The organism is Amycolatopsis sp. VC5-11 (genome assembly GCF_037034185.1).
GTDB lineage: Bacteria > Actinomycetota > Actinomycetes > Mycobacteriales > Pseudonocardiaceae > Amycolatopsis > Amycolatopsis nivea.
Window position 1 is genome coordinate 1 of record NZ_JBAGKF010000025.1, and the last position, 57,671, is coordinate 57,671.

The window sequence follows — 57,671 nt, forward strand, 5'->3', positions numbered from 1 at the left end:
TTGGAGAACTTTACACGCCCTCCCAGGGCCCGAAACAGGGGGGTACCTTAACTGCGTTCCCGCAGGTCAGGCCCCTGTTTCGGGCCGAGGGCGAGATCAGGCCCCGACGCGGACGCCGGCGACCGTGCGCTTGCCCTTGCGGACCACGAGCCAGCGGCCGTGGAGGGCGTCGGAAGCCGAGGGCTTCCACTCCTCGTCGGCGATCTTCACGTTGTTCACGTACGCGCCGCCCTCCTTCACCGTGCGCCGCGCCGCGCCCTTGCTGTCCACCAGTCCCCCGGCGAGCAGCAGGTCGACGATCGTCGCGTCGCCCGCGGGCTCGACCTTGCCGTTCGGGACCTCGGCCATCGCCGCGTCGAGCGTCGGGCCGTCGAGGTCGGTCAGCTCGCCGCGGCCGAACAGGGCCTGGCTCGCCGCGATGACCTGGCGCGTCTGGGCCTCGCCGTGCACCAGGTTCGTGAACTCCTCGGCCAGCCGCTTCTGCGCGGCGCGCAGGTGCGGACGCTCCTCGGTGTCCTTCGCGAGTGCCTCGATCTCCTCCCGGTCGAGGAAGGTGAACAGGCGCAGGTAGCGGAGCACGTCAGCGTCGCCGACGTTCACGAAGTACTGGTACCAGGCGTACGGCGAGGTCAGCTCCGGATCGAGCCACACATCGCCGCCGCCGGTGGACTTGCCGAACTTGCGGCCTTCGGCGTCGGTAACCAGCGGCGCGGTCAGCGCGTGCGCCGTCCCGCCTTCGACGCGGCGGATCAGGTCGACGCCGCCGACGAGGTTGCCCCACTGGTCCGAGCCGCCGACCTGCAGCTTGCAGCCGTGCTTGCGGTACAGCTCCAGGTAGTCCTGGGACTGCAGCAGCAGGTAGCTGAACTCGGTGTAGGACATGCCGTCGCCCTCGAGGCGGCGCTTGACCGTCTCCCGGTTCAGCATCACGTTCACCGAGAAGTGCTTGCCGACGTCCCGCAGGAACTCCAGCGTGTTCTGCTTCGAGGTCCAGTCGAGGTTGTTCTCGACGATCGCGCCGGTCGGCGAGTCGTCGAAGTCCACGAACCGCTCCAGCTGCCCGCGGATCCGCCCGGCCCAGTCGGCGACGACGTCCAGGGTGTTCAGCGTGCGCTCCCCGTTGTCGCGGGGGTCGCCGATCATCCCGGTGGCGCCGCCCGCCAGCACGATCGGCCGGTGCCCGGCGCGCTGGAACCGCTTGAGCATCAGCAGCGGGACGAGGTTGCCGGCGTGCAGGCTGGGCGCGGTCGGGTCGAAGCCGCAATAGAGCGTGAGAGGGCCGCGGTCGAGTTCTCGGCGCAGGGCGTCGATGTCGGTGGATTGCGCGATCAGGCCGCGCCAGGACAACTCGTCAAGGATGTGCTCACTCACACCTGTAGATGATCCCCCACCAGGTCAAACGACTATCCCGCGGGTCGCACCTGCCGGCGTTTCCCGCCGCGGCGGTAGGTCGAGACGGCTGGTGAGCCGTCGATCCAGAACCGCCACGGCGTGTCCATCGCCATCGCGACGCCGACGCGCGGGCCGGTGCGCACGTTGTCGGCGGGCACGCGTTCGCCGGCGAGCAGCCGCACCGGCGATTCCGGGTCGGTGAGATCGAGCCCGTTCTGCTCGCGGGCGAGACCCAGCACAGAGGTGAGGATGGCCGGGCCTTTGGCGAGCTCGCCGTTGCCGCGCGCGTTCGGCCGCCGCTTCCGCACGATGTCCGCGCCCTCGACGACCTCGCCGGCGCGCAGCAGCACCGCGCCCGGCTGGCCGTCCTCGGTGCCGACGACGTTCGCGCAGAAGTGCATGCCGTAGACGAAGTACACGTAGAGGTGCCCGGCCGGACCCCACATCACCGCGTTGCGCGGGGTTTTCCCGCGGTAGCAATGCGAAGCGGGATCGTCGAGCCCGCGATAGGCCTCGACCTCGACGAGCCGCACCCCGACCCGGCCCTCGGGCGCGTCGGCCTCGAGGACGGCACCGAGCAGCAGCCGAGCCAGGTCGACCGGGTCCAGTGCCAGTTCTTCGCGCCGGAACAACCGGTCCACACGCACTCCCCTCGTCAGGCCGCCAGCCTAACCAGCGGCCTGGCGACAGATCACTTCAGCCACTGCCGATGCGCCGCGACGCGCTCGACCAGGCGCTCCCGCTGCTCGGCGACCCGGTCCGGCGCGGTGCCGCCGCGAGCATCGCGCGAACGCACCGAGCCTTCGACGGTGAGGACTTCGCGCACCGCCGGGGTGAGCGCCGGGTTGATGGCCTGGAACTCCTCGTCGGTCAGCTCGTCGAGCCCGGCCCCGCGCGCCTCCGCGACCCGCACGCTCTCCCCCGCCGCCTCGTGCGCGACGCGGAACGGCACGCCCTGGCGCACCAGCCATTCGGCGATGTCGGTGGCGAGGGTGAACCCGGCGGGAGCCAGTTCGGCGAGCCGCTCGGTGTGGAAGGTGAGCGTGCCGAGCATCCCCGCGATCGCCGGGAAGAGCAGCTCCAGCTGTTCGACCGAGTCGAACACCGGCTCCTTGTCCTCCTGCAGATCGCGGTTGTACGCGAGCGGCTGCGCCTTGAGCGTGGCGAGCAGGCCGGTGAGGTTGCCGATCAGCCGTCCGGCCTTGCCGCGGGTCAGCTCCGCGACGTCCGGGTTCTTCTTCTGCGGCATGATCGAGCTGCCGGTGGCCCACGCGTCGTCCAGCGTGACGTAGCCGAACTCGGCGGTGTTCCAGATGATCACCTCTTCGGCGATCCGCGACAGGTTGACCGCGAGCATCGCGACGGCGAACGCGAACTCGGCGACGAAATCGCGCGAGGCGGTGCCGTCGATCGAGTTCTCCACGCTGGTGTCGAAGCCCAGTTCGGCGGCCACGGCTTCCGGGTCGAGGCCGAGCGACGAACCGGCGAGCGCGCCCGAACCGTACGGCGATTCCGCGGTGCGGGCGTCCCAGTCGCGCAGGCGGGAGACGTCGCGCAGCAGCGACTGGCCGTGGGCCATCAGGTGGTGCGCGAGCAGAACCGGCTGCGCGTGCTGCAGGTGGGTACGCCCGGGCAGGATCGCGTCCGGGTGGCGGGACGCCTGCGACACGAGCGCGTCGATCACGTCGAGCGTGCCCGCGACCACCCGGCGCGCGGCGTCGCGCAGCCACATCCGGAACAGCGTCGCGACCTGGTCGTTGCGGGAACGACCTGCCCGCAGCTTGCCGCCCAGTTCGGCGCCGGCGCGCTCGAGCAGACCGCGTTCGAGCGCGGTGTGCACGTCCTCGTCGGCGATCGTCGGGGTGAACGCGCCGGACGCGACGTCCTGCGCCAGCGTGTCGAGCGCGTCGAGCATCCCGGTCAGTTCCGCTTCGGTGAGCAGACCCGCCTTGTTCAGCACGCGGGCGTGCGCGCGCGATCCGGCGATGTCGTAGGGCGCCAGGCGCCAGTCGAAGTGGGTCGAGGCGCTCAGCGCCGCCATCGCCTCGGCCGGCCCGCTGGCGAACCGGCCGCCCCACAGCTGCACCGGCTGGTCTTTCCCGCTCACGTTCTGCCTCTCTCGTCCGGCGTCTCAGGACGCCTGGGTGCTCGGATGCTGGGTGTTTCCCAGCGGAGTCTGCCCGGTCGCGCGGCGGTGCCGCCGTCCGACCGGGCGAAGCCGCCTCCCGGGGAGGCCGGCCACGGTCGCGCTGCCCGCGTGCAGCACCAGCCGCACCTCGCCGGACACGCGCTCCTGCGCCCGCCGGACGAACGCGTCCAGCGGCTCGCGCAGCGGCGAGAACCACAATCCGTCGTGGACCAGTTCGGCCCACCGGCGGTCGACGCCGCGTTTGAACCTCGCCAGATCACGGTCGAGCGTGACCGATTCCAGCTCCTGGTGCGCGGCGATCAGCACCGCCGCACCCGGTACGTCGTAAGCCTCGAACCGGCCGATCCCGTGCGGCCCGGCCCGATGTCCGAGCCGCTGCACCGCCTCGGCGACGCTGACCGTCTCGCCGTCGACTGCCACCGGCACGCCTTGCTCGAAAGTGACGACGACCTCGTCCGGCATGCCGAGGTTCACTACGGCGTCCTCGGTCCAGCGGTAACCGTCGTCCGCGGTCCGGCCCCACAAAGTCCGGCTCGTCGACAGTTCTTGCTCGCCGCGAACATCGAGTTCGACGATCTCGAGGTCCGGAGCGAGTGCCGCGATCATGCTGGACAACGTGTCTCCGCCACCGTGTGCGACGGCCGATGCGTTCCGGTCCCTCGCGGTCGCGACGAGCTGGCTTGCCAGCAGCGGCCGGGCCAGCGCTTCGACCAGCGGGTGCCGGTCGAGAATCAGCGCATTCGCTTGCAGCGCAAGCAAACAGTAGCCGTTCGCGAGCTCCTCTCGGACATCCGCGACCACGATCTCAGCGGCCCCGTCGGCCATCGCCTGCCGCCGGAGCGCGCACAGATCCACGTCGCCTGAACCGAAATCCACGGCGGCCGCGACCACTTCGCCTTGTTCCTGAAGGAGACTCACCGCGGATGAGGAGCCGTGCCCGCCCGGATAGGCGAGCACGACCCGCCGGGTCACGGCTCGTTTCCTTCCGCCGAACCTTGGGCGAGCGCGGTGAACCGCTCGGCGAGGTCTCGTCCGGTGAGCGGTTCGCGCGCGATCACCGCTACCGTGTCGTCGCCCGCGATCGACCCGACGACCTCCTCCAGCGCGGCCCGGTCGATCGCGCTCGCAAGGAACTGCGCGGCGCCCGGCGGCGTGCGCAGCACGGTGAGGTTGCCCGACGAATCCGCCGACACCATCAGTTCGGCGAGCAGCCGGGACAGCCGCGAGGTGCCGCCCTGGACGCCGCGCACGGGACTGCCGTCCTCGGGGATGACGTAGACCGGCGCGCCCGAGTCGGCGCCGCGCAGCTTGATCGCGCCGAGTTCGTCGAGGTCGCGCGACAGCGTCGCCTGGGTGACCTCGATCCCCTCGGCGGCGAGCAGCCGCGCGAGCTCCGTCTGGCTGCGGATGGCCATCGTGGACACCAGCTCGGTGATCCGCGCCTGGCGCCCGACCCGGCTGCTGGTCATCGGCCGTTCTGCCCGAACAGCCAGACCAGCAGGGCTTTCTGCGCGTGCAGCCGGTTCTCCGCCTCGTCCCACACCGCGCTGGCCGGGCCGTCGAGCACCTCGTCGGTGATCTCCCAGCCGCGGTGCGCGGGCAGGCAGTGCAGCACGATCGCCTCGTCGGCGGCGCGCTTCAGCAACGCGGCGTTGATCTGCAGCGCGCGGAACGGGCCGACCCGGTCGAGGCCGTCGTTCTCCTGGCCCATCGACGTCCAGGTGTCGGTGACCAGCACGTCCGAACCGTCGACGGCCTCGTGCGCGTCGGTGTAGACAGTCGCGCTGCCGCCGGTTTCGGTTCCGCGCTGCTTGGCGTCGAGCATCACCTGCTGGTCGGGCTGGAACCCCTCCGGCGACACGACGCGCACGTTCATCCCGGCCGTCGTGCCGCCGAGCAGCAGCGAATGCGCCATGTTGTTGGCGCCGTCGCCGAGGTAGGTGAGCGTGAGCCCGGCGAGCTTCCCCTTGCGCTCGCGGATGGTCATCAGGTCCGTGAGCACCTGGCACGGGTGGAACTCGTCGGTGAGCGCGTTGACGATCGGGATCGACGCGACCGACGCCATCGAGTCGATGCGCTTCTGCGCGAAGGTGCGCCACACGACGGCGTCGACGTAGCGCGACAGCACGCGCGAGGTGTCCTCGATGGTCTCCTCGCGGCCGAGCTGCATCGAACGGCCGTCGACGATCACCGGATGCCCGCCGAGCTGGCTGATGCCGACCTCGAACGAGAACCGGGTGCGGGTGGAGTTCTTCTCGAAGATCGCGGCCACCGTGGAGCCGGCGAGCGCCTTCGTGCCGAGCGGGTCGGCTTTCAGCTGGTCCGCGAGGTCGAGCAGAGCGGCCTGCTCGGCCGGGGTGACGTCGTCGTCGCGGAGGAAATGGCGGGGCATCAGTCGGATTCCTTCGTGGTGGTGGAGTCGAGCACGCCCGGGAGGGCGGAGAGGAAGCCCTGCGCCTGCTGCTCGTCGAGCACGAGCGGCGGGGCGAGCCGGACAGTGTCCGGGGCGACCGGGTTGACGAGGTAGCCAGCTTCCTGCGCGGCCTTAGCGACCGCCGCGGAAACCGGCTTCCGCAGGCCGATGCCGAGCAGCAGCCCCGCGCCGCGGACGCCGGACACGAGCGGGTGGCCGAGCGCCTCGACTCCCGCGGCGAGATCCTTGCCCAGCGCGGAAACGTGGTCGAGCAGGTCGTCCCGGACGATGGTGCGCAGCACGGCCAGCCCGGCCGCGCAGCACACCGGGTTGCCGCCGAAGGTCGTGCCGTGCTGGCCCGGCTTCAGCAGGTCGCCCGCCGCGCCGACGCCGATCACCGCGCCGAGCGGAAGCCCGCCGCCGAGACCCTTCGCGAGCGTGATCACGTCCGGCACGATCCCGGCCTGCTGGAAGCCGAACCACGTGCCGAGCCTGCCGATCCCGGTCTGCACCTCGTCGAGGACGAGCAGCGCACCGGCGGCCTTGGTGATCTCGCGAGCCGCGTGCAGGTAGCCGTCCGGAGCCGGGATCACCCCGGCCTCGCCGAGCACCGGCTCCAGGAAGACGGCGGCGGTCTCGCCGTCCACGGCAGCCCGCAACGCGTCGACGTCGCCGTAGGGAACGTGCGTGACGCCCGGAACCAGCGGCTCGAACGCCTCGCGCTTCGACGGCTGCCCGGTGAGCGACAGCGCGCCCATGGTGCGGCCGTGGAACGCGCCCTCCGCCGCGACGACCTTGCTGCGGCCAGTGAGCCGGGTGATCTTCAGCGCGGCCTCGTTCGCCTCTGCGCCGGAGTTGACGAACAGGACTTTCCCTTGCCCGTTCAGGCCCGCGACGTCGAGCAGGGTTTCGGCGAGTTCGACCGCGACCGGGTTCACGTACAGGTTCGACGTGTGCCCCAGCTTCGAGATCTGCTCGGTGACCGCGCGCACCACCTCCGGGTGGGCGTGGCCGAGCGCGTTCACCGCGATGCCGCCGACCAGGTCGACGTACTCGGCGCCGTCCGCGTCCCACACTCGCGCGCCTTCGCCGCGCACCAGGGTCAGGCCGGGGGTTCCGTAGTTGTCCATGACAGCCGACTGCCAGTGCTGCTGGCCGTCCGCATTGGACTTGAGGGTAGTCACGCGTGCTCCGTTCCGGGGTGCGCTGCCTCGGGCAGCACCATGGTGCCGATGCCGCGCGAGGTGAAGACCTCGAGCAGCACCGAATGGGCGAGCCTGCCGTCGATGACGTGGGCGCCGCGCACGCCGCCGCGCACCGCGCGCACGCACGCCTCCATCTTCGGGATCATGCCGCTGGCCAGGCCGGGCAGCATGCGTTCGAGACGGTCGACGGGGATCCGGTCGATCAGCGACGACCGGTCCGGCCAGTTGGCGTAAAGGCCTTCGACGTCGGTGAGCACGACGAGCTTCTCCGCGCCGAGCGCCGCGGCGAGCGCGCCCGCGGCGGTGTCGGCGTTGACGTTGTGCACCACGCCGTCGATGTCGGGGGCGACCGTGGACACCACCGGGATGCGGCCGGCGTTCACGATGTCGAGCACCGCGGCCGGGTTCACCTCGGCGACCTCGCCCACGAGGCCGATGTCCACCTGCTCACCGTCCACAGTGGCCTGTTTGCGCTCGGCGGTGAACAGCCGCGCGTCCTCGCCGGAAATGCCGACCGCGTACGGTCCGTGCGCGTTGATCAGGCCGACCAGCTCGCGGCTCACCTGCCCGACGAGCACCATGCGCACAATGTCCATGGTCTCCGGCGTGGTGACGCGCAGCCCGCCCTTGAACTCCCCCGGCACGCCGAGCCGGGACAGCATCGCGCTGATCTGCGGGCCGCCGCCGTGCACGACCACCGGGTGCAGCCCGGCCAGCCGCAGGAACACCATGTCCTCGGCGAACGCGGCCTTCAGCTGGTCGTCGATCATCGCGTTGCCGCCGTACTTGACCACGACGGTCGCGCCGTTGAACCGCTGCAGCCACGGCAGCGCTTCGATCAGCACCCCGGCCTTCTCGGCCGCGCTGGCGAGCCGTTCGTCCGCGGAGACGAGCCTTCCGGTATCCGTCATGACGAGTACGCGCTGTTCTCTTCGACGTACGCGTGCGAGAGGTCGGTGGTGTAAATCGTGGCCTCGCCCGAACCGACGCCGAGATCCACGACAACGTCGATCGCTCGCCCGGACAGATCGGCCGCCGACCGGTCCTCGGCCGTGGTGCCGCCCGCGAACAACGTGACGCCGTTGATCGCGATCGACACCGTCTCGGGGTCGATCCGCGCCGGTGCGCGGCCGAGCGCCATCGCGATGCGGCCCCAGTTGGGATCGGACCCGAACAAGGCGGTCTTGACCAGGTTGTCCTCGGCGATCGTCCGAGCCACGACGATCGCGTCGGCTTCGGACGCGGCACCCTTCACCGTGACGTCGACGTCCTTGGTGGCGCCTTCGGAATCGGCCCGCAGCTGCAGCACCAGGTCGTGGCTGACCTTGGTGAGCAGCTCGGTCAGCTCGGCTTCGGTCGGCTCCACCCCGCTCGCGCCCGAGGCGAGCACGAGCACGGTGTCGTTGGTCGACGTCCCGCCGTCCACGTCGAGCCGATCGAACGTGACGTGCGTGGCGGCGCGCAGCGCACGGTCGAGAGTTTCCTTGTCCGCCACGGCATCCGTGGTCAGCACGGACAGCATCGTCGCCAGGTTCGGCGCGAGCATCCCCGCGCCCTTGGCGAACCCGCCGACGCTCCACCCGGAGTCGTGCCGGGCGAACGCCTGCTTCGGCTTGGTGTCGGTGGTCATGACGCCGGTAGCCGCGTTGAGCGCCGCTTCCGGGCCGGCGTCCAGCGCCTTGACCGCACTGTCCACACCGGACAGAACGGCGGGCATCGGCAGCCGCTCGCCGATCAGGCCGGTGGAACACACCGCGACCTCGATCGCGCCGGCGCCCAGCACCTCGGCGACCTTTTCCGCGGTGGCGTGCGTGTCCTGGAACCCGCCCGGCCCGGTCGCCGCGTTCGCCCCGCCGGAGTTGAGCACGACGGCCTTCAGCTTCTGCTGCTTCAGCACTTCCTGCGACCACAGCACCGGCGCGGCTTTGATCACGTTGCGGGTGAACACGCCCGCCGCGACGTCGAGCGGGCCGTCGTTGACGACCAGCGCGAGGTCGAGCGCGCCGGAGGCTTTGATCCCGGCGGCCACGCCGGCGGCGCGGAAACCCTTCGGTCCGGTGACGGTCACGGTGCCACTCCCACGGTGGAAAGTCCGGTGGCCTCGGGGAAACCGAGCGCCAGGTTCATCGACTGGACGGCACCGCCCGCGGTGCCCTTGGTGAGGTTGTCGATCGACGTGACGACGACCAGCCTGTCCGCGCCGTCGTCGATCCCGAGCTGGAGCTGGACGTTGTTCGAGCCGACCGTGGCCGCGGTCGTCGGCCAGGTCCCTTCGGGCAGCACCTGGACGAACGGCTCAGCGTCGTAGGCTTTCTCGTACACCGCGCGCGCGGCGGCCTCGTCGACATCGCCCGCGAGCTGGGCGCTCGCCGTCGTGAGAATGCCGCGCGGCATCGGCGCGAGCACCGGCGTGAACGAAACGGTCACCGGCTTGCCCGCCGCGCCCGAGAGGTTCTGCACGAACTCCGGCGTGTGCCGATGCGCACCGGCGACGCCGTACGCGCTCGCGTTGCCCATGACCTCGGACCCGAGCAGGTTCGGCTTCAGGCTCTTGCCCGCACCGGACGTCCCCGTCACCGACACCACGGTGACCGCGGGCTCGATCAGCCCCGCCGCCAACGCCGGGGCCAGCGCCAGCGACCCGCCGGTCGGGAAGCAACCCGGAACCGCGATCCTCTTGGTCCCCACGAGCTTCTCGCGCGCACCAGGCAGCTCGGGCATCCCGTAGGGCCATTGCCCCGCGTGCTCGCCGGAGTACCACCGTCGCCAGTCCACCGCGTCCGCGAGCCGATGGTCGGCCCCAAGATCGACCACGAGCACGTCCGGCCCGAGCTGCGCCGCGATCTCGGCCGAGTGGCCGTGCGGCAGAGCAAGGAACACGACGTCGTGGCCCGCGAGCGTCTCCGCGTTCGTCTCGAGCAGCACCCGCCCGGCCAGCGGAGCGAGGTGCGGCTGGTGCGTGCCCAGCGTCGTCCCCGCGCTGCTCGCCGCCGTGAGAGCGCCGATCTCGACCTCGGGATGGGTCAGGAGCAGGCGCAGCAGTTCGCCGCCCGCGTACCCGCTGGCACCGGCTACCGCGATCTTCACCGTCATACGAATGATTATGCACGAGCGTGCAAGCTCAAACAAAGAGGGTTTGCTCACCCTGACCGTCCCCTCCCCGGGACTTCCGTGGATTCCCTACGTTCTCCAGGCTTTTTCCGCCGCCGCGATGGAATGGATCAGCCCTGATCGACGGCGTGCCGATGCGGTTCCGCGGCGGCAGGACTTCCGGCCGGGCTAGACGACGGGTTCCTGGCCCGCGCCAAACGACCGAGTCGCCTGAACAGGCGGACTCGTCAGCCGCGCGAGCTGGGTGCACGAGTTGTTCCAGCCCGCCGAGCCGCCCAGCCAAGACCGCTCAGCAACGCGCATCGTTCAACCGTTCGAACCTGCCTCCTTGACCGCCTGCCTTGTACCTGAGCCACCAGACCTGCGCGGGCACCACCTGTTCCGCGCCCGCCGCTCACCCCGGCACCTCAGCCGCGTGTCCGGCACCCACCGTCGCCCCGGAGCCACGCCGCAAATCCGGCGCACGCCACCAGTCCCGCGCATGCCGCCCGCTCTGGACCCAATCCGTCACTCCGGCACCCACCACTCGCCACGGAACCTATGCCGTAAGTTCCGCGCGAGCGCCGCTCGCCCGGGAGCCCACGCCACAGTCCCGCGCGCATGCCGCTCGCCTCGAGACCCACGCCGCAAGTCCCGCGCTGCGGAACCCGCGCCACAAGTCCTGCGCACGCCGCGTCGCGGAACCCGCGCCAGAAATCCAGCGCGCACACCACCGATCCCGGAGCCCAAGCCCCAGTCCGGCAAGCAGCCACCGCCACGCCGGGCCCGCCTCGGGATGCGAACCCGGCGGGCACTCGTCAGTCCACTCCCTCCTCCGCTTCGCGCAGACTCGGCGGTGTGGGCAAATGATTTCCCGGATGTTCCGGATCGCACCCGACCCTGGGCAGCCGCGCCCGGATCCCGCCGGGCGTTCGCGCGAAATGGCGCGCCAGTTCGGTCACCGAATCCCCGGCGAGCCAGCGGGCCTCCAGGTCCGCGTCCATCTCGTCGGTCCACGGCCGCCCCTGCTGGGCCGGGCGTCCGCGCGATCTTCGCCGCGTGCCGCCGCCCGCGAAGGTGCGCAGGCTCGTGTCGAGCAGTTCCGCGACGGTCGCCACGGACGTCACGTCGAGTTCGAGCCTGCCCTCGACGACGGGTTCGCCGTCCGGCCGTTCTCCGCCGACCGTGACGGTGACCCGCTCGGGCTCGCCGTCCTCGGTGCGGGTGACGACGGCGACCTGGTACTGGACATCTCCTGACCGGACCTCGGTCCGGTGCTCCTGAATGATCGTCATGGCCGCGAAGGTATCCGCGACCCCCGACAATTTTCGATCACTTAACGCGATCGGGTGACTGCGGTCCGAAATTGTCAGACCCCCGTCGTAGCGTCCCCGGCGACCCGAAAACGACCGAGGGGGCTCGATGGACCAGCGGAAAAGAACAATGCCCCGGCCTGGAAGACCAGGCCGGGGCACCGCGCAGGACAACTCAGAAACGCAGCAGGCCGGCAAGCAGGCCCTGCTTCTCCTCCGCCGCGGCCTTCGCCGCGGCATCAGCCTTCTGCTGGGCATCGGAAGCGACCGGAGACGGAACCGGCTGCGGCACCGCGGCGCACTGGACGTCGGAGCGGTCGCCTCGCACCCGCTTCGGCAACGCGCCGGTGGCGAGGTAGTCAGCGACCCTGTCGTCCACGCACGAAACCCCGGAGAGCGATCCGGCGTGCGTCGTCCCGCCGGGCGCGCTGATGAGGCTCGAGCGCGGGTAGCGCTTGCGCACTTCGAGGCTGCCCGAGTACGGCGTCGCCGCGTCGAGTTCCTCGCTGATCAGGAGCGCGCCGCTCGCCTTCGAGCCGTCGATGTCCACCGGCTTGCCCGGCTTCGCGGGCCAGTTCAGGCAGGTCGCGTTGTACCAGGTGTTGCTCCAGGTCTCGAACGGCGCGCGGGTGTGGGTGGCCCAGGCGTCGCGGCGCCAGCGGTCCCAGTCCTGCGGCCACTGGACATCGGCGCACTGCACCGCGTTGTAAACCGCGTAGCCGTTGTCGTCGCCGGGCGCGTTCGACTTGTCGTACAACGCTTTCAGCGTCTGCCAGTCGCCGCGGTGCACCCATCCGTCGAAGGCCTTGGCCATGTCTTCCCAGCCGAACACGTAGTAGCCGGCTTGAAGGAAGATGTCGGTCCACTCGTCGCCGCCGATCACGCCGCCCGCCGGGGCGCGGTCGAGCTTCCGCTGCTGGGCGTACCAGAGCTGCTCGACGGCCGAACCGGTCTTGCCGAGATGGTAGACGTTGTCGTACTTCGCGAGCCAGTCGAAGTAGATCTTGATGTTGCGGTCGAAGGCGACGTCCTGGTCCAGGTTGGCGTCGTACCAGACCTTGCGCGGGTCGACGTTCCCGTCGAGCACCATCCGGCGCATGCGGTCCGGGTACAGCGTGCTGTACACCTGGCCGAGGTAAGTGCCGTAAGAGAAGCCGTAGTAGTTGATCTGCTTCTGGCCCAGCGCCTTGCGGAGGCTTTCCATGTCCTGCGCGACGTCAGTGGTCTTGATGTGCTCGAGCAGCGGGCCGTTCTTCGCGCAGGCCTCGGCGTAGCCCTTCGTGCGAGCGCGCCAGGTGTCCTCCAGCTGCGGGGTCTTCGGCACGTAAGCCGGACGGACCGGAGCGAAGTAGTTCCCGTCGCACGTGAGCGCCGGTTTGCTGGAGCCGACGCCGCGAGGGTCGAAGCCGATCCAGTCGTAGCTGTCTCCGGCGTGCTTCGGCACATTCCGGCCGAGCACCGAAAGACCGAGGCCGGAGCCTCCCGGCCCGCCCGGGTTCACCAGCAGCACGCCCTGGAACTTCGCGGTCTTGTGCTTCACCCGGGAAACGGCGATCTGCGCCTTCTCGCCCGACGGCTGCGCGTAATCCATCGGGACCTCCAGGAATCCGCATTCGGCTCCCGCCTTGGCGAGTCCTGGTGCGGAACACGGTCCCCACTTGATCGGCGGCGGCGCGTAGCCCGGCCCTTCGGGCTGCACCGCGGTGGCGGCGGGTGCGACAGCCAGCGTTCCGGCCGCGACAGCGGCGGCGGCCAGCGCGGTGACGATTTTCCTCACAGTGGTCCTTTGCGTCCGACGGCAACCAGGGCTCGTCGAAGCTACCGGCTGCGCGGCAGAATCTCGTTTCCCGACACGAGCCGCGCTGTCCCCCGATCGTCGGGATCCGAGACGACGGAGGTGGTCCTCAATGGGTGCGGGCGAAGCCTTGATCACGGCGGTGCGAACCGGGCTGGCCGAGCTGGCGGACCCGGTCAAAGCACCGGAGATGCAGGCGTACATGAAGTCCGCGATGCCGTTTCGCGGCGTGCCGAAACCGCCGCGCGGCAAGCTCATGAAGACGGTCTTGGCCGAGCATGTTCTGCCCGATCGAGTGACATACGTCGAGACCGTGCTCGCGTTGTGGCGGGAAGCGGAGTACCGCGAGGAGCGGTACGCGGCGATCGATCTCTCCGGGCACCGCGCCTACCGGCAATGGCAGGACCCGGAACTGCTGGAGATGTACGACGAGCTGATCGTCACCGGTGCGTGGTGGGACCACGTCGACGAGGTCGCGATCCGCCGGGTCGGGCCGATCCTGCGCGAGCACCGGGCGGCGGTCACGCCGGTTCTGCGCCGCTGGATGACAGACGCTGATCGCTGGCGCCGGCGAACGGCGGTGATCTGTCAGGTCAGCGCGAAGGGCGAGGTGGACCAGAAGCTCCTGGCCGACGCGATCGAGGCGAACCTCGACGACCGGGATTTCTTTCTGCGCAAGGGAATCGGCTGGGCACTGCGGGATCATGCTCGTGCCGAGCCGGAGTGGGTCCGCGCGTTCGTCCGTGCACACCCGGGGTTGTCCCCGCTGTCCGTCCGGGAGGCGATGAAGCACCTCAGCTGAAGCGAACCGTTCGAGGAAAAGGAAAGGAGGGTGCCATGACACCAGCGCTCCCCCGCCCCGGCTGACCGGCCGGTGGCCGGAGCGCGGGACGGGGACAGCGTCGGATCAGGCGCGGAGCGTCGCTCCGAAGCGCTCGCCGGCAGCGGCGACCGCGGCGTCGCGGGCCTTGGTGGCCTCGTCGACGGTCAAGGTGCGGTCCGCGGCGCGGAAACGGAGCTTGTACGCCAGGGAACGCTTGCCTTCGCCGAGCTGCTCGCCGGCGTAGACGTCGAAGAGGGTGATCTCCTCGAGCAGTTCGCCCGCACCTTCGCGGAGCACGTCGGCGAGGTCGGCGGACGGGACGTCCGTGCCGGCGACCAGTGCGACGTCCAGCAGCACCGGCGGGTAGGCCGAGATGCTGGGCGCCGGACGGGAGTCGGGCAGCGGGATCGCGTCGAGGTCGAGTTCCATGGCGACCGTGCGCGGCGGCAGGCCGAGGGCCTCGACGACCTTCGGGTGCAGTTCGCCCGCGTGGCCGACCGGCCAGTCGCCGACGCGCAGCTGGGCGCACCGGCCCGGGTGCCACGGCAGCAGGTCGGCGGCCTGCACGGTGAGCTGCACGCCCGCGGCCTCGGCCACGAGGCGCGCGGCCTGCACGGCGTCGGCCCAGCCCGCCTGGTCGCCCTTGCCCCACCAGCCGGCGCGCGGGCGCTGGCCGCTGAGGACGACGGCGACGTGCACCGGCTGCGCGGGCACGGCGGCCTCCAGCACGGCGAGGTCCTCGTCGCTCGGGCGGTGCTCGACGCCGAGGTCCGGGACCTTGAGCTGGTTCGGCTTCGGCAGCACCACCTGGCCGACGTGGAACAGCGACACGTCCTTCAGGCCGCGGGAAACGTTGCGCTGCAACGTCTCCAGCAGACCCGGCAGGAGGGTGGTCGCCATCCGGTCGTGGTCGGCTTCGAGCGGGTTCTGCACGCGCACCGTCGTGCGGCGGATGTCGTCCTCGGGCAGACCGAAGGCGTCCCACACCGCGTCGCCGATGAACGGGAACGGGCGCACCTCGACGTAGCCCGCCTCGGCGAGCGCGCCGGACACCGCGCGGCGGCGGCGCTGGGCGTCGGTGAGGCCGCGGCCCGCGGGCGCGGCGGGCAGGACCGACGGGATGCTGTCGTAGCCCTCGAGCCGCAGGACCTCCTCGACGAGGTCGGCGGGCTGCACGAGGTCGCCGCGCCAGCTCGGCGGGGTCGCGGTGACCAGGCCGACGCCCTGGTCGCTCGTGCTGAGCTGGACCTTGCAGCCGATCTGGCCGAGCCGCCGGACCGTGACGCCGCGTTCGTAGCGGACGCCGGCGACCTGGTCGGGCAGGTTGATCGGCATGGTCACCGGGGCGTGCGGGGCGACGCCGCCGACGTCGGTGCGGCCCGGGCGGATCGCGCCGTCGCCGTACTGGCGCAGCAGCCGCGCGGCGAGTTCCACCGCGGCCGCGCACAGCGCCGGGTCGGTGTAGCGCTCGAAGCGCTTCGCCGCCTCGGAGAACAGCTTGTGCCGGCGCGCGGTGCGGCTGATCGACGCCGGGTTCCAGTGCGCCGCCTCGAGCAGCACGTCCGTGCTCTCCGGCGTGATCTCCGTGCTGGCGCCGCCCATCGTGCCGGCGAGGGAGATGACGCCGCTGTCGTCGGCGATCACGATGTCGTCCGCGTCGAGGGTGCGCTCGACGTCGTCGAGCGTCGTGAGCTTCTCCCCCGCCTTCGCGCGTCGGACCACCAGGTCGCCCTGGATGGAGCCGGTCGCGAACGCGTGCAGCGGGTGGCCGAGTTCGAGCATCACGTAGTTGGTGACGTCGACCGCGAGGGAGATGGACCGGATGCCGGCCAGCATCAGCCTGCGGCGGATCCGCCACGGCGTCGGCGCGGTCGCGTCGAGACCGGTGACGCGGCGCAGCACGAACCGCGGGCAGCCCTCGGGGTCCTCGACCCGGACCGGCCACGCTTCGCCCTCGGCTTCCGGGAAGTTGTCGAGCATCGCCGGGTCGCCGAAGGGCACGTCGAGCGCGTTCGACAGTTCGCGCGCCAGGCCGCGGATCGACAGCGCGTAGCCGCGGTCCGGGGTCGGCGTGACCTCGATGACGGTGTCGTCGAGGCCGAGCAGGTCCTTCGCGTCGTCGCCGGGGCTCGCCGTGCCCGGCGGGAGCACGAGGATGCCGCTGTGGTCGTCGCCGAGGCCGAGTTCGGCCGCCGAGCAGATCATGCCGTCGCTGACCTTGCCGTACGTCTTGCGCGCGGCGATCTCGAAATCGCCCGGCAGGACCACGCCCGGCAGCGCGACCACGACGAGGTCGCCCTCGGCGAAGTTGCTCGCGCCGCAGACGATGCCGCGCGTCTTGATGCCGTGCGGGCCCTCGTTCTCGAGCGGGCCGTCGTCCTCGTCGTCGTCCTCTTCGGACAGTTCGGCGTCGTCGGGCTCCGGGTCGGGTTCCTCGCCGACCTCGACGCGGCAGAACCGCACCGGCTTCTTGAAGCCGGTCAGCTCCTCGATCTCCGCGACGCGGCCGACCACGAGCGGGCCGGTCACCGGGCCGAGCTTGCTGAGCTCGTCGACCTCGATCCCGATCCGCACGAAGGCGTCGGCCAGGTCTTGCGGCGTGACGTCGGCATCCACCTCGAGATGCTCGGTCAGCCAGCTCACCGGGACTCGCACTACGCCTCCGTTCCGAAGGGAAGGGTGAACCGGACGTCGCCTTCGACCATGTCGCGCATGTCCGGGATGCCGTTGCGGAACTGCAGGGTCCGCTCGATGCCCATGCCGAACGCGAAGCCGGAGTAGACCTCGGGGTCGACGCCGCACGCGCGCAGGACGTTCGGGTTGACCATGCCGCAGCCGCCCCATTCGACCCAGCCGGGGCCGCCCTTCTTCTCCTCGAACCAGACGTCGACCTCCGCCGACGGCTCGGTGAACGGGAAGAAGTGCGGGCGCAGCCGCGTCGTGGAGCTCTCGCCGAACATCGCGCGGGCGAACGCGTCGAGCGTGCCCTTGAGGTGCGCCATGGTCAGGCCCTTGTCGACGGCGAGGCCTTCGACCTGGGTGAACACCGGCGTGTGCGTGGAGTCGAGTTCGTCGGTGCGGTAGGTGCGGCCCGGGCACACGACGTACACCGGCAGGTCGCGGTGCAGCAGGCTGCGGGCCTGCACCGGCGAGGTGTGCGTGCGCAGCACCAAGCCGGAGCCTTCCTCGCCGACGTAGAACGTGTCCTGCAGCTGGCGCGCCGGGTGGTCCTTGCCGAAGTTGAGCGCGTCGAAGTTGAACCACTCCGCCTCGAGCTCGGGTCCTTCGGCGACCTCGTAGCCCATGGCGACGAAAACGTCGGCGATGCGCTCGGACAGCGTGCTGATCGGGTGCCGGGCTCCGCGCGGGACCTGATCCCACGGCAGCGTGACGTCGACAGCCTCCTCGCGAAGCACGCGCTCGTCGCGCTCGGCCTGCAAAGCCGCGCGGCGCGCGTCGAACGCGGACTGCACCGCCTGCCGGGCCTCGTTGACGCGCTTGCCGGCGTCGGCCTTCTCCTGCTTCGGCAGCGCGGCGATTCCCCGGCGCGCGAGGAGCACGGGCGACTGGTCCCCGAGATGGGCCGGTTTGACGGCGGCGAGCGCGTCCAGGTCGGCCGCGCCGGCGAAGGCGTCCTCGGCCGCCTTGATCGCCGCGCGCAGGGTCTCCGGTGCGAGCACGTCGACCGGCTGTTCTGTGGCTCCGGACATGACTCCTCGGCGTCCGCTGGGACTGGTGTTGTCGGCGACACGCGGGCATGCCGCCGCACGTGCACATCGGGCAGCTCAGTCTAGGGGATCGGGCGCCGGGCCCGGCCGCTCACCCTCCGCTTCCGGAGCGGCTGCGCCGGATCCGCCCCGTGATCACGACTGACCGTCGCCGGGGACCCGAACGGTGGTCAGCGGATCAGGTGAGAACCGCCTCCCGACCGGCTCGCCCCGGCCGCCCTCGCGGGTGGCTGCGGAGCGGCTCTGCCGGGCGGGGTTTCGGGAGCGCTCGGCACTGCGGAAGCGGAGCGCGGGAGTGGCCAGACCGGAAGCGGGGTGCGGCTCGCGCCGAAGGCGACAGCGCGGGCGGCGACGGTGGCAGTGGCGGTGGCGATGGCGGGGACGGTGGGCGATGACGGTGGCAGTCGTGGTGGTGGTGGCGATGGCAGTGGCGGCGGTGCCGACGTCGCGGCGGTGATGACGGCGGTGGGAGGGGCAGTGGCGGCGGTGACGGCGACGACGTCGCGGCGGTGATGACGGTGGCGGTGGCAGGGGCAGTGCCGGGGGTCGTGCGGGCGCGTGGGCGCGCGTGGTGTCGTCGGATGCGTAGTGATGCCAGCCATAACGTGCAGCCAAGCGGCGGGCGATCGTCGATTTGCCCGCACCGTGAGCAACGCCGATCCAGTAGAACTGCCGGAGGTCAGCGGCGTGCGGCCATCGCTGCGGTATAGACGCAGACCGCGGCGGCGGTAGCCAGGTTGAGGCTTTCCGCCTTGCCGTACAACGGGATCCGGACTGCTTCGTCGACTGACGAGAGGACGTCCTCGGGCAGGCCGTGTGCCTCGTTGCCGAAGATCCACGCCACCGGGTCTCCGAAGCGGACAGTCTCGAGCGAGGTCGAGGCGTAACCGTGCGCGGCTAGCGTGCGGAGGCCGGCTGCACGGAGGGCGGTGAGGACTGACGGGATGTCGCGGGCGCGGGCCAGCGGGACGTGGAACGTCGAACCGGCGGCGGCGCGGACGCTTTTGCCGTTGTGCGGGTCGACGGTGTCGCCGGCCAGGACTACCGCGTCGGCGCCGGCGGCGTCGGCTACCCGGATCACGGTGCCTGCGTTGCCGGGTTCGGCGACGTCGACCAGGACCACCACGAGGCGGGCCGAGGCGAGGACTGTCTCCAGTGGACGGTCGACCAGCGAGCAGACCGCGATGATTCCTTGCGGGGTCACGGTTTCCGACAGGCTCGCGGCCGCGCGATCCGTGATGGGCGACACGCGGGGAGCCGACGCGACCAACGAAGGGTGGGCGGCGGCGGCGCGTTCGGTCACGAAGAGTTCGTGGACCGTCCCGTGGGACAGGGCCGAGGTGACCGCGTTGACCCCTTCGGCCAGGAAGCGGCCGGTTTTCTCTCGTTCCGCGCGCCGGGTCAGTTTGCGCGCAGCAACGACCCGGGGGGTCCGTTCGGTGAACGGATCCGCCCCGGGCCGGAAAATGCTGCCGGTCAGGCCGACTTCGCTTCGCCGGTCGTGACGTTCGCCTTGGCGAGCTCGGCGAGCGCGGTGAAGGCGGCGGCGTCGTTGACCGCGAGGTCCGCGAGGATCTTGCGGTCCACCTCGACACCGGCGGCCTTCAGGCCCTGGATGAACCGGTTGTAGGTGACGCCGTTGGCGCGAGCGGCCGCGTTGATGCGGGTGATCCACAGCTGGCGGAAGTCACCCTTGCGCGCGCGGCGGTCGCGGTAGGCGTAGTTGAGCGAGTGGAGCGTCTGCTCCTTGGCCTTGCGGTACAGCCGCGAACGCTGGCCGCGGTAACCGCTGGCCAGTTCGAGAGTCGCGCGACGCTTCTTCTGGGCGTTGACCGCCCGCTTGACGCGTGCCACTGGTCCATCCTGTCGAATTCGGGGGGTGCGAGGACCCCGGGGTGGTCGGGAAAGGGTGCGGGCCTCAGCGGCCGAGCAGGCGCTTCACGCGGCCGACGTCGTTCTGGGCGACCTCGGTGGTGCCCTCGAGACGGCGGGTGAGGCGGTTGGACTTCTTCTCCATCAGGTGGCGACGGCCGGCCTTCTGGCGACGCAGCTTGCCCGAACCGGTCACGCGGATCCGCTTCGACGTGCCCTTGTGCGTCTTCATCTTCGGCATGCTTGTAGTCCTCTTTCGTGCGGCGGCACACCGGATCACCGGTGTGCCGCTGACTGTGCTGGTCGGCGCTGGGGCGCTACGCCTCGGGAGCCGATTCGGCCGATTCGGCTTTCGCCGCCTTCGGCTTCACGTTCTTGTGCGGGGCCAGCACCATGATCATGTTGCGTCCGTCCTGCTTCGGCGACGATTCCACGAAGCCGAGCTCGGTGACGTCGTCGGCGAGCTTCTGCAGGAGCCGGAACCCGAGCTCCGGCCGGGACTGCTCGCGACCGCGGAACATGATCGTGACCTTGACCTTGTTGCCCGCCGCCAGGAACCGCGACACGTGACCCTTCTTGGTCTCGTAGTCGTGCTGGTCGATCTTCGGCCGCAGCTTCTGTTCCTTGATGACGGTCAGATGCTGGTTGCGCCGGGAGTCGCGGGCCTTCTGCGCGCTCTCGTACTTGAACTTGCCGAAGTCCATGAGCTTGGCCACGGGCGGGCGTGCCTGCGGGGCCACCTCGACGAGGTCGAGGTCCGCCTCCTGCGCAAGCCGCAGCGCATCTTCGATCCGGACAATGCCGACCTGCTCGCCGTTAGGGCCGACGAGCCGGACTTCCGGCACCCGGATGCGGTCGTTGATGCGTGTCTCGGAGCTGATGGGGCCTCCTTGGTCCGAGTGATGTTTTCTCGTTTCGACCTGGTGCCCACATGATTCAGGCCCCGCCTCCGGCTGCTGCCGGTGCACGGGGCCCGCTCTGTCTCCGATCGCGCCCGGCCGGACGGCCGAACGCTTCGCCTCCGCAGTACGCTGCCGGAACGGCACGCACTGCTTCGGCGAGACCGGACCCGGACACCTGTAGCGGTGAGACGGGTGGGAGCGGGGCTCCACTTGCCGCCCCCGATCGCTCGGGAGCTGGTCGCACATGGAAGGGTACCAGACGTGCCTGAACAACCTTCGCCACCGCCCCCGTATTCCCCCGACGACCGCGGGCTCGAGGAGATCCCCAGCGTCGAGGTGATCAGCCGCGCCGCGGTGATGCTGCTGTCCGCGGGCGCCGAACGCCTCGGCCTCGCCGACGCCGACCCGGAGAACTCGCCGCACCGCGACCTCGACGAGGCGCGCCGCCTCATCACCGCGCTCGCCGGGCTCGTGACCGCCTCCGCCGAGTACCTCGGCCTGCACGCCGGGCCCCTCCGCGACGGACTGCAGTCGCTGCAGAAGGCGTTCCGCGAGGCGTCGGTCGTGCCGGACCCGCCGGGCCAGGGGCCGGGCGAGAAGTACACCGGGCCGGTTTACTGAGCCGGAAGCCGTTCCGAGAGATCTTCGAAGACCCGCCTCGCGGCATCGCCGGGGCGGGTCTTCGCCGTTCCGGGTGAGGGCGGACGGCGATAAGGCCTCGGCGTGCCGGATCGGGGCCGCGTGACACTGCCCCGGTTCGCGATCAACGCGCCCGGCGGGCTGCAGCGATGGACCCGGTCGTGCCGGATGCCGGAGTCTGGCCTGGCGATCCGCGAGGATTCGGCTCGGATGATCGCCGCCGCGCTCCGGCACCGGGTTCGGACCGGTGACCGCGAAGATCCGGTCCGGCAGCTTGCCTGGACCGCGACCGCGCTCCGGTGCACGGACCGCCCGGCGACCGCTGCCGAGCTCCACGATGCCGACCGATGCGGCCACCTGACCCGCAGCTGAACCGCGCGACACCGTGCGACCGACACGCCTGCGACTGAGCCGCACAACGCCAACCCGCGCGGCCGCCAGGCCCACGACTGAGCCACCCGGTGCCAATCCGTGCGGCCGCCGGGCCGACAACTAAGCCACGCGACGTCGACCCGCGCGGCCGCCAGGTCCACGACTGAGCCACGCGACGCCGATCCGCGCGGACAAAGAGGCCAGGGCTGAACCGCGCGACGGCAACCTCTCCGACCGACAGACCCGCGGGTCACCCACTCGACGCCGACCCGTGCGACCACCAGCCCGTTGCAGAGCCGCCACCACCCCGCGCCAGCCGCATCCCGCCGTTCCGTGCCATTGCCTCCCCGCCGACCGACATCTAACATGTTAGATGTGAGTGCACTCCCCAAGGTCTCCCGGTCGCTGCTGCGCGACGAGGCGTACGAGCGAATCCGGCACGCCATCATCGACGGCAGCCTTCCGCCGGGCACTCCCCTGCGCGACGCTGACCTCGCCGAGCAGCTCGGGCTTTCCCGCGCGCCGGTCCGGCAGGCGCTGCTGCGGCTGGCCGAGGACCGGCTGGTCGTGTCGAAGCCGCAGAGTTACACGAGGGTCGCCGAGTTCGACGCCGGCGACGTTCGCGACGCGGTTCGGCTCGTGCGGGCGTTGCACGAGCTGGTCGTGCGCGAAGCTCGGCTCAGCGTGCGGCAGATCGCGGAAATGCGCGAGGCCAACGAGCGATTCCGGGAAGCGGTGGCCGAGGGGGACGTCGGCAAGGCGATCGAGGCGGACGACGAATTGCACGACATTCCGGTGCGCGCGTGCGGCAACCGGGCGGTCGCGGCGACGCTCGACCGGTACACGCCGTTGCTGCGCCGTCTCGAATACGCGCGGTTCAGTTCGCTGCCCGCGCATCGGTCGGTCGCCCGGCACGAGGAGCTCATCGACGCGCTCGAAAGCGGCGACGAGAAAACCGCCGCGCAGCTCACCTCAACGATTTGGACCGATCTCGAAGCCCTCCTGGAGGACGCGTGAGCCTGGCTGATTTCCCCCGTTTCCCGTTGCTCGTCGGGCCTTCGCCGGTGCACCGGCTGGACCGGCTGACCGAACACCTCGGCGGCGCGGCCGTCTGGGCCAAGCGCGAGGACCTCAACTCCGGTCTCGCCTACGGCGGCAACAAGACGCGCAAGCTCGAGTACCTCGTCGCGGACGCGCTCGCCGAGGGCGCGGACACGCTCGTTTCGATCGGCGGCGTGCAGTCGAACCACACGCGCCAGGTCGCGGCCGCGGCGGCGCGCGCGGGCATGAAAGCCGTGCTGGTGCAGGAAAGCTGGGTCGACTGGGACGATCCGCTGCACGACAAGGTCGGCAACATCCAGCTGTCGCGGATCCTCGGCGCGGACGTCCGGCTCGTCGACGCCGGGTTCGGCATCGGGTTCAAGGAGAGCTGGGAACGGGCGCTGGCGGAGGTCGAGGCGAACGGCGGCACGCCGTACGCGATCCCGGCCGGTGCGTCGGACCACCGGCTCGGCGGGCTCGGGTTCGCCAACTGGGTGCTGGAACTCGAAGAGCAGGAACGCGAACTCGGCGTTTTCTTCGACACCGTCGTGGTGTGCTCGGTCACCGGCAGCACGCAGGCGGGGATGATCGCCGGAGCGGCGGTGAGCGGGAAGCCGCGGCGGATCCTGGGGATCGACGCGTCGGCGAAGCCCGACGAGACGCGCGAGCAGATCGGGCGGATCGCGAAGAGCACGGCGGAGCTGATCGAGGCCGGGCCGGTCGGGGAAGCCGAACTCGACGAGCGGTACCACGCGGGGGTTTACGGGATTCCGGACGAGCAGACGCTCGAGGCGATCCGGACCGCCGCGCGGCTGGAAGGCATGATCACCGACCCGGTGTACGAGGGGAAGTCGATGGCCGGGCTGATCGATCTCGTGCGCAGCGGCGAGATCGCGAAGGACTCGAACGTCCTGTACGCGCACCTCGGCGGGCAGCCCGCGATCAACGCGTACACGAGCGTGCTCGGCTGAAGCTCTCGTGAGCGGCGGCATCGGTTCCGCCGCTCACGAGAAACAGCGTCAGTCGAGGACGGCGAGCACGTCGATCTCGACCAGGAGCCCGGCGGGCAGCCCGACGTACACCGTGGTGCGGGCCGCGTACGGGGCTTCGCCGATCAGTTCGTTGTAGACCTCGTTGAACGCGGCGAAGTGGCTGGTGTCGGTGAGGTACACGCGCACCATCACCGCGTCCGCGAAGCTCGAGCCCGCTTCTTCGAGCAGCGCGGTCAGGTTCTTGAACACCTGCCGGGTCTGGCTCACGACGTCGTCGCCGACGATCTCGTTCGTGGCCGGGTCGAACGCGACCGCGCCGGCGACCTGGAGGATGTTTCCCTTGCGGACGGCCTGCGAGAAGTTCGCCGGCGGCTTCGGCGCGTTCTCGCTGGTGATCGCCGTCTTGCCCATCATTGCCCCTTTCCGTTCCCCGTCCATCCACTGTGGACGGAAGCTTCCTCGGCGGCGGCCAGCAGCTCGGGCACGAGCGCCAGCAGCCCGTCGTAGTCCAGCAGCACCTTCGGCACCGACATCGACGCCGCGGCGAGCACCTCGCCGCCCGCGCCGCGCACCGGCGCGGAAATGCAGTGGATGAAGTCCTCGTGCTCGGCATTGTCCACCGCGTACCCGCGCTCAGCGACCTGGTCCAGTTCGGCCAGGTACGCCTCGGGCGTGGTGATCGTGTTGGCGGTGAGCACGACGTAGTCGATCGCGCGGGCGATCTCCTCGCGTTTCGCCCGCGGCATCGCCGCCACGAGCACCTTGCCGACCGCGGTGCAGTGCAGCGGCGCGCGTTTGCCGACCCGCGAGTACATCCGGACCGCGTGGTGTCCCTCGAACTTGTCGATGTACACCACTTCACCGTCCTCATAGGACGCGAGGTGCACGGTGTGCCCGGTGCGGGAGTTCAGCGCGGCGAGCGCTTCGTGCGAACTGCGCCGGACGTCGCGGTCCTCCAGCGCCTGGTTGGCGAGGTCGAAAAGCGCGCTGCCGAGCCGGTAGTGCCGGGCTCCTTCGCGCCGCACGAAATGGTGCGTTTCGAGCGTGCGCAGCAACCGCAGCACGGTCGTCTTGTGCACACCGATCTCTTCGGCCAGCTCGTCGAGCGTCTTGCCGCCGCGGGCGAGACCGCTCAGCAGCGTCAGCGCGCGGTCGAGACTTTGGCTCACGTGACCACCACTCCCTCCCCGGTGAGCCGGACCGAACCCCAGCCGTCGGCGTCCGCCTGCACCAGTTTCGTCACGACGGCCTCGGCCAGCGGCACGCCGACGTCGTCTTGAGTCAACAGTGTCGCGGCAGCTTGCAGGTGCCCGCGACGGAGCCTCGTCAGGGGGTCGGCTCCGCGCAGAGTCGCGGCCAGGAATCCGGCGGCGAAGGCGTCTCCGGCACCGACCGGCTCGACGACGTCAACCCGAAGCGCGGGCGAGAACAGCGGTTCGGCCGAGCCTTCGACGAGCGTCGCGCCGCGTTCCCCGTGCTTGACCACCAGCGTGCGCGGACCGGGCAGAAGGGCGCGCAGCCGCACCGGGTCGCCGGTGCCCCACACGCGTTCCGCCTCGTCGTCGCCGGTCAGCACCAGGTCGGCCTTCCCGGCCAGTTCGGCGAGGACGGACTGGTCGCGTCCGGTCCACAGCGCGGGGCGGTGGTTGACGTCGAACGACACGAGCAGGTCGCCGCGCGGCCGGTCGAGCAGTGCGCGGACGAGCGCGAGGCAGCTGTCCGAGAGCGCGGGCGTGATCCCGGAGAGGTGCAGCACGCGAACACCGGAGAAGTCCAGCTGGGACACCAGTTCCGGGCCCATGCCGGACGCGGCGGAACCCGAGCGGTAGTAGCGGACGGGACTGCCGCCCGCGCCGCTTTCCTTCACGTACAGCCCGGTCGGCCTGGCCGGGTCGAAGACGACGCCGCGCACGTCCACGCCCGCCGAAGCGATCTCGCGGACGAGCGCGCGGCCGAACGGGTCGTCGCCGACCGCGCTGACCCATCCGCTCGGCACGCCGAGCGCGGGCAGGTGGCACGCGACGTTGGACTCCGCGCCGCCGATGGTGCGCAGCCAAGTGCGCACCTCGTCCGGCGGCCCGGGCTCGGCGGGCACGAACAACGCCATCGACTCGCCGATGCAGAGCACTTCGGGCGACCCGGTCGGACTGCTGGTCACTGACGTCCCTTCCCCGTTGACCTGTGGCGACCCGGATGCTACACCTATGCAACGCATTTTGCGCAACGTCCGTTGCAAGATACGCAACCGAGGTCCCAGATGAACAGCAACGCCGCTCTCACCGCCGCCGTCCGAGCCGGGCGCGGCGAACGGATCGACTGGCGCTTCCGCGCTCTCCCCCCGGCACTGTCCGGGCTCACTCTCGACGAAGCCGCGGCCCGCCGCGCGAAGCTCTTCGACGACGGCTTCTTCGGTCCGTTCGTGGTGCTCGACGCGGCCGCGATGGAGCACAACCTCGCCACCATGGCCCGCTGGTGCGCCGAACGCGGGATCGCGCTCGCGCCGCACGGCAAGACGACGATGGCTCCGGAGCTGTTCGCCCGGCAGCTGGAGCACGGTTCGTGGGGCATCACCGCGGCGAACGCCGGGCACGTGCGGATCTACCGCGCGTTCGGCGTGCCGCGGATCCTGCTGGCGAACCAGCTCGTGGACCCGTCCGCGCTGCGCTGGCTGGCCGGCGAGCTGGCGGCGGACCCGGATTTCGAGTTCGTCTGCTGGGTCGACTCGGTGCGCAGCGTCGAGCTGATGACCGAAGCGCTCGCGGGCGCCGAGCGGCCCGTCGACGTGCTGGTGGAGCTGGGCGGCGAAGGCGGCCGCACCGGTGTCCGCGACGCCGCGACTGCGCTCGCCGTTGCCGAAGCGGCGGCGAAGAGCCCGGTGTTGCGCCTGCGCGGCACCGGCGGCTACGAAGGCGCGCTTTCGCACCACACCGACGACGCGGCGCTCGCGAAGATCAGTTCCTATGTGGACAGTCTTCGCGACGCGACGATCACCTTCGCGGAGAAGGGTTTGCTCGCCGAGGGTCCGGTGTACGTGACCGCGGGCGGCAGCGCGTACTTCGACCGTGTCGTGGACGAGCTGACCAAGCCGTGGCCGGACGGTCTCGAAGTGGTCCCGATCCTGCGCAGCGGCGCGTACCTGACGCACGACGACGGCTTCTACCGCGAGATCTCGCCGCTCGGCGAGCACCCGCGCATCGCTGGCGTCGACAGCTTCCGTCCGGCATTGCACGCGTGGGCGCAGGTCACGTCGAAGCCGACGCCGGAGCTGGCGCTGCTCACCGCGGGCAAGCGCGACCTGCCGTACGACGAAGGCATGCCGGAGCCGCAGTTGCTGCGCAAGGACGGCGTCGTCACCGAGCTGACCGGGCACACCGTCCCGAAGCTCAACGACCAGCACGCGTTCCTCGAACTGCCCGAAGGATCGCCGGTCGAGGTCGGCGACTGGATCCGGCTCGGGCTGTCGCATCCCTGCACGACGTTCGACAAGTGGTCGCTGCTGCCGGTCGTGGACAGCGACGGCGAGACAGTGGTCGATTTCGTGCGGACGTGGTTCTGATGGACCTCGTGATCCGCGGCGCGCGCGTCGCCGACGGAACCGGGGCCCCGCTGGAGATCCGCGACGTCGGGATCGACGGCGACCGCATCGCCGACGTCGCCGCGCCGGGAGAACTCACCGCACCGCGCGTGCTCGACGCGACCGGGCTGGTCCTCTCCCCCGGGTTCATCGACATGCACTCGCATTCCGACCTGCAAGTGCTCGCCAACCCGGACCATCTCGCGAAGATCAGCCAGGGCGTGACCACCGAGGTGCTGGGTCAGGACGGTCTCTCCTACGCGCCGGTCAACGACGAAGTGCTCGCGAGCCTGCGCCAGCAGCTGGCCGGATGGAACGACGACCCGGCGGGCTTCGACTGGAACTGGCGCTCGGTCGGCGAGTACCTCGACCGGCTCGACCAGGGCATCGCGACGAACGCCGCGTACCTGGTCCCGCAGGGCACGGTGCGGATGCTGGTGGTGGGCTGGGAGGACCGGCCCGCCACGGACGCCGAGCTGGCCCGGATGCAGGAACTCATCGCGACCGGGCTGTCCGAAGGCGCGTTCGGCCTGTCGTCCGGGCTGACCTACACGCCCGGGATGTACGCGACCACCGAGGAACTGGTCGAACTGTGCCGCGTGGTCGGCGAGCGCGGCGGCTACTACAGCCCGCACCACCGCAGCTACGGCGCGGGCGCGCTGGAGGCGTTCGCGGAGATGGTCGACGTCTCCCGCCGCTCCGGCTGCCCGCTGCACCTCGCGCACGCGACGATGAACTTCTCCGTCAACAAGGGCAAGGCACCGGATCTGTTGCGGCTGCTGGACAACGCCCTCGACGACGGCTGCGACATCACCCTCGACACGTACCCGTACCTGCCCGGCGCGACCTACCTGTCCGCGCTGCTGCCGAGCTGGTCCACCGAAGGCGGATTGGAGCCCACGCTCGCCCGGCTGTCCGATCCGGACACTCGCGAACGCATCCGCGCGGAGATCGAGGAATCCGGTTCGGACGGTGCGCACGGCGTGCCGATCGACTGGGACGCCATCGAAATCAACGGCGTGCGCCGCGAGGAGAACGCCGCATTGGTGGGGCACAGCGTCCTCGCTTCCGCCCGCAAGAACGGGAAACCACCGGCAGAGCTGTACTTCGACACGCTGATCGACGAAAAGCTCGGCACGTCCTGCCTCATGCACGTGGGACACGAGGAAAACGTGCAGGCCATCATGCGGCACCGCACGCACACCGGCGGCTCGGACGGCCTGCTGGTCGGCGCGCGGCCGCATCCCCGGGCGTGGGGCACCTTCCCGCGCTACCTCGCCCGCTACGTCCGCGAACTGGGCGTTCTCGAACTGGCCGACTGCGTCGCGCACCTCACCGGGCGCGCGGCACGGCGGCTGGGGCTGTCCGACCGGGGCCTCGTCCGCCCCGGGCACGCGGCCGATCTGGTGCTGTTCGACCCGGACACGGTCGCCGACACCGCGACGTTCGACAATCCGCGGCAGCCCGCCGCGGGTCTCTCCGCTGTCTTCGTCAACGGCGTCGCCGCGCTCGAAGACGGGTCCCCCACCGGCGCGCTCGCCGGGCATTCCCTTCGCCATCCCGGGAGTCGACGATGATCCACTGGCTGCAGACCAGCACCGCCGGTCTGCTCACGCTGGCCGCGGTGTCCATCGCGGTGCTGCTTTTCCTCATCATCAAGGTGAAGCTCGAACCGTTCATCGCCTTGATCGTGGTGGGCCTGCTCACCGCGCTGGCCGCGGGCGTGCCGGTCGGCACCCTGGTCGGCACCGCGCAGAAGACGTCCGATTCGCTGCTGGAGAAGGGTTTCGGCAGCATTCTCGGGCACATCGCGGCGATCATCGGGCTGGGCACGCTGCTCGGCTCGATCCTGGAGAAATCCGGCGGCGCGCGCGTGCTCACCGCGGCGCTGCTGCGGACGTTCGGGGAGAAACGCGCTCCGCTCGCGATGGGTCTTTCCGGCCTCATCTTCGGCATCCCGGTGTTCTTCGACATCGGCATTTTCGTGCTCGCGCCGCTGGTCTACGCCGCGGCGAAGCAGGGCGGCCGGTCGATCGTGCTGTACGCGATGCCGTTGCTGGCCGGGCTTTCCATCACGCACGCCTTCATCCCGCCGCACCCGGGACCGGTCGCCGCGGCCGGGCTGCTGCACGTGGATCTCGGCTGGCTGATCCTGATGGGCGCGGTCTGCGGCATCCCGGCCTGGTTCATCGGCGGCATCCTGTACTCGACGTGGATCGGCAAGCGCGTGAACGTGCCGCTGGCCGAGGACTTCGCGAAGCTCGCGGGCGAAGACGGCGAGCAGGACGGCCCCGCGCCGTCGCTCAAGCTGGTCGGCGGGATCATCGCGGTGCCGCTGGTGCTGATCCTGGTGGGCACGTTCGGCAGCATCCTGCTGCCCAAGGGGTCCACCGGCGCTGGTATCGCGGCGTTCCTCGGCACGCCGGCCATCGCGCTGACCATCGCGACCATCCTCGCGTCGTGGCTGCTCGGCCGCCGCCGCGGGATGAGCGGCACGGATCTCGCCCAGCTTTCCGCGAACGCGCTGCGCCCGGTCGCGATGATTCTCCTCGTGGTCGGCGCGGGTTCGTTCTTCGGAGCGGTGCTGTCCGCCACCGGCATCGGCAAGGCGGTGGCCGGTTCCCTAGGCGACGCTGGGCTTCCCGTGCTTTTGGCCGCGTACATCATCAGCTGCGGCATGCGCATCGCCCAGGGATCCGCGACGGTCGCGATCGTGACCACGAGCGGCATCGTCGCGCCGACGGTGATGGAACTGCATTATTCGCAAGCACAATTGGCGCTCGTCGTGGTCGCGATCTCGGCCGGGTCGATCATCGCCTCGCACGTCAACGACGGCGGATTCTGGATCGTGTCCCGGTATTTCGGGCTGACCGTGACCCAGACCCTGAAAACCTGGACGGCTTTGGAAACAGTCCTTTCCTTGAGCGGTTTCGGTGTGGCAGCATTGGCGATGACATTGGTCTGAACCACATCGGCACATGTTCCGGGGGTATTCGATGACCGAGATTTCCCGCCGCACGTTCGTCGGAGCAGTCGGCGCGGCCGGAGCCGCCGCCGTGGCGGGCGCACAGCTCGCCACGGCAGCGCCCCGGCCGCGCGCGGCTACGACGGTGTACGTCGGCAGCTACACCAACTCCGCACCGGCCGGCCACGGACTGGACGTCACCCAGCGAGCGGCGGGAAGCCCCGCGCTCACGCCGGTGCGCACCGTCCCGAAGCTGACCGACGTTTCCTGGTTCGACCGGACTCGCGACGGCCGGATCCTGTACGTCACCAACGAAAACGAGGGCGCGGAGACCGGCACGGTGTCCGCGTTGGACATCTCCGACCCGACCCGGCCGAAGCTGCTCGGGTCGACGTCCTCGAACGGCGGCTCGCCCACGCACCTTTCGGTGCACCCGAGCCAGAAGTACGTGCTGGCCGCGAATTACGACTCCGGCAGCGTCGTGGTGCTGCCGATCAAGTCCGGCGGCAAGCTCGGCGCGGCCACCGATCTGCAGCAGCACCAGGGCAAAGAGCCGCACGCGCACCAGGTCGTCACCGATCCGTCCGGCAAGTGGGTGCTCGCGGTCGACCTCGGCACCGACTCGGTGTACGTCTACTCGTTCGACACCGGCAAGGGAAAGCTGAAGCTGCACAAGCAGATCACCCTTCCCGCCGGTGCCGGACCGCGACACCTCGCGTTCCACCCGAACGGCAAATTCGCTTACGTAGCCCAGGAACTGCGGCCGGAGATCACCGTCGCCAGCTGGGACTCCGCCACCGGCACGTTCAAGCCGATCTCCGTGGTGCCCGCGGTTCCGCCGGGCAGCACCGGCGAACTGTTCCCCGGCGAGATCACAGTTTCGCGCGACGGGAAGTTCGTCTACGCCACCGTGCGCGGCCCCAACACCGTCGCCACCTTCACCGTCGCCGACGGCGGAGCCGGGCTCACCCTGGTCTCCTCGGCGGCGTCCGGCGGCAACTGGCCGCGGCATCTCGCGCTGGACCCGGACGAGAAGTGGTTCTACGTCTCCAACCAGCGCTCCGGCACCGTCACCTGGCTGCCGCGCGACCCGGCCACCGGTCTGCCCGGAAAGTCCGCGGGCTCGCTCGCCGTGCCGAACGTCAACTCTGTCTTCTTCGTCTGAGAAAAACCGGGGCTGTCACGCCGCACAGCCCCGTCTTTCCCGGTCTTTGACCGGTCCCCGCGACAGGAGTCACCGATGAAGCTGCGTTCTGTCCTGCCCGCTGTCGCCACGCTGGCGTTGCTCGCCGCGTGCGCGCCCACCCAATCCGGCCCGGCCGCCGCCGGCGGAAACCAAACCGACGGCACGCTCAGAGTCTGGCTGTTCGACGAAGCGAATCGCGCGCCGAAGGAGGCCGCGGTCAAGGAAGCGATCACCGAATTCGAGGCCAGCCACGCCGGGGTCAAGGTCGACGTCCAATGGGTTCCGGTCGAGGGCCGCGCGGACAAGTTCTCCGGCGCGTTCAACGACCCGTCCAACGCCCCCGACGTCGCCGAATTCGGCAACACCGACGTCTCCAGCTACGCGCAGACCGGCGCGTTGTCCGACCTCACCAAGGACATCGCGAACTGGTCGGACGGCAAGGACCTGCTTCCGTCCGTGGTCGACACCGCCAAAGCGAACGGCAAGATCTACGGCATCCCCTGGTACACCGGCATCCGCGCGTTGTACTACCGCACCGACGTCTTCGCCGAACTCGGCCTCAAGCCGCCGACGACGCTGGCCGAGCTGACCGAAGACGCGCGCAAGATCCGCGAGAAGAAGCCGGACCTGTACGGCATCGCGACCGGCGGCAAGTACACCTACGCGATGCTGCCGTTCATCTGGGCCAACGGCGGCGACCTGGCCAAACAGGACAACGGCAAGTGGACGTCCACTGTGGACTCACCGCAGGCCAAAGCCGGCGTCGCCGCGTACGCGAACCTGATCAAGGACGACATCTGCCCGCCGGCCGCCTGCGCCAACCTCACCGGAACGCAGAGCGTCACCGCGTTCGCCGGCGGCAAGGCGGGCATGGTGATCGGCGGCGACTTCAACCGCAAGGCCGTCGAAAAGGGCGCGGTGAAGGGCAAGTACGCGATCATGCCGCTGCCCGGCACCGCCCCGGGTTCCGTCGCGCCCGCGTTCGCCGGCGGCAACCTGCTCGGCGTGTTCGGCGCGAGCCAGCGCCACGGTCTCGCGGTGCAGTTCGCCGAACTGCTGGCCGGCGTGAAGTACCAGGAGAAGATGTACGCGGCGATGGGCAACCTGCCCACCCTCGCGTCGGTGCAGAAGAAGCTCGCCGCCAGCGACCCGACGTTGAAGGCGTTCGTGGACACCCTGAGCGCGGGCACCAAGTTCGTGCCGAGCACCCCGGCGTGGTCCAAGATCGACAGCCAGAACGTCCTGCCCACCGCCGTGCAGCAAATCGCGACCGGCGGCAAGGACGCGAACGACGCGCTGGCCGACGCCGCCGCGGCGATGAACAAGAACTTCGGCTGACCCGTGGCCGCAGTCCGTTCCGCGACCGTCCGCCGCGACGGCCGCGCGGCTCTTCTCTACCTGCTGCCGGCGGGCATCCTGCTCGCCGCGCTGCTGGTGTACCCGATTTACCAGCTGGTCGTGATATCGCTCTACGACTACGGCCAGCCGCAGGCGGCGGGTGCGGCCCCGCTGGTGTTCCTCGGCCTCGACAACTACGCCAGCCTGCTGGCCGACGTCCAGTTCTGGACGGTGCTCGGCAAGACAGTCGGGTTCGCCGCGGCCTGCGTGATCGGCAGCCTGGTCGTCGGCACGGCGCTGGCCGTGCTGGCGAGCCGGGTCCGCGCGCTGCCGCGCATGCTGCTGTTCCTGGCGGCGCTCGGCGCGTGGGCGACCCCGGCGATCGCCGGCTCGTACGTCTGGCTGTTCCTCTTCGACACCGATTTCGGCCTGGTCAACGAGGTGCTCTCGGGCATCGGGTTCAGCGGGATGGAGCACCATTCCTGGACGTTCGGCACCTTCGGCACGTTCGGGCTGGTCGCCGCCGAGGTGATCTGGTGCTCGTTCCCGTTCGTGATGGTGACCATGTACGCCGGGATCAGCGGGGTGCCGAAGGAGACGCTGGAGGCCGCCGCGCTCGACGGCGCGTCGGTCTGGCGCACGACGCGGTCGGTGGTCCTGCCCGCGGTGCGGCCGCTGCTGACCATCGCGACCGTGCAGTCGATCATCTGGGACTTCAAGGTGTTCACCCAGATCTACGTGATGACCAACGGAGGCGGCATCGCCGGGCGCAACCTGATCCTGAACGTCTACGCCTACCAGCAGGCGTTCGCCGGGCAGGAGTACGGGCTCGGCTCGGCGATCGGGGTCGTGATGACCTTGCTGCTGCTGTCGATCACCGGGCTGTACGTCCGGTCCCAGCGCCGGAGTGCCGCATGGCTCTGAAAGTGCGCCGCCCCGCGCGGCTCGTCGCCGAAATCGTGACCGTGGTGATCGCCGGGATCGTCGCGTTCCCGCTGTACTGGATGGTGCTCTCGGCGTTCAAACCGGCGGGCGAAATCCAGTCGGCGCATCCGAAACCGTGGACGTTCTCGCCGTCGCTGGACAGTTTCCAGCGCGTGCTCACGGTGTCCGGGTTCGGCCGGTATTTCCTCAACAGCCTCGTGGTCGCGGTCGTCGTGGTGCTGCTGTCCCTGGTGTTCTCGTTCCTCTCCGCGGTGGCGCTCACCCGGTTCCGGTTCCGCGGGCGCGCGGTGCTGCTGGTGATGCTGCTGGTGGCGCAAATGGTGCCGGTGGAAGCGCTGACCATCCCGCTGTTCTTCCTGATGCGCTCGGTCGGCGGCACGGTGCCCGCGTTCGGGCTCAACGAACTGGGCTCGCTCGTGCTGGTGCACCTGGCGTTCAGCCTGCCGTTCGCGATCTGGATGCTGCGCGGGTTCGTCGCCGCGGTGCCCGCCGAACTGGAGGAAGCGGCCACTTTGGACGGTGCGTCGCGGATGCGGTTCACCTGGCAGATCCTGTTCCCGCTCGTCGCGCCCGGGCTCGTCGCGGTGAGCGTGCTCGCGTTCATCCACGCGTGGAACGACTTCCTGTTCGCCAAGACGTTCATCATCTCCAAGACCGAAAACCAGACTCTGCCGCAGGCGATCCTGGTGTTCTTCAAACCGGAGGACACCGACTGGGGCGCCGTGATGGCCTCGTCCACCCTGATGACGATTCCGGTGCTGGTGTTCTTCGTGCTGGTGCAACGGAAACTCATCGGCGGAACCGCCGGGGCCGTGAAGGGATGACCATGTCCGGTTTCGACACTCTCCTCCCCCGCCCGGTGTCCGCGGAAGCGGCGCCCGGCACCTGCCCGTGGCCCGCTCCGGTGGAGGTGCGCACCGCGGATCTGCCCGCCGAGGGCTACCGGCTGCACATCGCGCCGGACGGCGTCACTCTCGAAGCGGCCGACGCCGCGGGCGAGTTCTACGGTCGGCAAACCCTGCGCCAACTGGCCGGTCCGGACGCGTTCCGTGCCGTGTCGATCCACAATGGACCGGTCGAACTGCCGTGCGGGACGATCACCGATCATCCGCGTTTCGCCTGGCGCGGCTGTCTTTACGACGTGTCCCGGCACTTCCGGACGAAGGCCGAGGTGCTGCGGTTCGTCGACCTGCTGGCCGCACACAAGATGAACGTGCTGAACCTGCACCTCACCGACGATCAGGGATGGCGGATCGAAACGCCGGAATTCCCCCGGCTGACGTCGGTCGGCGGCTGGCGGAAATCCTCGATGGTCGGCAGGCACGACGGTCCGGAACGCGACGGCCGCCCGCACGGCGGTTACTACACTGTGGACGATCTGCGCGAGATCGTCGCGTACGCCGCCGCGCGGGCGATCACCGTGGTGCCCGAAGTGGACATTCCCGGGCACGCCCGCGCCGCCATCACCGCGTACCCGGAACTCGGCCCGGCCAGCGACACCCCTTGGGAGGTCTGGACTTCCTGGGGCATCAGCACGTCGCTGCTGGATCCGTCGGAGTCCACTCTGGACTTCTTCCGCACGGTCTTCGACCACGTGCTGGACATTTTCCCGTCCCCGGTGCTCGCGCTCGGCGGGGATGAGGTGCCCGGCGTCACCGAGGCGCACCACCGGTTCGTCCGGGCGATCGCCGACCACCTCGTCGCGCGCGGCCGCACGCCGATGGGCTGGGACGAGGTCCTCGACGGCGGCGACCTGCCCGCGATGGTGATCGGCGTGTGGCAGGACCGCGAACGCGCCTCGCTGGCGGTGAAGGGCGGGCACGAGGTGGTGCTTTGCCCCGAGGACGGCGTGTACCTCGACCACCGGCAAAGCGACCACCCGGACGAACCGATCCCGGTCGGGTATCTCCAGGATCTCGAACACTTCTACGGTTTCGAGCCCGAATCCGGACCGCACGTGCGCGGCGTCCAGGCGCAGCTGTGGTCCGAACACCTGGACATCGTGCGGCGGACGGACTACGCGGCGTTCCCTCGCTTGTCGGCGTTCGCCGAGGTCGCGTGGAGCAGCGGACCGCGCGACTACGCGGAGTTTCTGCCCCGGCTGCGCGACCACCATCTGCCGCGACTGGACGCGCTCGGCGTGGAGTACCGGCCGCTCGACGGCCCGCACCCGTGGCAGACCCGGCCGGACGCGCCGGGGCGGCCCCGCTGATCGCTGCGGTTTTCCCTCCCCGCGAAGCGGCGGCTCGGCTTCGGCAAGTCCGAAGCCGAGCCGTATAGGCCGTTATACGCCAGCCGGGCCGAGGAACGTGCCGCCAGTCGCGTCGACGACCTGCCCGGTGACCCAGCGCGAGTCCGCCGAGGCCAGGAACGCCACCACGTCGGCGATGTCCGTCGCGTCGGCGACCCGCCGGAGCGCGGACGCGCCCGCCATCCCCGCCCGCATCCGCTCGTCGGCGAACATGTGCGCGGTGCGGTCGGTCGGCGTCGGACCGGGGGCGACGCCGTTCACCGTGATCCCCCGCTGGCCGAGCTCCTGCGCCAGGCTGCGGGTGAACACGTCGAGCGCGCCCTTCGTCATGCTGTACGCCAGCTCGAACGGCAGCGCGATGCGCGTGTCCGCGGACGAGATGTTGACGATCCGGCCGCCGTCCCGCAGCACCGGCAACAGCGTCTGCACCAAGAAGAACGGTGCTTTCACGTTCACCGCGAACACCCGGTCGAACTCGTCGGACGTCGCCGAGGTGATCGAACCGGCGCCGGTCGCCGCGTTGTTGACCAGGATGTCGAGCGCGACCTCGCCGGTGCGTTCGCGCAGCTCCGCCGAGAGCCGGTCGAGCAGCGTCTCCGCGTCCCCGTCGACGCCCAGCGTCGTCTGCACCGCGAATGCCTGCCCGCCGTTCGCCTCGATCGCCGCGACGGTCTCCTTGGCTGCCGCTTCGTCGCTGCCGTAGTGCACGGCGACCAGCGCGCCGTCGTGCGCCAGCCGCGCCGCGATGGCCCGGCCGATGCCCTTGCCGCCGCCGGTGACCAGTGCGGTCTTCTGCGTCATTTCTTGCTCCCCTTGAGTGGTGTGAACTTCGATGTCCACACTTTCGGGGAGTCCGCTTACCGCGTGCGCACGAAGCGCTGACGGGTCCGGTCAGCGCTCAGCCAGGCTTGAGCCGGTACCAGACCTCCGGCCGTCCGACCTGCCCGTATCGCGGTTCGCGCTGGGCCAATCCGTTGTCCGCCAAGTACTCCAGGTACCGCCGCGCGGTGACCCGGGACGCCCCGATCGCGCTCGCCGCACCGCCGGCGGACAGCCCTTCACCGGCCCCGGCGAGCGCGTCGGTGATCGCGTCCAGCGTCTCCGCACTCATGCCTTTCGGCAGCGGCGCGGCTTCGGTGGTGCGCAGCGTGCCGAGCGCGCGGTCGATCTCCGCCTGCCCGGTGACCTCGCCGGACGCCTCGCGGAACGACGCGTAGCGCTCCAGTTTGTCCCGCAACGACGCGAAGGTGAACGGCTTGAGCAGGTACTGCACCACCCCGACCGAGACCGCGGCTTTGACCAGCGCGAGGTCGCGCGCGGAGGTCACCGCGATGACGTCGATCGGCAGCCCGGCCGCGCGCAGCGAACGGCAGACGGCGAGGCCGTGCGTGTCGGGCAGATAGAAGTCCAGCAGGACCAGGTCGACGGGTTCGCGCTCGCAGAAGCGCAGCGCCTCGCCACCGGAATGCACCACGCCGGCGACGGCGAATCCCGGCAGCCGCTCGACGTACAGCCGGTGCGCCTCGGCCGCCACCGGCTCGTCCTCCACCACCAGCACGCGGATCACGACGACACCTCCTGCCTCGGCAACCGTACGGTGAACACCGCGCCGCCGTCGCGTCCGACGTCGATGGTGCCGCCGTAGCGCCGGACCGCCTGCACGACCAGCGCCAACCCGAGACCGTGCTCGTCCCCGGCCTTTGTCGACCAGCCCCGGCGGAACATCTCCCCCACCGCTTCCTCCGGCACGCCCGGGCCGTTGTCCGCGACGCGCAGCAGCAGACCGTCATCTTCGGACCGCGCGGTGACGACCACCGCCGGCCGCGTCCCGGATTCCCGCACCACCGCGTCGATTCCGTTGTCGATCAGGTTGCCGAGGATCGTGACCAGGTCCCGTCCGGCGACGCCGGGGCCGAGGTCGTCGATCATCGTGTCCGGCGTGATGGTGAACTCCACGCCGCGTTCGCTCGCCTCCGCGGCCTTGCCGAGCAGCAGCGCGGCCAGCACCGGTTCGGCGACCGCGGTCATCACGCGATCGGTGAGCTCCTGCGCCAGCGCGAGTTCGGCGGTCGCGAACTCCACGGCGTCCTCGGGACGGCCGAGTTCCACCAGCGACACGACCGTGTGCAGCCGGTTCGCCGCTTCGTGCGCCTGCGACCGCAGAGCTTCGGCCAGGCTGCGCGCGGTGGTCAGCTCGCCGGTGAGGGTCTGGAGTTCGGTGTGGTCGCGCAGGATCACGACGGTGCCCTGCGCGCGTCCGCCGGAGCTGACGAGCGTCGTGCTCACGACCAGCACCCGCGAATCCGTCAGGTGCAGTTCTTCGGTGCGGTTTTCCGGCGCGGTGAACGCGGCCGTCAGTTCAGGTGACAGCCCCAGGTCAGCGAGCGGCTGCCCGACCGGGTCGCCGGTCAGCCCCAGCAGGGTGCGGGCGCCGTCGTTGCACAGCCCGACCCGGCCGTCGCGATCCACCAGCAGCACACCCTCGCGAACCGAATGCAGCACCGCCTCGTGGTACTCGAACAGATTGCTCAGCTCCGCGGGCGCGATGCCACGCGTCTGCCGCTTCAGCCGCGCGCTCACCAGCCAGCCCCCGCAGGCGCCCACCAGCAATACCGCCGCCGCGACGCCGAGCAGCGGCCAGACGCGTTCCTGCACCTCGGCCGAGATCGCCGCGATCGTGATGCCCACCGCGACGAGCGCGACCACCCGGTGGTTCCCGTCGAACACCGGCACCACCACGCGCACCGACGGGCCGAGCGAACCGGTGTAGGTCTCGGACACGACACCGCCCTGCTGGGCCGCCTCGATGTGCCCGAGGAACCGCTGCCCGATCAACGCCGGATTCGGGTGTGTGTAACGGATTCCTTGCGGCGACATGATCGTCACGAAGTCCACGCGCGTGTCCACGAGCACCCGCTGCGCATACGGCTGCAGCGTCGCGGTCGGGTCCGCGGTGGCGGCCGCCCGAGCGACGTCCGGCGCGTCGGCGATCGAACGGGCCACCGCGAGCGACTGCTCCCCGGCCCGGTCGGTCGTCGTGCGCCGGGCGTCGAGATAGGCGATAGTGATGCCGCCGGAGACGAGCACGAGCAGGATCGCCAGCTGCAGCACCAGCAGCTGACGGGCCAGGCTCCAGCGGCTCGTCCGGATCCGAGGTGTCGGGGGCACCCGCTCATACCAGCACACGCACGGGTCCGGCAGCACTCCGGCGCCGCTGCCGGGAAGTCCACACCGGACAGACCCGCCGCGAACTCAATGAACACAACGGTGACGCCGGTCATATCCGCCCCGCATAGTGACCCGCGTTCCCCCCACCGAGCTGGAGGCAACGGTGCCGACACCGACCCCCGAAGCGAGCGCGCCCAAGCGCGACCGCACGCGTTACCTGTACCTCGCCGTGATCGCCGCCGTCGTGCTCGGCGTAGCGGTCGGGCTGCTCTGGCCGTCCGTCGGCAAGAGCCTCGCCCCGCTGGGCACCGGCTTCGTCAACCTGATCAAGATGATGATCTCGCCGATCATCTTCTGCACCATCGTGCTGGGCATCGGCTCGGTCGCGAAGGCGGCGAAGGTCGGCAAGGTCGGCGTCACCGCGCTGGTCTACTTCATCGTGATGTCGACGTTCGCGCTCGCGATCGGGCTCGTCGTCGGCAACCTGCTGCACCCGGGCAGCGGCCTGCACCTCAACCCGGCCGACGTGTCGAAGGTGCACCAGCAGGCGAAGGGCGGCGAGGGCACCACCGACTTCCTGCTCGGCATCATCCCGAAGACCTTCGTGTCCGCGTTCACCGAGGGCCAGGTGCTGCAGACGCTGCTCGTGGCGCTGCTCGCCGGGTTCGCGCTGCAGAAGCTCGGCAAGCGCGGCGAGCCGATCCTGCGCGGCATCGAGCACATCCAGCGGCTCGTGTTCCGCGTCCTCGCGATGATCATGTGGGCCGCCCCGGTGGGCGCGTTCGGCGCGATCGCCGCGGTGGTCGGCGCGACCGGCTGGGGCGCGCTGCGCAGCCTGCTGGTGATCATGCTCGGCTTCTACCTGACGTGCCTGGTGTTCGTGTTCGGCGTCCTCGGCGCGGTGCTGTGGCTCGGCGCGCGGGTCAACATCTTCAGCCTGCTGCGCTATCTCGGCCGCGAATTCCTGCTGATCCTGTCGACGTCCTCTTCGGAATCCGCGCTGCCGCGGCTGATCGCGAAGATGGAGCACCTCGGCGTCAGCAAGCCGGTCGTCGGCATCACGGTGCCCACCGGGTACTCGTTCAACCTCGACGGCACCGCGATCTACCTGACGATGGCGACGCTGTTCATCGCCACCGCACAGGACCAGCCGCTCGCGCTCGGCGAGCAGATCACGTTGCTGCTGTTCATGATCATCGCGTCGAAGGGCGCGGCGGGCGTGAGCGGCGCCGGCATCGCGACCCTGGCCAGCGGCCTGCAGTCGCACCGCCCGGAACTCGTCGACGGCGTCGGCTTCATCCTCGGCATCGACCGGTTCATGTCCGAGGCGCGGGCGCTGACGAACTTCGCCGGCAACGCGGTCGCGACCGTCCTCATCGGATCGTGGATGAAGGAATTCGACCGCGACCGCTCGCGGCAGGTCTTCGCCGGACAGGCCCCGTTCGACGAAGCGACCCTGCTCGACGACAAACCGGCCGAGCCCGCGCAGCCCGTCCCGGCGAACGCCTGAGACCCAGTCCGCGCCCGGGTCCCTTCCCCCCGGGCGCGGACTGTTACGGCGCCGCGACCGTGCACGTCCCCCGTGCGCACGGCCGCGGCGCCTTTCCAATTCAGCAAGCAGTGCGGCCGTCGTACCCCTGCCGCGAAACCGCGATCGCCTCGCGGTGCCGTTCCGCCCAGTCGACCAGCCCGGACAGCGAGTCGTACAGCTCGCGCGCCATCTCGGTCGCCTCGTATTCGACGCGCGGCGGGACTGTCGGGTAGACCGTGCGGGTCAGCAGGCCGTCGCGTTCCAGGTTCCGCAGGGTGAGCGTGAGCATGCGGCGGCTGATCCCCTGCACCGAGCGTTCGAGTTCGGTGAACCGCACCGGACCGCGCGTCGCCTCCAGCAGGATGCCGATCACCCATTTCCCGCTGATCCGGTTCACGACCTCCATCACCGTGCACACCGCGAATTTCGCCGGGTCGAAGTCCGTGGCCTCGTCGGTCACAGCGATGTTCCCCTGGGACATGAAAGTGCCTCCTTCCGCAGTGCTCCATGGTCACACATGATGGGCACTGTAACAAGAGATGCCCTGGCTACGACCAGCGGAAACTCTCCCCTGTGCCGGTTATGGAGGACCTTGTCATGCCCGAAACCGCTCGGCATCGCGGCGCGGCGCTCGCCGTGCTGTCCGCCGCCTCGCTGATGGTGGTGCTCGACAGCTCGATCGTCGCGGTGGCCCTGCCGGTGATCCAGACCGACCTGGGCTTCAGCGCGCCAGGACTGGCCTGGGTGGTCAACGCCTACCTCGTCGCGTTCGGCGGCCTGCTCCTGCTGTCCGGCCGCCTCGGCGACCTGGTCGGCCGGCGGCGGGTGTTCCTCGCCGGCATCGTCGTCTTCACCGCCGCTTCGCTGACGGCCGGCCTTTCGCCGAACGCCACCACGCTGGTGGTCGCGCGATTTGTCCAGGGCGTCGGCGGCGCGCTGGCGTCCGCGGTTGTGCTGGGAATGATCGTGACGCTCTATCCCGAGCCGCGCGCCCGCGTCCGCGCGCTCGGTGTCTACAGCTTCACCCAAGCCGCGGGCGCGTCGATCGGCATGGTCGCGGGCGGCGCGCTCACGCAGGGTCTCGACTGGCACTGGACCTTCTACATCAACCTGCCCATCGGCATCGCCGCGCTCGTCCTGACTCCGCTGGTCGTCGCCTCCGACCGCGGTCTCGGCCTGCGCACCGGCATCGACGTCCTGGGCGCGCTGCTGGTCACCGCCGGGGTGATGCTGCTGGTGCTGGGCATCGTGCAGGCAGGCGATGCCGGGTGGACGTTCCTGACCATCCTGACTCTCGCGGCGGCGGTCGCCCTGCTCCTGCTGTTCCTGCTGCGCCAGGCCCGGACGCGCACTCCGTTGCTGCCCTTGCGGTTGCTCCGGGTGCGCGCGATCAGCGGGGCCAACCTGACCATGGTCGTGATGGTCGCCGGATTCCTGGGGTTCCAGTTCGTCACCGCGCTGTACCTGCAGCAGGTGCTCGGTTTCGACGCGCTCACCACGGGTTTCGCCTTCGTCCCGACGCCGGTCATGATCGCCGCGTTCTCGCTCGGCCTGGCCGACTGGCTGAACAGCCGCTTCTCCCCGCGCGCGGTCCTGGTCGCCGGTCTGCTGACGACGTCGGTCGCGTTCCTTTACCTGACCCAGGTCCAGACGGCTGGCGGCTACGCCTCGCACGTGCTGCCGTCGCTGATCCTGATGGGCGCCGGGGCGGGAATGGCGATCCCGGCGCTGATGGGCTTGGCGATGTCCGCCGCGACCCCCGACGACTCCGGCGTGACTTCGGGGTTGATCACCACGACCCAGCAGGTCGGCGGCGCGCTGGGAACCGCAGTGCTCGCCACCGCCGCCGCGACCCGCACGGCCGAGGTGCTGAGCGGAGGCGCTTCGGAGAAGGAGGCGCTGGCGTCGGGATTCCGGGTAGCTTTCGGCTTCAGCGCCGGGTTGACCGCTCTCGCCGCGATCCTCGCCGCGGTGCTCCTGGGCCGCCGAGCGGTCGGGGCTCCGGCCGCCGCTCCGGAACCGGTCGCCAGCTAGGCCGCTCGTTCTGGCCGGTTATCTCGACTCATCTCGACGCCGCGAGGTAACCGGCCAGCCCGTGGTGGCCGCGCCGCATCATCCACGCGTGGTTGGCGCGGAAGAACGGCCGGGCGATGACGTCCAGCCTGCGCAGCAACGGTTTCCGCACCTGAACGTGCTGCGTGATCTCCAGCCGGGAACCCCCGCCGTCGGCGTGGATCGCCCCGGCGAGCAGCCCGTCGAGGTCCCCGCTCAACCGGACGCGCACCCGCAGCCCCGCCGCGTCCTGCTGCTCCCGGTGCATCGCGACGACGATCCGGTACGGCAGCCGGGACCGGCAGACGACCTGGGCGGTGTCGTCGTCGACCTGGCGCACCGACTGGACGTCCGGCCACCACCGCGGATACGACTCGAGGTCGACGATCGCGTCGAACACCCGCCCGGGGAGAGTCGGCAGCCACCAGTCGCTCCGGAACGTGTACTCGGCGTCCCTCTTCTTTTCGAGGACCACAGCCCGCCCCTCTCTCCCGATCAGCGGAACGCGTGCTTGTCGATCTTGACCGCCGTTTCCTAGGCTGGCCATTCCTTGGGTACGCCGCCGCCTGAACCATCGAGGAGGCTTGCCGTGCCGACCGCCGCCCGAACCGTCCTGGCCGCACTGGCCGCGCTGCTGACCGTGACGCTAGTCGGCTGCGGCACCGCTTCGCCGCCGCCAACGGCCCCCGCCTTCACCGCGACTCTCACCTCGCCCACGAACGTCGTGCTGCACTGGCCTGCCGACCCGGCCGCGGCGGGCTACCTCCTCGAATACGCCAACGCGGCCGACGGACCGTGGACCGCGCTGCAGTACCTCCCGCCCGGCCAGACCTCGTATACCCATCCGAACCTGATCCCGGAAACGCCGTTCTACTACCGAATCCGGTCCTTCGCCGGTCCGGTGTCGGCGACCGTCACGGCGGGCAACGCTGCCCCGCCCGGCGCCGCCGCCCAGCAGTCCGCCCCGGCCGACCTCGCCGCGACCCCGGCCGCGGACCAGAACCTGCACTTCACCTGGACCGACCGCTCGACCGACGAGGCCGGTTTCCTGCTGGAGATCCGCCGCCCGGGCACGCCGGACTTCGTCCCGGTCGAAGTGACCGATCCCAACGCGACCCAATGCGCGCTGTCGCTCCTGCCCGGCGAACAAGGCTCTGCTTTCCGCCTCCGGGCGCTGTCCTACGGCCCGCTCTCCCCCGTCGTCGAGCGCACGACCGGAAAGGACTGACCCGCCCGCCAGACGGCCAAGAGCCGCCCGGTCCTGGGACCGGACGGCTCTTCGCAGCTCGGCTCAGAGCGGCTGGATGCGGATCAGGCCGGGTTCAGCACCTGCGCGAGGAACTCGCCGGTGTAGCTGCCCTCGGTGGCCGCGACCTGCTCGGGCGTGCCCTCGGCGATCACCGTGCCGCCGCCGGAGCCGCCTTCCGGGCCCATGTCCACGATCCAGTCGGACGTCTTGATCACGTCGAGGTTGTGCTCGATCACGATCACCGTGTTGCCCTTGTCCACCAGCCCGTTGATCACGCCGATCAGCTTGCTGATGTCCTCGAAGTGCAGGCCGGTGGTCGGCTCGTCGAGGATGTAGACGGTCTTGCCGGTGGAGCGCTTCTGCAGTTCGCTCGCCAGCTTGACGCGCTGCGCCTCGCCGCCGGACAGGGTCGGCGCGGGCTGGCCGAGGCGGACGTAGCCGAGACCGACGTCGACCAGGGTCTGCAGGTGCCGGTGGATCGCCTTGATCGGCTCGAAGAACTCGGCCGCCTCCTCGATCGGCATGTCCAGCACGTCGGACACCGTCTTGCCCTTGTAGTGCACCTCGAGCGTTTCCCGGTTGTACCGGGCGCCCTTGCACACCTCGCACGGGACGTAGACGTCCGGCAGGAAGTTCATCTCGATCTTGATCGTGCCGTCGCCCGCGCACGCCTCGCAGCGGCCGCCCTTGACGTTGAACGAGAACCGGCCCTGCTGGTACCCGCGGACCTTCGCCTCGGTGGTGGCCGCGAACAGCTTGCGCACGTGGTCCCACACGCCGGTGTAGGTGGCCGCGTTGGAACGCGGCGTGCGGCCGATCGGCGACTGGTCGACGCGCACCAGCTTGTCGACGTTGGCGAGCCCGTTGACCCGGGTGTGCCTGCCGGGGACCTGGCGCGCGCCGTTGAGCTTGTTCGCCAGCACCTGCGCGAGGATGTCGTTGACCAGCGTCGACTTGCCCGACCCGGACACGCCGGTGATCGACACGAGGCAGCCGAGCGGGAACGACACGTCGATGCCGCGCAGGTTGTGCTCGCGCGCGCCCACCACGGTGAGCTGCCGCTTCTTGTCGACCGGCCGCCGGATCGCCGGGATCTCGATCTGCCGCCGCCCGGAGAGGTACGCGCCGGTGATCGATTCCTTGTTCTTCAGGATCTTCTTGTACGGGCCGCTGTGCACGATGTGCCCGCCGTGCTCGCCCGCGCCCGGGCCGATGTCGACCACCCAGTCGCTGGCCCGGATGGTGTCCTCGTCGTGCTCGACCACGATCAGCGTGTTGCCGAGGTTGCGCAGCCGGGTCAGCGTCTCGATGAGCCGGTGGTTGTCGCGCTGGTGCAGGCCGATCGACGGCTCGTCCAGCACGTACAGCACGCCCACCAGTCCGGAGCCGATCTGCGTCGCCAGCCGGATGCGCTGCGCCTCGCCGCCGGACAGCGTGCCGGACGCGCGGTCGAGCGACAGGTAGGTGAGGCCGACGTCGAGCAGGAAGCGCAGCCGCGCCTGGATTTCCTTGAGCACCGCGCCCGCGATCATCGCCTCGCGCGGGCCGAGCACCAGTTCGTCGAGGAATTCCGACGCCTCCGCGATGGACAGCGCGCAGACCTCGGCGATCGACCGGTCGCCCTGCGTCGCGTGCTCCAGCGTGACCGCGAGGATCTCCGGCTTGAGCCGCGTGCCCTGACACGCCGGGCACGGCACCTCGCGCATGTAGCCCTCGTACCGCTCGCGCATGTACTCCGAGTCGGTCTGCTCGAGGCGCCGCTCCAGGAACGGGATGACGCCCTCGAAGGCCGCGTAGTACGAGCGCTGCCTGCCGTACCGGTTGCGGTAGCGGACGTGCACCTGCTCGTCGACGCCGTGCAGCACTGCCTTCTGCACCCGGGCGGGCAGCCGCCGCCACGGCGTGTCCATGCGGAACCCGACCGCTTCCGACAGCGATTCCAGCAGCCGCAGGAAGTAGTCGGCGCTCTGCCCGCCCGCCCACGGCGCGATGGCGCCTTCGGCGAGGGACAGTTCGTCGTCCGGCACCACCAGTTCCGGGTCGACCTCCTTGCGGATGCCGATGCCGGTGCACTCGGGGCACGCGCCGTAAGGCGAGTTGAACGAGAACGACCGGGGTTCGAGGTCCTCGATCGCCAGCGGGTGGCCGTTGGGGCAGGCCAGGTTCTCGGAGAAGCCGCGCACGCGGTGCGGGTCGTTCTCGTCGAGGTCGACGAATTCCAGCTCGACCAGGCCGTCGGCCAGCCGCAGCGCCGTTTCCACCGAGTCGGTGAGCCGCTGCCGCGCGCTGGTCTTGACCGCGAGCCGGTCGATCACCACGCCGATCTGGTGCTTTTCCTGTTTCTTCAGCTTCGGCGGGTCGGTGAGCGGGTGCACCGTGCCGTCGACCACCACGCGCGCGTAGCCCTGCTGCTGCAGGTTCTGGAACAGGTCGAGGTACTCGCCCTTGCGCCCGCGCACGACCGGCGCGAGCACCTGGAACCGGGTGCCCTCGGTCATTTCCAGCACCTGGTCGACGATCTGCTGCGGCGTCTGCTTGCTGATCGCCTCGCCGCACTTGGGGCAGTGCGCCTTGCCGGCGCGGGCGTAGAGCAGCCGCAGGTAGTCGTAGACCTCGGTGATGGTGCCGACGGTCGACCGCGGGTTGCGCGAGGTCGACTTCTGGTCGATCGACACCGCGGGCGAGAGGCCCTCGATGAAGTCGACGTCCGGCTTGTCCATCTGGCCGAGGAACTGCCGCGCGTACGCCGACAGCGACTCCACGTACCGCCGCTGCCCCTCGGCGAAGATCGTGTCGAAGGCCAGGCTCGACTTGCCCGACCCGGACAGGCCGGTGAACACGATCATGCTGTCGCGGGGCAGATCGAGATCCACGCCGCGGAGGTTGTGCTCGCGCGCTCCGCGAACAACGAGGCGATCAGCCACGCCTTCGTCCCTTCCATCGTTCTGCTCGGTGGCCCGCCGGGAGATCCGGTGCCGACGGACGTGCCCAGGGTAGGGACGACCACCGACAAAAACCGGACCGCACGTGTTCTGCCTGGGGTTTTCCGCTCTCCGGGGGCCGGGGGAAGCGGCCCGCGGCGGGGTCGCCGGACGCTGTCGGAGGCCCCGCGCGGCAGAGCGGATGCGCGGGCTGGCCCGGTTCCACGATACAGGTCGGCGAAGTGCGTCCGGCCCGGGTGCACGGGCCCCGGGAACCGGCGCGGGGCAGCGCCTTCGGGCGGGTTTCGCGAAAAGTGTCGCCCCCTGCCGATACGTTCGGGGCGTGGCGAGCGAAGAAGCCGGAGCAGTGCGGATCTACGCGGCGGGGAAAGGCGGCGACACCCCGGGACCGGGCGGCTGGTCCGCTCTGCTGGCCTACGGCGACCATCGGAAAACCCTCACCGGCGGGGCGGCGGACACGACCGCGGGCCGGATGGCGCTGACGGCTGCCGTGGAAGCACTCGAAAGCCTGAAAAGGCCGGTCCGCGTGCACCTGTACAGCGACAGCGAGTATCTCCGCACCGCGCTGGACGGTCATGATTCGGATGACCTCCTCCCCCGCCTCCGCACCTGCGCTGCCCAGCACGAGATCACCTGGCGGGATGCCGAGGACCCGGCCGCCCGCACCCAGCTAGCCGAACTGGCCGACCTCGCGACGGCGGCCCGCCCCACCGGACGCCCGCCCGCACCGCCGGAGGACGACGAGTGCCGGCACGGCATGACAAAGGCCTACTGCGCCGACTGCCGCCAGCTCGACGCCGGGGTGCTGCCGACCGGCTACCACACGGCGGGCGGCCACGCCTACCACAACGACGCCGACTGCTACTGGCTGCGCAGGGGCCAGCAGCGGCAGGAGCGGATGGGCCGGGACACCCACGAGATCGTGCGGATCGCCTGGGCTTCGGTGATCCCCGGGGAACTCGCCCCGTGCGAACACTGCTGCACGACGGAATGGCTGCAACGCAATCGGCGCCGGGGAGGGCTTAGCCGGTTTGCATGACGCGCGGACCCGGTCGTACCGGCCTTCGGCGACGTCCGCAATGCCCCGGCCCCGAACCACGCCACACCGCTGCACAACGGCCGACACAGCACCTACGCAGATGACCACTCTGCACGACGCCGGACCCGGTCACACCGGCCTTCGGCGACGTCCGCAATGCCTCAGCTCAGCAATCCCGAACCACCGCAACACCACCGCACGATCGCCGACGACACCAACGCAGGTGAGAGCTCACCGCCCTACAACGCACCGCACCCGGTCGCGCCAGCCCGCCACGACACCGTGCGCAACGCCTCAGCCCCAGCGGTCCCGCAGCACGCCAGCCCACAATCGCCGACACGACACCGACGCAGGTAAGGGCTCACCCGCTCTGCATAACGCACCGCACCCGGTCGAACCGGCCCTCGGCGAGGTCGTCCTCGCGGATCAGCCAATACAGAACGCCGACGTCACCCCACGTGAGGCCAGCGTCGCCGTCGCTGTCGATCTGGGCGAGCACGACCCAGCGCAACGCCTCGTCGGCGAGGGCGGATTCCGACGCGTCCTCCGGCAAGACCGCCGCGGCGACCTCGTCCTCCGGCGGCCCTTGGACCGGCCAGGAGCAGCCGCCGATCTGGTGGTACGGCGCGGCTGAGGACTCGCGGAGCAGGTCGAAGAACTCCTCCGACCAGTTGTCCGGGTCGGAGAGCGGCAGCCCGTCGCGGGCGAGCGTGCGGCGCAGCACCTCCTGCTGGGAGTTCGGGAAGGTGCCGACGATTTCCCCGGACACCTCGAGCCGCGGATAAACCTCGACCCCCTCCGGCGCGGCCCGTTCCGCGGTCTCGGCACCGGCCGGGACGACCACGACCCCGCCGAGAGAAGTCAGATCGACCGGCCCATCGGCCTCGAACCAGTCGTCGCAGTAGAAGAACAGCAACGAACCCGACGCGGGCAACTCGATCCCGCCAGGCACCCGAGGCAGCGCAGCGCAGTCCACGGAGGCGACGAAGTTCATCGGCAGCTCGCCCCGCCAGACGGGCCACTCCACGTCCGCGGGCAGCGCGGGGTTCCCGCCGAGAGACCCGACGCGCGCCCCGTTCCCACCGGCGCTCAGCCGCACCGCGGGCCGGAACACGGTTTCCCATGCCTCGGCCACGTCCGGCGGAAGGTTCTCGCGCGCCAGCTTGGCGAGCGGGTCGATCCAAGAGGTCATAGGGAGATCTTGACAGCAGGCACCGACAAAAACGGCCGCGTGGCCACCGCATGGGTGATCCGGCTACGGTGGGACCTCGTGAACATCGCCGACACGTACACCGGACACGTCGAACCGGGCGGCGACGCCGCCCGCCGGACGCTGGACGGGCTCACCATCACCAAGCTCTCCGTTGGCCCGATGGACAACAACGCGTACCTGCTCGTGTGCCGCGAGGAGAACGAAGCGCTGCTGATCGACGCGGCCAACGACCCGGAACGCATTTCGGACCTGATCGGCCACGGCCCCGACCGCCCCGCGCTGCGCACCGTCGTCACGACCCACCAGCACCCCGACCACTGGCAGGCACTGGGCGCGGTAGCCGGAGCGAACGGCGCGAACACCGCGGCGCACCCGCTGGACGCGGAACCGCTGCCGGTCCCCCCGGACTTCCTGGTCGAACACGGAGACACCCTGAAGGTCGGCACGGTGACGCTGGAGGTGATCCACCTGCGCGGCCACACGCCGGGTTCGATCGCGCTGCTGTACCGGGATCCGTCCGGCCACCCGCACTTGTTCACCGGGGATTCGCTGTTCCCGGGCGGGGTCGGGAAGACCGGCTCGCCGGAGGACTTCAAGTCGCTGCTGGACGACGTGGAGACGCGGATCTTCGGCGAACTGCCGGACGACACGTGGTTCTATCCGGGGCACGGGGACGACTCGACGTTGGGCGAGCAGCGTCCGCATCTGGCGGAGTGGCGCGAACGCGGCTGGTGAACCCCGCTGTTCAGCAACTCCTGACGCTGGCCGCGGTGCTCCTGGGCGCCGCGGCCTCGTTCACCGCGACGACGCTGGTCGAGCGCAGCAAGTGGCGCCGCCAGTACTCGACGCGATGGGATTACAAGCGGCTCAGCGCCTACGCCGAGTACGCCACCGCGCTGAAATCGTGCGCGCAATTGTCCTATCGGATCGCCGCGACCCGCGGCTACCCGGCGGGCGCGCTGCCCGTGGACCTCGAGGAGGGTTTGGCCGCCCTCGCCGACGCCGAGAACGAGCGCGCGACCAAATGGGAAACCGTGCTGCTTCTCGGTTCCCCGGCCGCAGTCGACGCCGGACGCCGCTGGCACGAGACCGTCTGGAAGCTCAGCTGGGTCGCCCGGGGCAAAACGATGAGCCATGACGACTTCATCGGGCTCTATCACGCCATCGGAGCCAAGCGGGACGAGTTCTACGTGCACGCCCGGGCCGACCTGGACGTGCGCAGCGGACGCCTCCCGTTGCCCGATCGCGACTGGCTTCCGCCAGCGGACCGCGAACTCCGGGGGTGACCGGGAGGCGCTCGTTTTGTCCCCTGTCGGCCAGGACGCTCCGGAAATCCCAAGCCCGCCAACGGGATTCGGCCGCACCCGCGCGTGGCGCGTTGCCCAAGCCACCTCCCCCGAGTACTCAGGCGAAGGTCAACTTCACAGCACTCGGGGAGCGGCATGACAGCGCAACTGTGGTCACGGCGGACCTTGCTCGGCGGCGCAGCGGGCAGCGCAGCACTGCTCATCACCGGCTGCGCGTCAAAGCAAGCCAAAGCCGCCGCCATGCCGCCTGCCCAGCCCGGCGGGGCGCGGGTGATGATCATCCGGCACGCCGAGAAGCCGTCCGGTTCGACCGGGCCGCAAGGGATTGACGTGAACGGCAGCCCCGATTCCCATTCCCTGACTGTTCGCGGCTGGACCCGGGCCGGTGCGCTCGTCGAGTTGTTCGCGCCAGCGACAGGTTCACTGAGGGAAGGCCTCGCTCGCCCGACCGCTGTCTACGCGGCAGGCGGCAACGGCGGCGAGGGCACCCGGCCCAGGGAGACGGCCGGACCGGTGGCGGAGCGGCTGGGCAAAACCGTCCTCACCACTTATGCCAAGGGCAGCGAGAGCGCACTCGCGGCCGAGGTCGCCCGGCGGACGGAGCCGACCTTGATCAGCTGGCAGCACGAGGAGATTCCCGCCCTCGCGGCTGCCTTCGGGGTTGCTGCGCCGCAGAAGTGGCCGGACGAACGGTTCGACGTCGTCTGGGTGCTGACCCCGGCCGGGTCCGGCTGGACGCTTACTCAGGTGCCGCAGCTGCTTCTGGCCGGGGACAGCGCCGAGCCGATCAAATAGCCTGCTGCCGCTCGTAAGGCAGCTTCTCGCCCGCCTCCACCGCGAACGGCAGATGATTCCCCTCCGGCGGCAACGGGCACGTAGCGAAGTCCGTGAACGCACACGGCAGATTCACCGCCCGATTGAAGTCCAGCGTCACCGTCCCGTCCGCGCCAGCCTCGGCGACCGGCAGCGAACGGTTGGCGGCATAGGTAGTCACCCCGCTAGTCGCATCAGTGAAAAGAATGCTGTACCCGCCAGTCTTCCCATTGAACGCAGTAAGCGTGTACTCAACCCCATCCCGCTCGAAGACAACCCGCCCAGGTGCCGTGTAGACATGCGACAGTCCCTCCACAACCGCTCCCACAGTCGTCGGCTGGGGCTCGTCGAACGGCTCGAAACGGCCAGTCAGAACCCAAGCCGGATCGGGTTCGTACGCGGGGACCCCGTGGAAGGCTTGCAGCACAGGGGCTTTCGGATCGTGCACCCGGATCAAGTACCCCGACCGGCGGGCGATCTCGATTTCCACCGAACCGGCCGTGACCCGGGTGCCCGCGCCGCTGTTCACTAGCTCGAAGCGGTGGACATCAGTCAGCAAGGTGCCTTCGTGGCGCAACTCCCCGCCGTCCGGATCGACGTACGCGGCTTCGGCGTCTTGCCACCATCGGCCGGGCAGGCCGGGGTAGGTCCGGGGCGCATCTTCGAGCCAGTCGAGCGACACCAGGGCCAGCCAGCCGTACGGATCGGCCAGCGTCTTTTCCCGTTCCGCTTTCCAGTCCTGCCACGCCTGTGCGAACTCCACCGCCATGTCCGGATCCCTTCCGTGAGTGTCCAGGGGACAACACCGGACCCGGCATGGCATTCCGGCTCCCAGCACGTGGGAACGGTAGGGTCGCCGCGTGGCGGAGCAGACGGAACAGGCCGTGGAGATCTACACCGACGGCGCGTGCAGCGGCAATCCCGGACCGGGCGGCTGGGGCGCGCTGCTGCGCTACGGCAAGCACGAGCGCGAGCTGTACGGAGCCGAGGACACCGTCACCACCAACAACCGCATGGAGCTCATGGCTCCGATCCGCGCGCTGGAAAGCCTCACCCGCGCGTCGGTGGTGCGGATCTACACCGACAGCACGTACGTCCGCAACGGCATCCTCCAGTGGATGCCGCGCTGGAAGAAGAACGGCTGGCAGACGCAGGCGAAGCAGCCGGTCAAGAACGCCGACCTGTGGCAGCGCCTCGACACCGCCTGTCAGCAGCACGAGGTCGAGTGGCTGTGGGTCAAGGGCCACGCCGGACTTCCGGAGAACGAGCGCGCGGACAAGCTCGCGGTCAAGGGATCGCAGGAAGCCGCCGCGGCCGGAGTGCGCCGGGCTCGCGGCTGAGCCGTGCGGATCGACTCGCGAGCTTGGCCGTACCGGTTCGGCGAGTTCATGACACGGTGGCTGCGCATGCGGGATCCCGTCCTCCGGCGGACATCGTCGACAGTGTTCTGACCCGCGAAGGTGCGCACCGGTTGGCAGGGCTCACGTCGACGCACGATCTGGTCGTCGCGGCCCGCCCGGTGCCGGATGAGCCATCGATCGCGATCGTGGTCGTCCGAGCAATGCCGTCCACCGACAAAAAAATTAGTCTTGACAGTAATAACCATCGGCAGGCAGGCTCGGCAGCACCAGAAAGCCGAGAGGACCAGCCATGCCGAAGTTCACGACCGTCGCCGAGTACGTCGCCGCGCAGCCTGAAGTGCTCCGCGAGGTCTACGCCGCTCTCCTGCCCGCGCTCGACAACGCGATGCCCGAACCGGCCGTGCTCTACCACGGCGCGCCTACCTGGAAAGCGGGCAAGAACCCGGTCTGCCTCGCGAAGGCCTACAGCTCATACGTCACGCTCGCTTTCTGGCGCGGCCAACTGATCGAGGGCGGCGGTCTCGAACCGAGCGCCCGCGAGATGGCCCACGTGAAGCTGCGCAGCGCCGAGGACGTCGACGCCGAGCAGATCGCCGCCTGGGTGCAGCAGGCTCTCGCGCTGGAGACAGAATCAGCAGCGTGACGAACCCCTGCCCCTGCGGGCTGCCCGAGCCCTACGCCGACTGCTGCGGCCGGTTCCACCGCGGCGACCAGAACGCTCCGACGGCCGAGTTGCTGATGCGGTCCCGCTACTGCGCGTTCGCCGTCGGGGAGCCCGAGTACCTGCTCGATATCTGGCATCCGGACACCCGTCCGAAGCGGCTGCGGCTCGACCCCGCACAGGAGTGGACCCGGCTGGAGATCCTCGGCCGGACCGGCGGATCGCTGCTGCAGAACGAGGGCACCGTCGAGTTCCGCGCGCATTACCGCTACCAGGGCCGTGACGACTCGCAGCACGAGAACAGCCGGTTCGTCCACGAGGGCGGGCGCTGGTACTACGTCGACGCGCTCTAGGCGGAACCGCAGGCGAAAATCGGGCGAAAAGACCCCGTCGAGGTCTGTTCCCGGCTCCTCCGGGCGGCTACTATCACCGGCAATCGTTAAGGAACTTTACTAACAATCGCCGCCGCCAGGAGCCCGAGGAGGACCGCTCGTGACCCCACGCCGGCCAAGAATGCCCGGACGGCTGTTAGCAGTCGCCGCCCTGACCGCAGCGCTGATCCCCGGAGTCGCCGGGGCCGCTTCGGCCGGGCCGGAACCCGGGCAGGCCGCGATCCCCGGCTATCTGATCCAGTCCTCGGCCAAGGTGCCCGACGACGCCTCGGTGTCGAAGCCCGGTTTCGACGCCAAGGGCTGGTACCCGGTCGGCTCGCAGTCGACGGTGTACGCCGGGCTGCTCGCCAACGGCCGCTACTCCGACCCGTTCTACTCCACGAACATGAAGAACGTGCCGGCCGCGGACTTCAAGGTGCCGTGGTGGTACCGCGCCGACATCAAGGTCGCCGACCCGTCCCAGCGCACCTACCTCGACGTCAGCGGCGTGCTGTCCAAGGCCGACGTCTGGGTCAACGGCGCCCGCGTCGCCACCAAGGACGAGGTCAACGGCCCCTACACCCGGCACGACCTCGACGTGACCAAGCAGGTGCACGAGGGCGTCAACAGCGTCGCGTTCAAGGTCTACCCGAACGACCCGAACAACGACCTGTCGATGGGCTGGATCGACTGGGCGCAGACCCCGCCGGACCAGAACATGGGGCTCGCGCGCGAGGTCGTCGTCCGGCACAGCGGGCCGGTCGCGCTCCGCGGCGCGCACGTCGTCACGAAGCTGAACGTGCCCGCGCTCGACCACGCCGACCTCACCGCGAAGGCCGACGTCCGCAACGACTCCGACGAGCCGGTCCGCACCACGGTGTCCGGCACCGTCGCGGGCAAGCCGGTGAGCCAGGACGTTTCCCTTGCCGCGCACGAAAAGAAGACCGTCACCTTCCCGGTGATCGGCGTCGACAAGCCGCTGGTGTGGTGGCCCGCCGGCATGGGCGGCCAGCCGATGCAGCAGCTGGACCTCACCGCGAGCGTCAGCGGGACCACGTCCGACGCGAGCCACTCCAGCTTCGGCATCCGCGACGTCAAGGCTCCGCTGAACTCCAGCGGCGGACGGCAGTACGTCGTCAACGGCAAGCCGCTGATGATCAAGGGCGGCGGCTGGTCCCCCGACCTGCTGCTGCGCTGGGACGCGGGCCGGGCGGCGGACAAGCTCGCCTACGTCAAGAACCTCGGCCTCAACACGGTGCGGCTCGAGGGCCACATCGAACCCGACGCGTTCTTCGACCTCGCGGACCGGATGGGCGTGCTGACCATGCCCGGCTGGGAATGCTGCGACAAGTGGGAAGGCCAGGTCAACGGCGACGAGAAGGGCGAGCCGTGGACCGAGGCCGACTACCCGGTCGCCAAGGCGTCGATGACCGCCGAGGCCGAGCGGCTGCGCGACCACCCGAGCGTGCTGTCCTTCCACATCGGCAGCGACTTCGCGCCCGACGCGCGGATCGAAAAGGGCTACCTCGACGCGTTGTCGGCGGCGGACTGGCCCGCGGCGGTGATCTCCGCGGCGTCGGCCAAGGCGTCGCCGAAGCTCGGCCCGTCCGGGATGAAGATGAACGGCCCGTACGACTACGTCCCGCCGAACTACTGGTACGACAAGGCGCACAAGGACGCGGGCGGCGCGTGGAACTTCAACTCCGAGACCAGCGCCGGGCCGGACATCCCGACGATGGACACGCTCAAGCGGATGATGACGCCCGCCGAGCTGGAAACGCTCTGGAAGAACCCGTCCGCGCCGCAGTACCACCGCTCCGAGTCGGAGACCTTCGCCAACCTGAAGATCTTCGGCGACGCGCTGGCCGGCCGCTACGGCAAGCCGACGAGCCTGGACGACTTCGTCCGCAAGGCGCAGCTGGCGCAGTACGAGAACGTCCGCGCGGAGTTCGAATCGCACTCCCGCAACTTCACCGACTCGAAGGACCCGTCGACCGGGCTCATCTACTGGATGCTCAACAGCGGCTGGACGTCGCTGCACTGGCAGCTGTTCGACGCCTACCTCGACCAGAACGGCTCCTACTTCGGGGCCAAGAAGGCGAACGAGCCGCTGCACATCCAGTACTCGTACGACACCAAGGCGGCTGAGGTGGTCAACTCCACCACGAAGAAGGCGTCCGGCCTGACCGCCAGCGTCGAGCTGTTCAACACCGACGGCACGAAGAAGTTCTCGAAGACCAAGAAGAACTTCTCGGTCAACGGCGGCGGCGCGCACGCGAAGGCGCTCGACATCGGTTCGGTCAGCGGGCTTTCCTCGACCTACCTGGCGAAGCTGGTGCTCACCGATTCGGCGGGCAAGGAGGTCAGCCGGAACGTGTACTGGCTGTCCACCAAGGACGACAAGCTCAACTGGAGCAAGTCGGACTGGTACTACACGCCGACGTCGTCCTACGCGGACCTGTCCGGGCTGTCGAAGCTGGGCGCGGCGAAGGTGGCGACCGCGGCGACCTCCGCTCCGGGTCCGGACGGCACCACCGTCACCACGGTGAAGCTCACCAACACCTCGTCGGGCAAGACCCCGGCGTTCATGGTGGACACGCACCTGGTGGACAGCACGGGCACGCCGGTGCTCCCGGTGTCCTGGTCGGACAACCAGGTCAGCCTGTGGCCGGGCGAATCGGTGACGCTCACCGCCACCTACCGCACGGCAGACCTGCACGGTTCGGCTCCGTCGGTGCGGGTCGCGGGCTGGAACACCGGCACGCAGACCGTCCACGCGTAAGCGCGGCGGGGCTAGCGGGCGTGGCTCGCTAGCCCCACAGCCGCCGCTGTCCGGAATCCGGATCGGACACGGTCGTGCTCACGTCGTCGAACAACCGGGTCACGCGGTCCTCGGGGGTGTAAGCCGCCCAGCCGGGATCGCCGGTCGCCACGAACCGGACCCACGTCTCGAACATCTCCTCCGCCATCGCCCGCAGCCGTTCCGGATCGGGGCGGGCGATGGCGAACAGGAAGCGCCAATTCGGGTTGCGGACGTCGTCGAACACGAACGGCAGGTCCACCCCGTGCGCCGCGCCGAGGCCCTTCCCCCGCGGCGCGATCCGCCAGTCCAGCCGGTACATCCACGCCGTGCCGCCCGCCGCGTGCTGGGTTTCGGCCAGCCGGATGGCTGGCAGCCACCAGTCCCCCGCCGTGCGGACGCGGTTCACCAGCTGGTCCTCCGGCCAGTCCGGCAGCAGTTCGCGGTACGCCTCGGTCATCCGCGCGATCACGTCCGGTTCGAGCATCGTCGATCCGGTGCCGAGCAGTTTCGCGCCGCCGGTTTGCAGCCAGGAGAACAGATCCTGCTCGTCGGCCGTGGTGCCGGTGAGGATCCGGACTTCCCGGGCCGCGCCGTCCGCGACCGCTTCGCCGGGCCGCTGCGGCAGGAGATCTCCGTCGACCACCACCCGGTACGTCACGAGCGTGCCGAGTTGAGCGGTGACCCGTTGCTGCGCGGTCAAAATCTCCGTGACCGGCAACGTGCGCAGGTCGCCATCGCCCAGTTCGGCCAGCACCGCCTCGCCGACTGCTTCCGCCTCGGCCGGAGTGTGCACGACCGAACCGACCCCGGTGCCGCTCTGCACGATCGCCTGGCCGAACAGCCCTTTCGCGGCCGGAACCGCCAGCAATGTCCCCACGGTGCGGCCGCCGTTGGACTGCCCGGCGAGGGTGACGCGCCGCGGGTCGCCGCCGAACGCGGCCACGTTGTCGCGGACCCATTCCAGCGCCAGCACTTGGTCGTGCAGCGAGAGATTCCCGTCGGAAACGCCAGGAAGCCGGAGCATGCCGAGCACCCCGAGCCGGTACGCGACGGTCACGACGACCACGCCGCGGCGGGCGTACGCGGACGCGTCGAACTGGTGCGGCGCGCCCATCACCCCGCCCCCGCCGTGGATCCACACCAGCACCGGGTACGAACCGGGTGCTTCAGGCGCGT

At 70.1% G+C, this 57,671-nt stretch carries 54 protein-coding genes (1 of these 54 running past the window's edge); 24 read left to right on the forward strand and 30 right to left on the reverse strand.

Annotated features, from left to right (window positions below; all coding sequences use genetic code 11):
* Positions 1 to 96: 96 nt before the first annotated feature.
* The 12 genes from tyrS to WA670_RS40955 form a co-directional block, all read right to left on the reverse strand.
* Entirely contained in the window at positions 97 to 1,371 is a 1,275-nt protein-coding gene (gene tyrS, locus WA670_RS40900; protein ID WP_037818189.1) for a tyrosine--tRNA ligase, read from the reverse strand.
* Positions 1,372 to 1,403: 32 nt separating this feature from the next.
* The gene (locus tag WA670_RS40905) at positions 1,404 to 2,039 is read right to left on the reverse strand and encodes a DNA-3-methyladenine glycosylase (protein ID WP_037818187.1); all 636 of its coding nucleotides are present in this window, start codon (positions 2,037 to 2,039) and stop codon (positions 1,404 to 1,406) included.
* 44 nt (positions 2,040 to 2,083) lie between these two features.
* A complete protein-coding gene (argH, locus tag WA670_RS40910) occupies positions 2,084 to 3,499 on the reverse strand; it encodes an argininosuccinate lyase (RefSeq protein WP_037818185.1) in 1,416 nt (471 codons plus the stop codon).
* Positions 3,500 to 3,523: 24 nt separating this feature from the next.
* On the reverse strand, positions 3,524 to 4,513 hold the full coding sequence (locus WA670_RS40915) for an argininosuccinate synthase domain-containing protein (RefSeq protein ID WP_134729179.1): 990 nt from the start codon (positions 4,511 to 4,513) through the stop codon (positions 3,524 to 3,526).
* Positions 4,510 to 5,010, reverse strand: a complete 501-nt coding sequence (locus WA670_RS40920) for an arginine repressor (protein WP_037818182.1) — start codon at positions 5,008 to 5,010, stop codon at positions 4,510 to 4,512. Before WA670_RS40920 ends, WA670_RS40915 begins: the two co-directional genes overlap by 4 nt.
* Positions 5,007 to 5,933 carry an ornithine carbamoyltransferase gene (gene argF / locus WA670_RS40925; RefSeq protein WP_037818181.1) on the reverse strand — a complete coding sequence of 309 codons (927 nt, stop codon included), beginning with the start codon at positions 5,931 to 5,933 and terminating at the stop codon, positions 5,007 to 5,009. The genes WA670_RS40920 and argF overlap by 4 nt, the downstream gene beginning before the upstream one ends.
* Positions 5,933 to 7,138, reverse strand: a complete 1,206-nt coding sequence (locus WA670_RS40930; protein WP_037818180.1) for an acetylornithine transaminase — start codon at positions 7,136 to 7,138, stop codon at positions 5,933 to 5,935. The genes argF and WA670_RS40930 overlap by 1 nt, the downstream gene beginning before the upstream one ends.
* The gene (gene argB / locus WA670_RS40935; protein WP_037818179.1) at positions 7,135 to 8,070 is read right to left on the reverse strand and encodes an acetylglutamate kinase; all 936 of its coding nucleotides are present in this window, start codon (positions 8,068 to 8,070) and stop codon (positions 7,135 to 7,137) included. The genes WA670_RS40930 and argB overlap by 4 nt, the downstream gene beginning before the upstream one ends.
* On the reverse strand, positions 8,067 to 9,227 hold the full coding sequence (gene argJ, locus WA670_RS40940) for a bifunctional glutamate N-acetyltransferase/amino-acid acetyltransferase ArgJ (RefSeq protein WP_037818177.1): 1,161 nt from the start codon (positions 9,225 to 9,227) through the stop codon (positions 8,067 to 8,069). The genes argB and argJ overlap by 4 nt, the downstream gene beginning before the upstream one ends.
* Positions 9,224 to 10,252, reverse strand: a complete 1,029-nt coding sequence (gene argC / locus WA670_RS40945; RefSeq protein WP_336161493.1) for an N-acetyl-gamma-glutamyl-phosphate reductase — start codon at positions 10,250 to 10,252, stop codon at positions 9,224 to 9,226. The genes argJ and argC overlap by 4 nt, the downstream gene beginning before the upstream one ends.
* An 815-nt stretch (positions 10,253 to 11,067) precedes the next feature.
* Complete coding sequence (locus WA670_RS40950) at positions 11,068 to 11,544, reverse strand: hypothetical protein (protein ID WP_037818174.1); 477 nt, start codon at positions 11,542 to 11,544, stop codon at positions 11,068 to 11,070.
* 193 nt (positions 11,545 to 11,737) lie between these two features.
* Positions 11,738 to 13,339, reverse strand: a complete 1,602-nt coding sequence (locus WA670_RS40955) for an alpha/beta hydrolase (protein WP_336161495.1) — start codon at positions 13,337 to 13,339, stop codon at positions 11,738 to 11,740.
* A gap of 130 nt (positions 13,340 to 13,469) precedes the next feature.
* Here WA670_RS40955 and WA670_RS40960 point away from each other — a divergent pair, with 130 nt between their 5' ends.
* Positions 13,470 to 14,159: a DNA alkylation repair protein gene (locus tag WA670_RS40960; protein WP_037818171.1), complete on the forward strand. Its 690-nt coding sequence runs from the start codon at positions 13,470 to 13,472 to the stop codon at positions 14,157 to 14,159.
* A 105-nt stretch (positions 14,160 to 14,264) separates the two neighbouring features.
* On the opposite strand, the gene pheT is transcribed toward WA670_RS40960, so the two are convergent.
* The 6 genes from pheT to infC all read right to left on the reverse strand — a co-directional run bounded on the left by pheT (position 14,265) and on the right by infC (position 20,661).
* Complete coding sequence (gene pheT / locus WA670_RS40965) at positions 14,265 to 16,835, reverse strand: phenylalanine--tRNA ligase subunit beta (protein WP_037818169.1); 2,571 nt, start codon at positions 16,833 to 16,835, stop codon at positions 14,265 to 14,267.
* Positions 16,835 to 17,890: a phenylalanine--tRNA ligase subunit alpha gene (pheS, locus tag WA670_RS40970; protein ID WP_037818167.1), complete on the reverse strand. Its 1,056-nt coding sequence runs from the start codon at positions 17,888 to 17,890 to the stop codon at positions 16,835 to 16,837. Before pheS ends, pheT begins: the two co-directional genes overlap by 1 nt.
* Positions 17,891 to 18,587: 697 nt before the next feature.
* Positions 18,588 to 19,376: a TrmH family RNA methyltransferase gene (locus WA670_RS40975; protein ID WP_374204462.1), complete on the reverse strand. Its 789-nt coding sequence runs from the start codon at positions 19,374 to 19,376 to the stop codon at positions 18,588 to 18,590.
* An 8-nt stretch (positions 19,377 to 19,384) separates the two neighbouring features.
* Entirely contained in the window at positions 19,385 to 19,762 is a 378-nt protein-coding gene (gene rplT / locus WA670_RS40980) for a 50S ribosomal protein L20 (protein WP_009079612.1), read from the reverse strand.
* A gap of 64 nt (positions 19,763 to 19,826) precedes the next feature.
* Entirely contained in the window at positions 19,827 to 20,021 is a 195-nt protein-coding gene (gene rpmI, locus WA670_RS40985; RefSeq protein ID WP_037818166.1) for a 50S ribosomal protein L35, read from the reverse strand.
* Positions 20,022 to 20,097: 76 nt separating this feature from the next.
* The gene (gene infC, locus WA670_RS40990) at positions 20,098 to 20,661 is read right to left on the reverse strand and encodes a translation initiation factor IF-3 (protein WP_200864208.1); all 564 of its coding nucleotides are present in this window, start codon (positions 20,659 to 20,661) and stop codon (positions 20,098 to 20,100) included.
* Between the two features lie 282 nt (positions 20,662 to 20,943).
* Between infC and WA670_RS40995 the strand changes: the two genes are divergently transcribed.
* From WA670_RS40995 to WA670_RS41010, 4 genes are all read left to right on the forward strand, one after another.
* On the forward strand, positions 20,944 to 21,303 hold the full coding sequence (locus WA670_RS40995; RefSeq protein WP_037818165.1) for a DUF1844 domain-containing protein: 360 nt from the start codon (positions 20,944 to 20,946) through the stop codon (positions 21,301 to 21,303).
* 120 nt (positions 21,304 to 21,423) lie between these two features.
* The gene (locus tag WA670_RS41000; RefSeq protein WP_238605671.1) at positions 21,424 to 21,693 is read left to right on the forward strand and encodes a hypothetical protein; all 270 of its coding nucleotides are present in this window, start codon (positions 21,424 to 21,426) and stop codon (positions 21,691 to 21,693) included.
* A gap of 375 nt (positions 21,694 to 22,068) precedes the next feature.
* Complete coding sequence (locus WA670_RS41005) at positions 22,069 to 22,710, forward strand: GntR family transcriptional regulator (RefSeq protein WP_442893164.1); 642 nt, start codon at positions 22,069 to 22,071, stop codon at positions 22,708 to 22,710.
* The gene (locus WA670_RS41010) at positions 22,707 to 23,705 is read left to right on the forward strand and encodes a 1-aminocyclopropane-1-carboxylate deaminase (protein WP_336161502.1); all 999 of its coding nucleotides are present in this window, start codon (positions 22,707 to 22,709) and stop codon (positions 23,703 to 23,705) included. The genes WA670_RS41005 and WA670_RS41010 overlap by 4 nt, the downstream gene beginning before the upstream one ends.
* Positions 23,706 to 23,753: 48 nt before the next feature.
* Here WA670_RS41010 and WA670_RS41015 read toward each other — a convergent pair whose 3' ends face one another.
* Genes WA670_RS41015 through WA670_RS41025 form a run of 3 tightly spaced genes read right to left on the reverse strand, consistent with a single transcriptional unit; the run spans position 23,754 to position 25,833 of the window.
* On the reverse strand, positions 23,754 to 24,137 hold the full coding sequence (locus WA670_RS41015; RefSeq protein ID WP_037818159.1) for a RidA family protein: 384 nt from the start codon (positions 24,135 to 24,137) through the stop codon (positions 23,754 to 23,756).
* Positions 24,137 to 24,895, reverse strand: coding sequence for an IclR family transcriptional regulator (locus WA670_RS41020; protein ID WP_043828492.1), 759 nt, complete (start codon positions 24,893 to 24,895; stop codon positions 24,137 to 24,139). Before WA670_RS41020 ends, WA670_RS41015 begins: the two co-directional genes overlap by 1 nt.
* On the reverse strand, positions 24,892 to 25,833 hold the full coding sequence (locus WA670_RS41025; protein WP_238608317.1) for a sugar kinase: 942 nt from the start codon (positions 25,831 to 25,833) through the stop codon (positions 24,892 to 24,894). The genes WA670_RS41020 and WA670_RS41025 overlap by 4 nt, the downstream gene beginning before the upstream one ends.
* A gap of 150 nt (positions 25,834 to 25,983) precedes the next feature.
* On the opposite strand from WA670_RS41025, the gene WA670_RS41030 reads away from it, so the two are divergent.
* From WA670_RS41030 to WA670_RS41065, 8 genes are all read left to right on the forward strand, one after another.
* The gene (locus WA670_RS41030; RefSeq protein WP_336161504.1) at positions 25,984 to 27,282 is read left to right on the forward strand and encodes an amino acid deaminase; all 1,299 of its coding nucleotides are present in this window, start codon (positions 25,984 to 25,986) and stop codon (positions 27,280 to 27,282) included.
* Positions 27,282 to 28,877, forward strand: coding sequence for an N-acyl-D-amino-acid deacylase family protein (locus tag WA670_RS41035; RefSeq protein WP_336161505.1), 1,596 nt, complete (start codon positions 27,282 to 27,284; stop codon positions 28,875 to 28,877). The genes WA670_RS41030 and WA670_RS41035 overlap by 1 nt, the downstream gene beginning before the upstream one ends.
* On the forward strand, positions 28,874 to 30,265 hold the full coding sequence (locus tag WA670_RS41040; protein WP_336161507.1) for a GntP family permease: 1,392 nt from the start codon (positions 28,874 to 28,876) through the stop codon (positions 30,263 to 30,265). The genes WA670_RS41035 and WA670_RS41040 overlap by 4 nt, the downstream gene beginning before the upstream one ends.
* A 31-nt stretch (positions 30,266 to 30,296) precedes the next feature.
* The gene (locus WA670_RS41045) at positions 30,297 to 31,430 is read left to right on the forward strand and encodes a lactonase family protein (protein WP_336161509.1); all 1,134 of its coding nucleotides are present in this window, start codon (positions 30,297 to 30,299) and stop codon (positions 31,428 to 31,430) included.
* 75 nt (positions 31,431 to 31,505) lie between these two features.
* On the forward strand, positions 31,506 to 32,789 hold the full coding sequence (locus WA670_RS41050) for an extracellular solute-binding protein (protein WP_336161511.1): 1,284 nt from the start codon (positions 31,506 to 31,508) through the stop codon (positions 32,787 to 32,789).
* Positions 32,790 to 32,792: 3 nt separating this feature from the next.
* Entirely contained in the window at positions 32,793 to 33,713 is a 921-nt protein-coding gene (locus tag WA670_RS41055; protein WP_336161513.1) for a carbohydrate ABC transporter permease, read from the forward strand.
* Positions 33,704 to 34,558, forward strand: a complete 855-nt coding sequence (locus WA670_RS41060) for a carbohydrate ABC transporter permease (RefSeq protein WP_037818151.1) — start codon at positions 33,704 to 33,706, stop codon at positions 34,556 to 34,558. Before WA670_RS41055 ends, WA670_RS41060 begins: the two co-directional genes overlap by 10 nt.
* Positions 34,559 to 34,560: 2 nt before the next feature.
* Positions 34,561 to 35,946, forward strand: coding sequence for a beta-N-acetylhexosaminidase (locus WA670_RS41065; RefSeq protein ID WP_336161516.1), 1,386 nt, complete (start codon positions 34,561 to 34,563; stop codon positions 35,944 to 35,946).
* Positions 35,947 to 36,018: 72 nt separating this feature from the next.
* On the opposite strand, the gene WA670_RS41070 is transcribed toward WA670_RS41065, so the two are convergent.
* From WA670_RS41070 to WA670_RS41080, 3 genes are all read right to left on the reverse strand, one after another.
* Complete coding sequence (locus tag WA670_RS41070) at positions 36,019 to 36,786, reverse strand: SDR family oxidoreductase (protein ID WP_336161517.1); 768 nt, start codon at positions 36,784 to 36,786, stop codon at positions 36,019 to 36,021.
* 97 nt (positions 36,787 to 36,883) lie between these two features.
* Positions 36,884 to 37,552 carry a response regulator gene (locus WA670_RS41075; RefSeq protein ID WP_037818149.1) on the reverse strand — a complete coding sequence of 223 codons (669 nt, stop codon included), beginning with the start codon at positions 37,550 to 37,552 and terminating at the stop codon, positions 36,884 to 36,886.
* Positions 37,549 to 39,153 carry a sensor histidine kinase gene (locus WA670_RS41080; protein ID WP_336161519.1) on the reverse strand — a complete coding sequence of 535 codons (1,605 nt, stop codon included), beginning with the start codon at positions 39,151 to 39,153 and terminating at the stop codon, positions 37,549 to 37,551. Before WA670_RS41080 ends, WA670_RS41075 begins: the two co-directional genes overlap by 4 nt.
* 163 nt (positions 39,154 to 39,316) lie before the next feature.
* On the opposite strand from WA670_RS41080, the gene WA670_RS41085 reads away from it, so the two are divergent.
* Complete coding sequence (locus WA670_RS41085; protein ID WP_037818148.1) at positions 39,317 to 40,663, forward strand: cation:dicarboxylate symporter family transporter; 1,347 nt, start codon at positions 39,317 to 39,319, stop codon at positions 40,661 to 40,663.
* A 100-nt stretch (positions 40,664 to 40,763) separates the two neighbouring features.
* On the opposite strand, the gene WA670_RS41090 is transcribed toward WA670_RS41085, so the two are convergent.
* Positions 40,764 to 41,165, reverse strand: a complete 402-nt coding sequence (locus tag WA670_RS41090; protein ID WP_116204536.1) for a winged helix-turn-helix transcriptional regulator — start codon at positions 41,163 to 41,165, stop codon at positions 40,764 to 40,766.
* A 116-nt stretch (positions 41,166 to 41,281) separates the two neighbouring features.
* On the opposite strand from WA670_RS41090, the gene WA670_RS41095 reads away from it, so the two are divergent.
* Complete coding sequence (locus tag WA670_RS41095; protein WP_037818235.1) at positions 41,282 to 42,718, forward strand: MFS transporter; 1,437 nt, start codon at positions 41,282 to 41,284, stop codon at positions 42,716 to 42,718.
* Between the two features lie 28 nt (positions 42,719 to 42,746).
* Here the strand turns inward: WA670_RS41095 and WA670_RS41100 are convergent, their stop codons facing one another.
* Entirely contained in the window at positions 42,747 to 43,211 is a 465-nt protein-coding gene (locus WA670_RS41100) for an SRPBCC family protein (RefSeq protein ID WP_037818146.1), read from the reverse strand.
* 114 nt (positions 43,212 to 43,325) lie between these two features.
* On the opposite strand from WA670_RS41100, the gene WA670_RS41105 reads away from it, so the two are divergent.
* Positions 43,326 to 43,964, forward strand: a complete 639-nt coding sequence (locus tag WA670_RS41105) for a fibronectin type III domain-containing protein (RefSeq protein ID WP_078870692.1) — start codon at positions 43,326 to 43,328, stop codon at positions 43,962 to 43,964.
* An 83-nt stretch (positions 43,965 to 44,047) separates the two neighbouring features.
* On the opposite strand, the gene uvrA is transcribed toward WA670_RS41105, so the two are convergent.
* Positions 44,048 to 46,909 carry an excinuclease ABC subunit UvrA gene (uvrA, locus tag WA670_RS41110; RefSeq protein WP_037818144.1) on the reverse strand — a complete coding sequence of 954 codons (2,862 nt, stop codon included), beginning with the start codon at positions 46,907 to 46,909 and terminating at the stop codon, positions 44,048 to 44,050.
* Between the two features lie 340 nt (positions 46,910 to 47,249).
* Between uvrA and WA670_RS41115 the strand changes: the two genes are divergently transcribed.
* Positions 47,250 to 47,966, forward strand: a complete 717-nt coding sequence (locus tag WA670_RS41115; protein WP_336161523.1) for an RNase H family protein — start codon at positions 47,250 to 47,252, stop codon at positions 47,964 to 47,966.
* Between the two features lie 361 nt (positions 47,967 to 48,327).
* On the opposite strand, the gene WA670_RS41120 is transcribed toward WA670_RS41115, so the two are convergent.
* Positions 48,328 to 49,158 carry a YwqG family protein gene (locus tag WA670_RS41120; protein ID WP_336161525.1) on the reverse strand — a complete coding sequence of 277 codons (831 nt, stop codon included), beginning with the start codon at positions 49,156 to 49,158 and terminating at the stop codon, positions 48,328 to 48,330.
* Positions 49,159 to 49,236: 78 nt separating this feature from the next.
* On the opposite strand from WA670_RS41120, the gene WA670_RS41125 reads away from it, so the two are divergent.
* From WA670_RS41125 to WA670_RS41135, 3 genes are all read left to right on the forward strand, one after another.
* Positions 49,237 to 49,914: an MBL fold metallo-hydrolase gene (locus tag WA670_RS41125; protein ID WP_037818231.1), complete on the forward strand. Its 678-nt coding sequence runs from the start codon at positions 49,237 to 49,239 to the stop codon at positions 49,912 to 49,914.
* Positions 49,911 to 50,465, forward strand: coding sequence for a hypothetical protein (locus WA670_RS41130; protein WP_336161527.1), 555 nt, complete (start codon positions 49,911 to 49,913; stop codon positions 50,463 to 50,465). Before WA670_RS41125 ends, WA670_RS41130 begins: the two co-directional genes overlap by 4 nt.
* 156 nt (positions 50,466 to 50,621) lie before the next feature.
* Entirely contained in the window at positions 50,622 to 51,281 is a 660-nt protein-coding gene (locus tag WA670_RS41135) for a hypothetical protein (protein WP_051729512.1), read from the forward strand.
* On the opposite strand, the gene WA670_RS41140 is transcribed toward WA670_RS41135, so the two are convergent.
* Complete coding sequence (locus WA670_RS41140; protein WP_037818142.1) at positions 51,274 to 52,068, reverse strand: DUF1684 domain-containing protein; 795 nt, start codon at positions 52,066 to 52,068, stop codon at positions 51,274 to 51,276. The genes WA670_RS41135 and WA670_RS41140 overlap by 8 nt on opposite strands.
* A 91-nt stretch (positions 52,069 to 52,159) precedes the next feature.
* Between WA670_RS41140 and rnhA the strand changes: the two genes are divergently transcribed.
* The 4 genes from rnhA (at position 52,160) to WA670_RS41160 (ending at position 56,474) form a co-directional block, all read left to right on the forward strand.
* The gene (gene rnhA, locus WA670_RS41145; RefSeq protein ID WP_037818141.1) at positions 52,160 to 52,639 is read left to right on the forward strand and encodes a ribonuclease HI; all 480 of its coding nucleotides are present in this window, start codon (positions 52,160 to 52,162) and stop codon (positions 52,637 to 52,639) included.
* Positions 52,640 to 52,949: 310 nt separating this feature from the next.
* Positions 52,950 to 53,303: a DUF1801 domain-containing protein gene (locus WA670_RS41150; protein WP_336161530.1), complete on the forward strand. Its 354-nt coding sequence runs from the start codon at positions 52,950 to 52,952 to the stop codon at positions 53,301 to 53,303.
* On the forward strand, positions 53,300 to 53,674 hold the full coding sequence (locus WA670_RS41155) for a YchJ family protein (protein ID WP_442893165.1): 375 nt from the start codon (positions 53,300 to 53,302) through the stop codon (positions 53,672 to 53,674). The genes WA670_RS41150 and WA670_RS41155 overlap by 4 nt, the downstream gene beginning before the upstream one ends.
* Positions 53,675 to 53,834: 160 nt before the next feature.
* Positions 53,835 to 56,474 carry a glycoside hydrolase family 2 protein gene (locus WA670_RS41160; RefSeq protein ID WP_336161590.1) on the forward strand — a complete coding sequence of 880 codons (2,640 nt, stop codon included), beginning with the start codon at positions 53,835 to 53,837 and terminating at the stop codon, positions 56,472 to 56,474.
* 28 nt (positions 56,475 to 56,502) lie between these two features.
* Here the strand turns inward: WA670_RS41160 and WA670_RS41165 are convergent, their stop codons facing one another.
* Positions 56,503 to 57,671, reverse strand: partial view of a carboxylesterase/lipase family protein gene (locus WA670_RS41165; RefSeq protein ID WP_336161532.1) — the 3' portion only. 241 nt of this gene lie beyond the right edge of the window; 1,169 of the gene's 1,410 nt are visible here — the last part of the coding sequence; its start codon lies beyond the right edge, outside the window — the gene reads right to left on this strand; its stop codon occupies positions 56,503 to 56,505.

Coding starts and splice junctions, on each gene's coding strand:
- WA670_RS40920 (WP_037818182.1), bottom strand. CDS start 5,010: ATGACCAGCAGCCGGGTCGGGCGCCAGGCGCGGATCACCGAGCTGGTG.
- argF (WP_037818181.1), bottom strand. CDS start 5,933: ATGCCCCGCCATTTCCTCCGCGACGACGACGTCACCCCGGCCGAGCAG.
- argB (WP_037818179.1), bottom strand. CDS start 8,070: ATGACGGATACCGGAAGGCTCGTCTCCGCGGACGAACGGCTCGCCAGC.
- argC (WP_336161493.1), bottom strand. CDS start 10,252: ATGACGGTGAAGATCGCGGTAGCCGGTGCCAGCGGGTACGCGGGCGGC.
- WA670_RS40950 (WP_037818174.1), bottom strand. CDS start 11,544: ATGACGATCATTCAGGAGCACCGGACCGAGGTCCGGTCAGGAGATGTC.
- WA670_RS40960 (WP_037818171.1), top strand. CDS start 13,470: ATGGGTGCGGGCGAAGCCTTGATCACGGCGGTGCGAACCGGGCTGGCC.
- pheS (WP_037818167.1), bottom strand. CDS start 17,890: ATGTCCGGAGCCACAGAACAGCCGGTCGACGTGCTCGCACCGGAGACC.
- rpmI (WP_037818166.1), bottom strand. CDS start 20,021: ATGCCGAAGATGAAGACGCACAAGGGCACGTCGAAGCGGATCCGCGTG.
- WA670_RS41015 (WP_037818159.1), bottom strand. CDS start 24,137: ATGGGCAAGACGGCGATCACCAGCGAGAACGCGCCGAAGCCGCCGGCG.
- WA670_RS41025 (WP_238608317.1), bottom strand. CDS start 25,833: ATGGCGTTGTTCGTGCCCGCCGAGCCCGGGCCGCCGGACGAGGTGCGC.
- WA670_RS41030 (WP_336161504.1), top strand. CDS start 25,984: ATGAACAGCAACGCCGCTCTCACCGCCGCCGTCCGAGCCGGGCGCGGC.
- WA670_RS41035 (WP_336161505.1), top strand. CDS start 27,282: ATGGACCTCGTGATCCGCGGCGCGCGCGTCGCCGACGGAACCGGGGCC.
- WA670_RS41040 (WP_336161507.1), top strand. CDS start 28,874: ATGATCCACTGGCTGCAGACCAGCACCGCCGGTCTGCTCACGCTGGCC.
- WA670_RS41045 (WP_336161509.1), top strand. CDS start 30,297: ATGACCGAGATTTCCCGCCGCACGTTCGTCGGAGCAGTCGGCGCGGCC.
- WA670_RS41050 (WP_336161511.1), top strand. CDS start 31,506: ATGAAGCTGCGTTCTGTCCTGCCCGCTGTCGCCACGCTGGCGTTGCTC.
- WA670_RS41060 (WP_037818151.1), top strand. CDS start 33,704: ATGGCTCTGAAAGTGCGCCGCCCCGCGCGGCTCGTCGCCGAAATCGTG.
- WA670_RS41065 (WP_336161516.1), top strand. CDS start 34,561: ATGTCCGGTTTCGACACTCTCCTCCCCCGCCCGGTGTCCGCGGAAGCG.
- WA670_RS41070 (WP_336161517.1), bottom strand. CDS start 36,786: ATGACGCAGAAGACCGCACTGGTCACCGGCGGCGGCAAGGGCATCGGC.
- WA670_RS41090 (WP_116204536.1), bottom strand. CDS start 41,165: ATGTCCCAGGGGAACATCGCTGTGACCGACGAGGCCACGGACTTCGAC.
- WA670_RS41095 (WP_037818235.1), top strand. CDS start 41,282: ATGCCCGAAACCGCTCGGCATCGCGGCGCGGCGCTCGCCGTGCTGTCC.
- WA670_RS41120 (WP_336161525.1), bottom strand. CDS start 49,158: ATGACCTCTTGGATCGACCCGCTCGCCAAGCTGGCGCGCGAGAACCTT.
- WA670_RS41135 (WP_051729512.1), top strand. CDS start 50,622: ATGACAGCGCAACTGTGGTCACGGCGGACCTTGCTCGGCGGCGCAGCG.
- WA670_RS41140 (WP_037818142.1), bottom strand. CDS start 52,068: ATGGCGGTGGAGTTCGCACAGGCGTGGCAGGACTGGAAAGCGGAACGG.
- WA670_RS41150 (WP_336161530.1), top strand. CDS start 52,950: ATGCCGAAGTTCACGACCGTCGCCGAGTACGTCGCCGCGCAGCCTGAA.
- WA670_RS41160 (WP_336161590.1), top strand. CDS start 53,835: ATGCCCGGACGGCTGTTAGCAGTCGCCGCCCTGACCGCAGCGCTGATC.